49 protein-coding genes, 1 tRNA gene, 1 pseudogene and 1 riboswitch are annotated in these 57671 nt (G+C 47.9%); of the genes and pseudogenes, 35 read left to right on the forward strand and 16 right to left on the reverse strand.

What is annotated here, in order from left to right:
- Nucleotides 1-136: 136 nt before the first annotated feature.
- From gatC to rlmD, 5 genes are all read left to right on the forward strand, one after another.
- Nucleotides 137-427, forward strand: a complete 291-nt coding sequence (gene gatC / locus BW931_RS07530; protein ID WP_008588245.1) for an Asp-tRNA(Asn)/Glu-tRNA(Gln) amidotransferase subunit GatC — start codon at nt 137-139, stop codon at nt 425-427.
- A 12-nt stretch (nt 428-439) separates the two neighbouring features.
- Complete coding sequence (gatA, locus tag BW931_RS07535; protein ID WP_076571277.1) at nt 440-1909, forward strand: Asp-tRNA(Asn)/Glu-tRNA(Gln) amidotransferase subunit GatA; 1470 nt, start codon at nt 440-442, stop codon at nt 1907-1909.
- A complete protein-coding gene (gene gatB, locus BW931_RS07540) occupies nt 1906-3336 on the forward strand; it encodes an Asp-tRNA(Asn)/Glu-tRNA(Gln) amidotransferase subunit GatB (protein WP_076571279.1) in 1431 nt (476 codons plus the stop codon). The genes gatA and gatB overlap by 4 nt, the downstream gene beginning before the upstream one ends.
- Before the next feature lie 71 nt (nt 3337-3407).
- Nucleotides 3408-4307: a diacylglycerol kinase gene (locus tag BW931_RS07545; RefSeq protein WP_076571440.1), complete on the forward strand. Its 900-nt coding sequence runs from the start codon at nt 3408-3410 to the stop codon at nt 4305-4307.
- Nucleotides 4308-4443: 136 nt separating this feature from the next.
- Nucleotides 4444-5820, forward strand: coding sequence for a 23S rRNA (uracil(1939)-C(5))-methyltransferase RlmD (gene rlmD, locus BW931_RS07550; RefSeq protein WP_076571281.1), 1377 nt, complete (start codon nt 4444-4446; stop codon nt 5818-5820).
- A gap of 135 nt (nt 5821-5955) precedes the next feature.
- On the opposite strand, the gene BW931_RS07555 is transcribed toward rlmD, so the two are convergent.
- Entirely contained in the window at nt 5956-6741 is a 786-nt protein-coding gene (locus tag BW931_RS07555) for an SDR family oxidoreductase (RefSeq protein ID WP_076571283.1), read from the reverse strand.
- Nucleotides 6742-6997: 256 nt separating this feature from the next.
- Between BW931_RS07555 and BW931_RS07560 the strand changes: the two genes are divergently transcribed.
- Nucleotides 6998-9160, forward strand: a complete 2163-nt coding sequence (locus BW931_RS07560; RefSeq protein WP_076571285.1) for an ATP-dependent helicase — start codon at nt 6998-7000, stop codon at nt 9158-9160.
- A 5-nt stretch (nt 9161-9165) separates the two neighbouring features.
- On the opposite strand, the gene BW931_RS07565 is transcribed toward BW931_RS07560, so the two are convergent.
- Genes BW931_RS07565 through BW931_RS07575 form a run of 3 tightly spaced genes read right to left on the reverse strand, consistent with a single transcriptional unit; the run spans nt 9166 to nt 10807 of the window.
- Nucleotides 9166-9657 carry a DMT family transporter gene (locus tag BW931_RS07565; RefSeq protein ID WP_076571287.1) on the reverse strand — a complete coding sequence of 164 codons (492 nt, stop codon included), beginning with the start codon at nt 9655-9657 and terminating at the stop codon, nt 9166-9168.
- Nucleotides 9658-9669: 12 nt separating this feature from the next.
- Nucleotides 9670-10368, reverse strand: a complete 699-nt coding sequence (locus tag BW931_RS07570; RefSeq protein WP_076571289.1) for a Crp/Fnr family transcriptional regulator — start codon at nt 10366-10368, stop codon at nt 9670-9672.
- Between the two features lie 13 nt (nt 10369-10381).
- Nucleotides 10382-10807 carry a DMT family transporter gene (locus tag BW931_RS07575; protein WP_076571291.1) on the reverse strand — a complete coding sequence of 142 codons (426 nt, stop codon included), beginning with the start codon at nt 10805-10807 and terminating at the stop codon, nt 10382-10384.
- A gap of 150 nt (nt 10808-10957) precedes the next feature.
- On the opposite strand from BW931_RS07575, the gene BW931_RS07580 reads away from it, so the two are divergent.
- Together BW931_RS07580 and BW931_RS07590 are read left to right on the forward strand one after the other, a co-directional pair.
- Nucleotides 10958-11030, forward strand: a tRNA-Ala gene (locus BW931_RS07580).
- A 599-nt stretch (nt 11031-11629) separates the two neighbouring features.
- Nucleotides 11630-12220, forward strand: coding sequence for a hypothetical protein (locus tag BW931_RS07590; protein WP_008588269.1), 591 nt, complete (start codon nt 11630-11632; stop codon nt 12218-12220).
- 22 nt (nt 12221-12242) lie between these two features.
- Here the strand turns inward: BW931_RS07590 and BW931_RS07595 are convergent, their stop codons facing one another.
- Nucleotides 12243-12638, reverse strand: a complete 396-nt coding sequence (locus BW931_RS07595; protein WP_076571295.1) for an RDD family protein — start codon at nt 12636-12638, stop codon at nt 12243-12245.
- Nucleotides 12639-12771: 133 nt separating this feature from the next.
- Between BW931_RS07595 and BW931_RS07600 the strand changes: the two genes are divergently transcribed.
- Nucleotides 12772-13236, forward strand: a complete 465-nt coding sequence (locus BW931_RS07600) for a divergent PAP2 family protein (RefSeq protein ID WP_076571297.1) — start codon at nt 12772-12774, stop codon at nt 13234-13236.
- A 53-nt stretch (nt 13237-13289) separates the two neighbouring features.
- Here BW931_RS07600 and BW931_RS07605 read toward each other — a convergent pair whose 3' ends face one another.
- Nucleotides 13290-14216 (reverse strand): AEC family transporter, encoded by a 927-nt coding sequence (locus BW931_RS07605; protein ID WP_076571299.1) that lies wholly within the window; start codon nt 14214-14216, stop codon nt 13290-13292.
- A gap of 12 nt (nt 14217-14228) precedes the next feature.
- Nucleotides 14229-15029, reverse strand: coding sequence for an alpha/beta hydrolase family protein (locus BW931_RS07610; protein ID WP_076571301.1), 801 nt, complete (start codon nt 15027-15029; stop codon nt 14229-14231).
- A 195-nt stretch (nt 15030-15224) separates the two neighbouring features.
- On the opposite strand from BW931_RS07610, the gene BW931_RS07615 reads away from it, so the two are divergent.
- The 6 genes from BW931_RS07615 (at nt 15225) to BW931_RS07640 (ending at nt 20704) form a co-directional block, all read left to right on the forward strand.
- The gene (locus BW931_RS07615; RefSeq protein WP_076571302.1) at nt 15225-16295 is read left to right on the forward strand and encodes an AI-2E family transporter; all 1071 of its coding nucleotides are present in this window, start codon (nt 15225-15227) and stop codon (nt 16293-16295) included.
- A 27-nt stretch (nt 16296-16322) separates the two neighbouring features.
- Nucleotides 16323-17546: an NADH:flavin oxidoreductase/NADH oxidase family protein gene (locus BW931_RS07620; RefSeq protein ID WP_076571304.1), complete on the forward strand. Its 1224-nt coding sequence runs from the start codon at nt 16323-16325 to the stop codon at nt 17544-17546.
- Between the two features lie 24 nt (nt 17547-17570).
- On the forward strand, nt 17571-18272 hold the full coding sequence (gene pxpB / locus BW931_RS07625; RefSeq protein ID WP_076571306.1) for a 5-oxoprolinase subunit PxpB: 702 nt from the start codon (nt 17571-17573) through the stop codon (nt 18270-18272).
- Nucleotides 18269-19276 carry a 5-oxoprolinase subunit C family protein gene (locus BW931_RS07630; protein ID WP_076571307.1) on the forward strand — a complete coding sequence of 336 codons (1008 nt, stop codon included), beginning with the start codon at nt 18269-18271 and terminating at the stop codon, nt 19274-19276. Before pxpB ends, BW931_RS07630 begins: the two co-directional genes overlap by 4 nt.
- Nucleotides 19277-19280: 4 nt before the next feature.
- On the forward strand, nt 19281-20036 hold the full coding sequence (locus tag BW931_RS07635; RefSeq protein WP_076571309.1) for a LamB/YcsF family protein: 756 nt from the start codon (nt 19281-19283) through the stop codon (nt 20034-20036).
- Between the two features lie 89 nt (nt 20037-20125).
- The gene (locus BW931_RS07640) at nt 20126-20704 is read left to right on the forward strand and encodes an NUDIX hydrolase (RefSeq protein ID WP_076571311.1); all 579 of its coding nucleotides are present in this window, start codon (nt 20126-20128) and stop codon (nt 20702-20704) included.
- A 48-nt stretch (nt 20705-20752) separates the two neighbouring features.
- Here the strand turns inward: BW931_RS07640 and BW931_RS07645 are convergent, their stop codons facing one another.
- Entirely contained in the window at nt 20753-21919 is a 1167-nt protein-coding gene (locus BW931_RS07645) for a LysM peptidoglycan-binding domain-containing protein (protein WP_076571313.1), read from the reverse strand.
- Between the two features lie 171 nt (nt 21920-22090).
- On the opposite strand from BW931_RS07645, the gene BW931_RS07650 reads away from it, so the two are divergent.
- A complete protein-coding gene (locus BW931_RS07650; RefSeq protein ID WP_076571314.1) occupies nt 22091-23746 on the forward strand; it encodes an SLC13 family permease in 1656 nt (551 codons plus the stop codon).
- A 68-nt stretch (nt 23747-23814) separates the two neighbouring features.
- On the opposite strand, the gene BW931_RS07655 is transcribed toward BW931_RS07650, so the two are convergent.
- Nucleotides 23815-25068 carry an MFS transporter gene (locus BW931_RS07655; RefSeq protein ID WP_084193879.1) on the reverse strand — a complete coding sequence of 418 codons (1254 nt, stop codon included), beginning with the start codon at nt 25066-25068 and terminating at the stop codon, nt 23815-23817.
- Nucleotides 25025-26212, reverse strand: a complete 1188-nt coding sequence (locus BW931_RS07660; protein WP_076571316.1) for a CynX/NimT family MFS transporter — start codon at nt 26210-26212, stop codon at nt 25025-25027. The genes BW931_RS07655 and BW931_RS07660 overlap by 44 nt, the downstream gene beginning before the upstream one ends.
- 261 nt (nt 26213-26473) lie before the next feature.
- Here BW931_RS07660 and BW931_RS07665 point away from each other — a divergent pair, with 261 nt between their 5' ends.
- The 3 genes from BW931_RS07665 (at nt 26474) to BW931_RS07675 (ending at nt 29573) form a co-directional block, all read left to right on the forward strand.
- Nucleotides 26474-28210 carry a carbon starvation CstA family protein gene (locus BW931_RS07665; RefSeq protein WP_008588300.1) on the forward strand — a complete coding sequence of 579 codons (1737 nt, stop codon included), beginning with the start codon at nt 26474-26476 and terminating at the stop codon, nt 28208-28210.
- 141 nt (nt 28211-28351) lie between these two features.
- The gene (locus BW931_RS07670; protein ID WP_008588302.1) at nt 28352-28618 is read left to right on the forward strand and encodes a cory-CC-star protein; all 267 of its coding nucleotides are present in this window, start codon (nt 28352-28354) and stop codon (nt 28616-28618) included.
- A gap of 13 nt (nt 28619-28631) precedes the next feature.
- Entirely contained in the window at nt 28632-29573 is a 942-nt protein-coding gene (locus BW931_RS07675) for an ArsA family ATPase (RefSeq protein ID WP_076571318.1), read from the forward strand.
- Here the strand turns inward: BW931_RS07675 and BW931_RS07680 are convergent.
- On the reverse strand, nt 29570-30559 hold the full coding sequence (locus tag BW931_RS07680) for a DmpA family aminopeptidase (protein ID WP_076571320.1): 990 nt from the start codon (nt 30557-30559) through the stop codon (nt 29570-29572). The two genes, BW931_RS07675 and BW931_RS07680, sit on opposite strands and share 4 nt — an antisense overlap.
- Before the next feature lie 273 nt (nt 30560-30832).
- Between BW931_RS07680 and BW931_RS07685 the strand changes: the two genes are divergently transcribed.
- The 6 genes from BW931_RS07685 (at nt 30833) to BW931_RS07710 (ending at nt 39180) form a co-directional block, all read left to right on the forward strand.
- A complete protein-coding gene (locus BW931_RS07685) occupies nt 30833-31750 on the forward strand; it encodes a proline dehydrogenase family protein (protein WP_076571444.1) in 918 nt (305 codons plus the stop codon).
- A 24-nt stretch (nt 31751-31774) separates the two neighbouring features.
- Entirely contained in the window at nt 31775-33322 is a 1548-nt protein-coding gene (pruA, locus tag BW931_RS07690; RefSeq protein WP_008588312.1) for an L-glutamate gamma-semialdehyde dehydrogenase, read from the forward strand.
- A 167-nt stretch (nt 33323-33489) separates the two neighbouring features.
- The gene (locus BW931_RS07695; protein WP_076571321.1) at nt 33490-34749 is read left to right on the forward strand and encodes a PucR family transcriptional regulator; all 1260 of its coding nucleotides are present in this window, start codon (nt 33490-33492) and stop codon (nt 34747-34749) included.
- A gap of 160 nt (nt 34750-34909) precedes the next feature.
- On the forward strand, nt 34910-35944 hold the full coding sequence (locus BW931_RS07700) for a glycosyltransferase family 2 protein (protein ID WP_076571323.1): 1035 nt from the start codon (nt 34910-34912) through the stop codon (nt 35942-35944).
- A 126-nt stretch (nt 35945-36070) separates the two neighbouring features.
- The gene (gene aldA / locus BW931_RS07705; RefSeq protein WP_008588318.1) at nt 36071-37522 is read left to right on the forward strand and encodes an aldehyde dehydrogenase; all 1452 of its coding nucleotides are present in this window, start codon (nt 36071-36073) and stop codon (nt 37520-37522) included.
- A gap of 56 nt (nt 37523-37578) precedes the next feature.
- Nucleotides 37579-39180, forward strand: a complete 1602-nt coding sequence (locus BW931_RS07710; RefSeq protein ID WP_234972604.1) for an amidohydrolase — start codon at nt 37579-37581, stop codon at nt 39178-39180.
- A 72-nt stretch (nt 39181-39252) separates the two neighbouring features.
- Here BW931_RS07710 and BW931_RS07715 read toward each other — a convergent pair whose 3' ends face one another.
- On the reverse strand, nt 39253-40230 hold the full coding sequence (locus tag BW931_RS07715; protein ID WP_076571327.1) for an acrylyl-CoA reductase family protein: 978 nt from the start codon (nt 40228-40230) through the stop codon (nt 39253-39255).
- A 139-nt stretch (nt 40231-40369) separates the two neighbouring features.
- Here BW931_RS07715 and BW931_RS07720 point away from each other — a divergent pair.
- Together BW931_RS07720 and BW931_RS07725 are read left to right on the forward strand one after the other, a co-directional pair.
- Nucleotides 40370-41867 (forward strand): annotated as a pseudogene (locus tag BW931_RS07720) (glycine betaine uptake BCCT transporter).
- 87 nt (nt 41868-41954) lie between these two features.
- Nucleotides 41955-43481, forward strand: a complete 1527-nt coding sequence (locus BW931_RS07725) for a BCCT family transporter (RefSeq protein ID WP_076571329.1) — start codon at nt 41955-41957, stop codon at nt 43479-43481.
- 95 nt (nt 43482-43576) lie between these two features.
- Here the strand turns inward: BW931_RS07725 and BW931_RS07730 are convergent, their stop codons facing one another.
- Nucleotides 43577-44824: a CYP152 family fatty-acid peroxygenase CypC gene (locus tag BW931_RS07730; RefSeq protein WP_076571330.1), complete on the reverse strand. Its 1248-nt coding sequence runs from the start codon at nt 44822-44824 to the stop codon at nt 43577-43579.
- Nucleotides 44825-44917: 93 nt separating this feature from the next.
- Between BW931_RS07730 and BW931_RS07735 the strand changes: the two genes are divergently transcribed.
- From BW931_RS07735 to BW931_RS07755, 5 genes are all read left to right on the forward strand, one after another.
- Nucleotides 44918-45226: a CHY zinc finger protein gene (locus BW931_RS07735; RefSeq protein ID WP_008588334.1), complete on the forward strand. Its 309-nt coding sequence runs from the start codon at nt 44918-44920 to the stop codon at nt 45224-45226.
- A 92-nt stretch (nt 45227-45318) separates the two neighbouring features.
- The gene (locus tag BW931_RS07740; protein ID WP_076571332.1) at nt 45319-47157 is read left to right on the forward strand and encodes a monovalent cation:proton antiporter family protein; all 1839 of its coding nucleotides are present in this window, start codon (nt 45319-45321) and stop codon (nt 47155-47157) included.
- Between the two features lie 163 nt (nt 47158-47320).
- On the forward strand, nt 47321-48493 hold the full coding sequence (locus BW931_RS07745) for a CapA family protein (protein WP_076571333.1): 1173 nt from the start codon (nt 47321-47323) through the stop codon (nt 48491-48493).
- Nucleotides 48494-48553: 60 nt separating this feature from the next.
- Complete coding sequence (locus BW931_RS07750; RefSeq protein WP_008588341.1) at nt 48554-48784, forward strand: excisionase family DNA-binding protein; 231 nt, start codon at nt 48554-48556, stop codon at nt 48782-48784.
- Between the two features lie 83 nt (nt 48785-48867).
- Nucleotides 48868-49245 carry a RidA family protein gene (locus BW931_RS07755; RefSeq protein WP_008588344.1) on the forward strand — a complete coding sequence of 126 codons (378 nt, stop codon included), beginning with the start codon at nt 48868-48870 and terminating at the stop codon, nt 49243-49245.
- 71 nt (nt 49246-49316) lie between these two features.
- Here the strand turns inward: BW931_RS07755 and BW931_RS07760 are convergent, their stop codons facing one another.
- Entirely contained in the window at nt 49317-50378 is a 1062-nt protein-coding gene (locus tag BW931_RS07760) for an NAD(P)/FAD-dependent oxidoreductase (protein WP_008588345.1), read from the reverse strand.
- Between the two features lie 153 nt (nt 50379-50531).
- Here BW931_RS07760 and BW931_RS07765 point away from each other — a divergent pair, with 153 nt between their 5' ends.
- A complete protein-coding gene (locus BW931_RS07765) occupies nt 50532-51908 on the forward strand; it encodes a Glu/Leu/Phe/Val family dehydrogenase (RefSeq protein WP_076571335.1) in 1377 nt (458 codons plus the stop codon).
- 88 nt (nt 51909-51996) lie between these two features.
- Nucleotides 51997-53052 carry a C45 family autoproteolytic acyltransferase/hydrolase gene (locus BW931_RS07770; RefSeq protein ID WP_076571337.1) on the forward strand — a complete coding sequence of 352 codons (1056 nt, stop codon included), beginning with the start codon at nt 51997-51999 and terminating at the stop codon, nt 53050-53052.
- A gap of 88 nt (nt 53053-53140) precedes the next feature.
- Here the strand turns inward: BW931_RS07770 and ppc are convergent, their stop codons facing one another.
- Nucleotides 53141-55900: a phosphoenolpyruvate carboxylase gene (ppc, locus tag BW931_RS07775; protein WP_040609125.1), complete on the reverse strand. Its 2760-nt coding sequence runs from the start codon at nt 55898-55900 to the stop codon at nt 53141-53143.
- A 189-nt stretch (nt 55901-56089) separates the two neighbouring features.
- Nucleotides 56090-56575, reverse strand: a complete 486-nt coding sequence (locus BW931_RS07780; protein WP_076571338.1) for a DinB family protein — start codon at nt 56573-56575, stop codon at nt 56090-56092.
- A gap of 181 nt (nt 56576-56756) precedes the next feature.
- A riboswitch (SAM riboswitch) is annotated at nt 56757-56876 on the forward strand.
- A 121-nt stretch (nt 56877-56997) separates the two neighbouring features.
- On the opposite strand from BW931_RS07780, the gene msrA reads away from it, so the two are divergent.
- On the forward strand, nt 56998-57468 hold the full coding sequence (gene msrA / locus BW931_RS07785; RefSeq protein ID WP_076571340.1) for a peptide-methionine (S)-S-oxide reductase MsrA: 471 nt from the start codon (nt 56998-57000) through the stop codon (nt 57466-57468).
- Nucleotides 57469-57671: the final 203 nt, after the last annotated feature.

Raw genomic sequence — 57671 nt, forward strand, 5'->3', positions numbered from 1 at the left:
TGAGCGCGGAAGTCTGTCTTTTGGCTGATGCTTCCTATTTTTTGAGGGTTTATGCTATTATGGAGGTTGTGTGGTATGCAAAAGTAATGTTTGATATGATAATGAAATATGTTATTTCCATAGAGGAGGAACGGTTATGTCCAGAATTAGTGAAGATCAGGTGAAACACGTGGCGAACCTGGCCCGCCTTGTTGTTACGGACGAAGAAGCAGAAATGTTCACAAAACAGCTCGATGACATCATCACCTATGCCGAGCAGCTGAACGAACTGGATACCGAAGGAGTGGAACCGACGACACATGTGCTCGATCTGAAAAACGTAATGAGAAAAGACGAACCGAAAGAGTGGATCAAAAAAGAGGATGCGCTCAAAAACGCACCGGATCAGCAGGACGGTCAGTTCAAAGTACCGTCAATTTTGGAATAGGAGGGACCATTCGTGTCTTTATTTGAACATTCATTGAAAGAACTTACGCGGAAGCTGAATGATAATGAGATTACAGTCACTGATCTGGTGGAAGAATCCTACGCCAGAATTGAAGAAGTGGACGGGGAAGTTCAGGCGTTTCTGACGCTTGATGAAGAGAATGCCCGTGCTGCTGCCAGGGAACTGGATGAAGCAGGGGACAAAGGTGCAAGTCTTTTCGGTCTTCCGATCGGAATCAAGGACAATATCGTGACGAAAGGACTGCGTACAACAGCTGCAAGTCAGATTCTCAGCAACCTTGATGACCCGCTTTATGATGCGACGGTTGTCAGGAAACTGCAGAAAGAAAAAGCGGTAACCATCGGTAAATTGAACATGGATGAGTTCGCTATGGGATCCTCCAACGAAAACTCAAGCTTCCAGGCGACGCGTAACCCGTGGAACACCGATCACGTCCCGGGCGGTTCGAGCGGCGGTTCGGCAGCGGCTGTTGCGGCCGGAGAAGTGCCGTTTTCTCTTGGAACGGATACCGGCGGATCGATCCGCCAGCCGGCTTCCTACTGCGGTGTCGTAGGTCTGAAACCGACATACGGCCGGGTATCCCGCTTCGGACTTATCGCCTTCGCTTCTTCGCTTGACCAGATTGGTCCTATTACAAGAAGCGTAGAAGATAATGCTTACGTGCTCGAAACGATCGCCGGCCATGACGAAATGGATTCCACATCAGCAAACGTGGAAGTCCCTGCTTATACAGAAGCACTGACCGGAAATATCAGCGATTTGAAGATTGCTGTACCGAAGGAGTATTTCCAGGAAGGGGTCGACGAGGAAGTGAAAGCTTCCGTCAGACAGGCGCTCAGGAAGTATGAAGAACTCGGAGCAGAATGGGAGGAAGTGTCTCTTCCTCATTCGAAGTATGCGCTCTCCACCTACTACCTGATCGCGTCCTCCGAAGCGTCGGCCAACCTGGCCCGCTTCGACGGCGTGCGGTACGGACGCCGCTCCGAAAATGCGGAAACGATGATCGATATGTTCAAAAACTCCCGTTCCGAAGGTTTCGGAGACGAAGTGAAGCGCCGGATTATGCTTGGAACATTCGCCCTCAGTTCCGGATATTACGATGCGTATTATAAAAAAGCCCAGCAGGTACGTACGCTGATCAAAAACGATTTCGACAAGATTTTCGAGGAATATGATGTCGTCATCGGACCGACCGCGCCGACACCTGCCTTTAAAGTGGGAGAGCAGATGGAAAATCCTCTGACGATGTATGCGAACGACATCCTCACGATTCCTGTGAACCTTGCAGGCGTGCCGGGAATATCCATTCCATGCGGCTTTTCGGAGAAAGGGCTTCCGATCGGCCTGCAGATCATCGGGAAACATTTCGATGAGAGTACGGTCTACCGTGCAGCTCATGCTTTTGAACAGGCGACGAATTACCATAAGCAGCGTCCTGAGTTAGGAGGAAACACAAAATGAACTTCGAAACAGTCATTGGACTTGAAGTCCACGTCGAGCTGAAGACAGAATCGAAAATTTTCAGCCCGTCTCCGAACATGTTCGGAGATGAGCCGAACTCGAACGTGAACCCGATCGATCTCGGTTACCCGGGCGTTCTGCCCGTATTGAACGAAGAAGCGGTGAATTATTCGATGAAGGCTGCCCTTGCGTTGAACTGCGATATCGCTTCTCATACGAAATTCGACCGGAAAAACTATTTTTATCCGGATAACTCGAAAGCGTATCAGATTTCCCAGTTCGATCAGCCGATCGGAGAGAACGGGTACATTGATATTGAAGTGGACGGGAAGAAGAAGCGCATCGGCATCACTCGTCTTCATATGGAGGAGGACGCAGGTAAGCTCACCCATAAAGACGACGGATATTCGCTCGTAGACTATAACCGTCAGGGTACGCCACTGGTGGAAATCGTTTCGGAACCGGATATCCGCTCTCCGGAAGAGGCATACGCTTATCTGGAAGCACTTAAAAATATCATCCAGTATACTGGCGTCTCCGACTGTAAGATGGAAGAGGGGTCCCTCCGTTGTGATGCGAACCTCTCCCTCCGGCCTGTCGGACAGGAAGAGTTCGGTGTGAAAACGGAGCTGAAGAACCTCAACTCCTTCTCCTTTGTGCAGAAAGGTCTTGAATTTGAGGAGAAACGTCAGGAAGAAGTGCTGAAGCAGGGCGGAGAAATCCTTCAGGAGACGCGCCGCTTCGACGAGAAGACGAAAGAAACGATTCTTATGCGAATTAAAGAAGGGTCGGACGATTACCGTTACTTCCCGGAACCGGACCTTGTCCCTCTTTACATCGATGAAGCGTGGAAAGAACGCATCAAAGCTGAAATTCCTGAACTCCCGGAAGCGCGCAAGAAACGGTACATCGAAGAGCTCGGACTCCCTGAATACGATGCAGCCGTTCTGACGAACAACAAGGAACTCTCCGACTTTTTTGAAGAGACTCTTGAAAAAGGCGGCGACATCAAGCAGGCTTCCAACTGGCTGATGGGAGATATTTCTGCGTATGTGAACAAGCAGCAGAAAGAACTGAAGGATCTGGAACTCACTCCGGATGCTCTGGCTAAACTGACCGTACTTCTGGAAGAAGAGACAATTTCTTCCAAAATAGCGAAGAAAATCCTGCCGGATCTCGTGGAAAAAGGCGGCGACCCCGAGAAAATCGTGAAGGACCGCGGTCTCGTCCAGATTTCCGACGAAGGACAGCTTCGTGATATCGTAACGAATATTCTTGATCAGAACGAACAGTCGATCACCGATTATAAGAATGGGAAAGACAAAGCTATCGGTTTCCTCGTCGGCCAGATTATGAAAGAAACGAAAGGGCAGGCGAATCCGAAGATGGTCAATGAACTGCTGATCGAAGAAATCAGCAAAAGGTAAAGAGGGAGGGCGCGCAGGGGATGCGTGCTTTTCTCTCTGAAAATACGAACGATAAGATGGAGGAGATTTTGATGCAACGGGCCCGAATCATATATAATCCGACCTCCGGAAGAGAATTGATCAGAAAGATGCTCCCGGACATTCTGAAACGTCTCGAACAGGACGGTTATGAAACTTCCACCCACGCAACGACTTGTGCCGGGGACGCGATCAAAGCCGCAAGGATCGCTTCGGAACGGAAGTTTGATATCGTAGTGGCCGCCGGAGGCGACGGTACGATCAATGAAGTCATAGCGGGACTGGCCGAACAGCCGCATCGTCCGAGAGTCGGGATCATCCCGACCGGAACGACGAACGATTTTGCGCGTGCTCTCCGCATCCCCCGCAACGATATCAATAAAGCACTCGATGTTATCCTGCGCAATGAAGTGTCCGCGCTCGATATCGGACGGGTGAATAATAAGTATTTCATCAATATCGCCGGCGGCGGTAAAATTACCGAGCTGACGTATGAAGTTCCGAGCAAGATGAAAACGATGCTCGGTCAGCTGGCTTACTATCTGAAAGGGATGGAGATGCTGCCTTCGATACGTCCGACCTATGTCGAAATCGATTACGACGGCAAGGTGTATGAAGGGGAGATTATGCTCTTTCTCGTTTCTAATACGAATTCCGTCGGGGGGCTTGAGAAACTTGCGCCGGAAGCGAAAATGGATGACGGCGTGTTCAATCTTATGATCATCGAGAAGATGAACGTCGCGGAATTCATCCGTCTCGCAACTATGGCCATCCAGGGGACCCATCTTAATCATCCGAAATTCCTCCACATGACGGCTGCGCGGATAAGCGTGAAGACAAAGGAGAAAATGCATTTGAACATTGACGGAGAATATGGAGGGCTGCTCCCGGGAGAATTCACCAACCTGTACCGTCATATTGAATTTTTTATACCTGAAGCTAAAGGGAAGTAGCCGCTTCTGCAAATGAAACGGTGCTTCCTTACGGCTTCATATACATAAGTAGCCCTATGGTATCGAACGTAGTTCTACTTATGTATATGGCCTTGTATCTTCAGAAAATCACTGAAACAGAGAGAGGAGGATCATTATGCCGAAACAGACACCGCCCGTGCAGAAAAACGAGACCATTACTGTGACGTTCGAAGACCTTACCCATGAAGGGAACGGGGTAGGAAAGGTGGACGGGTACCCGCTATTCGTCCCGTACGGCCTGCCGGGAGAAAAAGCCCGGGTGAAAGTGGTCAAAGTGAAAAAGAATTTCGGGTTCGGAAAACTTATGGATGTGGAAGAAGAGAGCGGAGACCGGGTTACGCCCCCGTGTCCCGTCTATTACCAGTGTGGCGGCTGCCAGCTTCAGCATATGAGCTACAGCCGTCAGCTTACGATGAAAAAGAACCAGGTCGAAAACGTCATGAAGAAAATCGGTCATCTGGAACACGTTCCTGTCCACGAACCGATCGGTATGGAGGAGCCGTGGAGATACCGGAATAAGATCCAGATTCCTGTCGGCGAAAAAGAAAACGGAGAATTGAAAACCGGGTTCTATCAGAAGCGGAGCCACAACATCATCGATATGGAGTCGTGCCTGATCCAGGACGAAACGAACGACGGAATGGTGGCAGCCGTCCGTAGAATCGCGACGGATCTCGGCATCGAAGCCTATGATGAGGAATCTCATCGAGGGGTATTGCGTCATATCATGGTCCGGACCGGCCAGGTCACCGGTGATATCATGGTCGTCCTTATCACCCGGACGAAGGAACTGCCGAACAAGGACGAACTGATCGAACAGATTAAAGAAGCGTACCCGGGAGTGAAGTCGATCGTCCACAACGTGAACCGGGAGAAGACGAACGTCATTCTCGGAAAAGAGACGACCGTCGTGTATGGAGATGAGTATATTTATGATTCCATCGGAGACATACGCTTCATGATTTCCGCACAATCGTTCTATCAGGTCAACCCGACCCAGACGAAAACGCTGTATGACAAAGCGCTGGAGTATGCGGACCTGCGGGGCGGGGAGACAGTTGTTGACGCCTACTGCGGCATCGGTACGATTTCCCTGTTCATGGCGAAGGCCGCGAAGAAAGTGTACGGAGTGGAAGTCGTCGGCGAAGCAGTGAAAGATGCGAAGAAGAACGCCCGTCTCAATCACATCGATAACGTCGAGTTCTATAAAGGGAAAGCGGAAGAAGTGATGCCATGGTGGCGCGGCCAGGGTCTCCGTCCGGACGTTGTCGTCGTCGATCCCCCGAGAAAAGGATGTGACGAAGCACTACTTGCCTCGATGCTTGAGATGGAGCCGGAACGGATCGTCTACGTTTCCTGTAACCCTTCTACCTTAGCCCGGGACTTGCGGATTCTTGAAGATGGCGGGTATGAAACGAAAGAAGTGCAGCCGGTGGATCAGTTCCCGCAGACGAACCACATAGAATGTGTAACGTGGCTGGTGAAAAAATAATGAATTATACCAATTGGCTCAAGTTGAAATATGGCTTGAGCTTTTTTCTGTCCATCATAAACGATGGAAAAGCGTAACGAATAAAAACTGGAGCCGAAAAATATTCTTCGGCTCCAGTCTCTGGAAAACTACGTTTTAAACACGCGCGTCCCAGGATTTCTGTTCTTCGTCTTTCATCTGGTCTTCGATCTCCTGAGGGTAAGCCGTACGGAAGGCGTGATGATCCGCTTCGATCACTTCGACCATTTTTGCGATCATATCTTCAGGGTCGTACTGATTGTCGAGCAGCTGTTCCATGTTACTCATGGATTTCTCGGGAGTCAGGTTCTCTTTAGGATTGTACCATTTCCCCTTCTCTTCAAACATCCGGTCGTTGAAACCGGTGTTGAACGGACCGGGGTTGATGGTAGCTACCTGCACGTTGAATTCTTCAAGTTCCGCTTTCATAGCCTTGGCAAAAGCTTCGATTGCGTGTTTTGAGGAAGCGTACGCGGCGAGGTAAGGCATGCCTACCAGACCGGCGACGGAGCTGAGGAAGACGATTTTGCCCTTTTCTTTCTTCATGAATTTGTTGGCAGCAATCTGGGCATTTTCAAGCGTACTGAATACGTTCGTCTCAAAAATATCGCGGACCCGGTCGACCGGTATTTCGGCAATCGGTCCACCTTCGCCGATAGCCGCGTTCGCGACGAAAATGTCATAGTCGTACTCGTCTATCAGCTGCTGGTCCCGTTCATTCGTGATATCCAGTTTGATCACTTCGAGGGTGACACCTGCTGCTTCGGCTTCTTCCCGGAGACTCGTAATCTGGGCCATAATTTCAACGGCGGCAATGACGTGATGTCCTTTTTTAGCAAGACCGATAGCCGTACCTTTTCCAAGACCCGTACCGGCTCCGGTGATAAAAATCGTTTTACTCATAATATGATATTCCTCCTTAGGGAATGATTCTGCGTATAATCGGTGGTCTATTTTTCAAGAAATTGCACTTTATTATTGGAATAAAGGTGACAACTACATTTTGCCTTCCCGTCTTCATGGGAATCTAAACGGACAGAGGAACAGGGGAAAGAAGCAGAGCCGGTGGTATATCTTCATTTTCCGGACGTGATATGATAGACGATAGTGAGTGTCGGTGAAGTCATTTTTCAAATGCAGAAAATAAAGGAGAAACAGTATGTCTGAAACATTTTTCAACAGGATGAGTACAGAAACAGGAATAGAATTGAATGGGGCCCAGAAGCAGGCGGTCCTTCATACGGAAGGTCCTCTTCTTCTGCTGGCGTCACCGGGTTCCGGGAAGACGACTACGCTTAATATGAAGATCGCCTATCTGTTGTTCGAGAAGAAGGTGGCACCGGAAAGGATTATGGCAGTTACGTTCAGTAAAGCTTCCGCCCGCGATATGTCCCGGCGTTTCGACGACTATTTCTCCGGCTGGAGTAGTGTGAAAGTACCGTTTTCCACCATCCACAGTTTCGCCTACAAAGTAGTGCGGGAGTTCATGAGAAAAGAGAACATCCCCTACCAGTTGATTGAAGGGGGAGGGCAGAAAGGCCGGATGCCGGGCGGTCTCCCTCTTCAGAAAACGTTCATTTTGAAAAAAGTGTACGAAGATGTGAACGGGACGCAGGCGACTGAGGAGGAGATGGAGGATCTGATGAGTTACATCAGTCTCGTGAAGAACCGGATGCTTGAGGGGAGAGAACTGGAGCGGGTGCCGTGCCAGGCGAAAGCTGCCTCGGAAGTCTTCCAGGCGTACGAATCGTTCAAGCAGTCGGAAGCGGAGGTCACTCTTCTCGATTTCGACGATATGCTTACGTTCTGTCACGAAATACTGAGAGAAAACCCGGATGTCCTTTCTGTTTATCAGCAGCAGTTCGATTACGTCCTCACCGATGAAAGTCAGGACAATTCCATCGTTCAGCATGAAATCGTGGAGATGCTGGCGGCCCCTTCGAATAATCTCTGTCTCGTTGCGGATGACGATCAGTCGATTTTCGGGTGGCGCGGAGCGGAAGTCGATAAACTTCTTCGGTTTCAGGAGACGTATCCGGAAGCGACCGTCCTCACGATGACGGAGAATTACCGTTCCTCTGAAGAAATCGTCCACGTAGCCAACCGGTTCATTAAGCGGAATATCGATCGTTACGAAAAAGAGATGACTACCCCGAACGGATCCATGCAGGACGTGGAAATCCATGCTTTCCAGAATGACGAGAAACAGCTCGACTACGTAGTACAGCAGATACAGGAGAAAAGCAAAGAGGAGACGGCGGTGCTTTACCGCAATCACGCTTCCGTGATCCCGCTCGTCGATCAGCTGGACCGTGCCGGCATCGATTTCTACATGAAAGACTCGGAGGCTAAATTCTTCAGACACTGGATCGTCGAGGACGTTCTGAACTTTCTCCGTTTCTCCTATAACGACAGCAGAATCGATATTCTGGAAAGAATCCATACGAAATTCAATGCCTATATTTCGAAAAAACAGATGGACCTGTTGAAGGGAAGAAACACGAAGGGGTCTCTGTTCGATCAGCTGCTTCAGCTCGATATTCAGGAGTACCAGAAGAAATCGATTCCGAAAGCGAAACAGACCTTCCATGACATCAACAATATGAGGCCCGACGAGGCGATAGTGACGATCAGGGAGAAACTCGGCTATGACCGCGTGTTACGGAAGATGGTGGACAAGTTCGGGTTCCGGGCGGATCAGCTTTTCGGTACCCTCGATGTACTCATCCGTATTGCCGAGAGCTGTGATTCTCTGAAAGATTTCGCTTTCCGTCTGAAAGAACTCGAGGAGATTGTGAAGAACGCCCACGTGAGGGAGAGCTCCCTTACGCTTACGACGTTTCACAGTGCCAAGGGGCTTGAGTTCGATGCCGTTTATATGATCGATCTCGTCGACGGCATCATTCCCTCGAATGACGACATTGAGGATTACCGGGACGGGGAGAGAGAAGCGATGGAAGAAGCGGCACGCCTGTTTTACGTCGGGATGACCCGGGCCCGGGTCCGTCTCGAGCTGTTGACGTACCACTACCTAGGGAAAGAGCGGGTGAAGGAATCCACCTTTTTGCACAACGTGCGTACCATTGCGGGCTCTACGAAAAAAACGAATCACCGGGAAGTTGCGAGCCGTGTGGATACCTCGGCACTCGAAGGGTTGGACCCGGGAACGAAAGTGGTTCATCAGGCGTTCGGGCGGGGCACCGTCATGGAATATAAAGAAGGGCTTATCGTCATTCACTTTGAAGAAGCAGGGTATAAGGAACTGCTGCTTGAAACCTGCGTGGAACGCGGACTTCTATCTAAAGAAAAACAGGAAGCGTAGTGAGGTCACTTCGCTTCCTGTGCATAGGTTTCTTTCGGTTTCTCCTGTCTGTGAAGAACGGGAATCCGGTGCCCGAGCTTGAAGATGAGGATACCTGCCATAAGGATGGAGAGACCGAGAGCTTTCGTCCAGGTGAACGGAACCGGTTCGAAATGAAACAGCCCGAACGTATCGATGGTGGAAGCGACGGCAAGCTGAGAGACCATCGTGATCGATACCGTGTAGGCCGGCCCGAGAATAGCCATCCCCCGCATCAGGCAGTAGACGAGCGTCACCCCGAATACGCCGCTCAAAAGGAAAATCGGATTGATGCCGCTTAAAGCGAAAAGAGGAGTATCCTCGACAATCGTAAATACGATGAGCGAAGCGATGAGACCGAGCCCGAGAACGACGGTCGTCGATCCCCACGAGCCGATTTTACCGCTCATTCGGGTATTGAATATATTTTGTGTACTGATCATGGCACCGGCAAGAATGGAGAAAAATATACCTATCAAAAAAACAGCTCCTTATTCATAAATGTTTCCTTCTGCTTTTTGGCGAAGTAAATCGATATCAGTGATTTTGATGATGCCTCTATGTTTTTCAAGAATCCCTTCGTCTTCGAAGTCACGAAGCACCCTGTTCAGGTGGCGGTAACTGGTACCGATGACTTCCGCTGTCTCTTTCAACGTTTCCGGACGCATCTCTTCATGGAACAGTGATCCTTTTCCGTCATCGGTAAGGCTTAAGAGATAGCTCGCCAGACGCACGTCCGTATTATAAAGCATGTTAAGAGTGGAAGCGTGGGCTTCTGTGTAAAATTTGTGGGTGATGACTTCCAGGAGAAAGTGGAGAAAAGCTGTGTTTTCCTTTTCTTCCTGTCTGAGCCTGGCGAAGGGGATCTTCATAAGGTGCCCGTCTGTGACAGATTCTACCGTATGAAACACGTCCGTCCCTTTCACGTATTCGACATCTCCGATGACAGCCAGGGGATTTTTGAAGCGGAGTATGAGACCGTTCCCTTCCGCTGAGCTGGTGTGTATTTTTATTTTTCCATCGACGAGGAAATAAAGATGGTCGAGCGTATCATTCTTCTCCCACAGCACCTCTCCCTGCTTCATTTCGTACAGTTCCAGCGCATCAAAAGAAGCGGAGGAAAAAATGTTGTCGAAGTCGAATGCGGTTGCGTACTCCCGGAAAAGGGTAGGGTCGGACAGTTTTCTCACTATGGACACTCCTTTACAGTTTGAATAGAACGACGCCCGTAATCATTAAGGCGACACCGAGAAGCTGATACCCTTTCACCGCGATTTTCTTTTCTTCAAACCAGCCTTTCAGCTCCACGATGAAAGCCGTAAGCAGCTGCGCTACGAGAAGAATCGCTATAGCGGAGGCAGGACCGAGCTCGTTGAAAGCGTAAAGTTCCGAAAAAATGACGACTACTCCGAATGCCCCGCCGGTGATATAGAGAGGACGGATGGAGGGGAGCCGGCGTATATCCCCGTCCCTTGTGGTCAAATAGAAAATAAGAGCGATTGCGAAGCCTACGAGATGAACAATGACCGTTGTGTGCCAGCCGCTGATCACCTGATTCATACTGGAATTGAAAACTCCCTGCATCGTGATGCTTAAACCTGCGATGACTGCAAACAGAATACCTTTCATAAAACGTTCCTCCTTCTCATCTTATAACAGTAAATAACATTTTTCTATTATGATAAAGGACATATGTCCCTTTTTGATGAAAAAATAAAAATTCCCTCTTGTTAAATGAAAAAGGTTTGGTTATAATGATTATTGTCGGATTTTAACTACGGGGCATTAGCTCAGTTGGGAGAGCGCTTGTCTGGCAGACAAGAGGTCAGCGGTTCGAGTCCGCTATGCTCCACTATGTAACCCCTTGCTATGCAAGGGGTTTTTGTTATGGTGAGAAGTTTGGTAACGGCGAAAAGGTTCTCCTCATCTTCTTTTATTAATAAGGCGATAATCAAATAACGGAACCATAAAAATAAGCAGTCATTCCGATTTGGATTAGGCTGCTTATTTTTGTTTAATTTTTCCCCTGGGTGGTATAATAAGAACAAATGTTCCTGTTTTTTGAGAGGGGAGAGATAACTATGGAGGGAGTTCTTGAAAGAGGTCTTTCTAATAAACAAAAAGTTGAAATAGTCTATATAGATAGCGAAGGCAGGATAACCCAGCGGTTTGTTCGTATAACCGTTATAAGGGAAGACACCATTTTTGCGTATTGTTATTGGAGGAAGCAGGTTAGATCATTTAAACGGGAGAATATTCTTTCAGCGTACCCGGTTCAATCCCGTTATGCTTCACTTACATGAACCCTTCCCTTTAGAACAGGGGAGGGTTTTAAAGGCTGTAGAAAGAATAAGGACCCGGTTGACGGAGTATGGGAAGAGGAATATATTAAATGTAACTGATAGGTAGGCTTTTTCGTTGATCTGTATTCCATGAACGTGGAGGGATTGGATGAAGAAGATGTTACTCCTGCTGGTCTTTTTCGTATTCTCAGCCGGTGCTGCCGGCCATTATTCGCTGTTCGCAAGCATTATCGGCAAAGGATTTCTGCAGATTATTCTGCCTGCGGGCTTCGTGCTTTGGGTGAACAGAAAAGAGTACTGGTTCCACTACCTTATAAGGAAACTGGACCATTTTAACCGGAACACACTGCTCGTCCTTTTCCTGTTTTTTGGTACAGGTGTCCTGTTTGATTATGTATGGCTTCAGGAGTTTTCCATCCTGATTACGATGCCTGTATCCCTGCTTGTGTTCGGGACGGCTCTCTGTCTCTTCCGCATGTTCTTTGAGAAAGGATTCCGGCGTTTTCACCGCCTCACGTTCGCAAGGACTTCCGTATACCTTATCGTCCACATGACGATATGGGGGCTGTACACGATGGGTCTGGACGAGTACGGAGTGCCGGCGGAGGTGTCCGTATACGCGAGAGTTGTGCAGGTGCTTGGAGGTCTGATGCTTGTCTTCGTTTTTTTCCGTTGGGGAAAAAAGGATCACGAGGTGGATCCTCCGACCGTGGAAGGTATGGTAAGGAAATTGTATTAAAAAACAGGAAGCACCTGAAGATTCAGGTGCTTTTCGTCGTGACGATTGTTCCTGCGAACCGGTCCTGGGCAAGGCTCCTGCCCTCGTCTCTCGAAAAGTTCTTTCTGTCTCTCATGTAGGCAATGCTGCTTGCGAAATCCCGGTGAGCTATCCGTTTGAGGATTTGACCGGAAGTGAGAGGAGAGCCGTCTCCACTTTCAAGTCTCAGTTCCATCAGTTTATAGCCGAGCGTCTGTCCGCTGTACTTCAGTTGCCCGTACTCCATCCCCCAGGTAATGAGTGTCGGCAAAACGAGTGTGAGGAAAGCTTCGTTTTTCACTTTTTTTCTGAGAAGATTCTCTGCTGCAGCATTGATGATACCGGAGAACGCAATGTCGATAAGCACGGCGTACGTACGTTTTTTCGTGACAGGTTTCATTTTCATCTCTCCTTTTTTATTATCTGTACGCAGGGCTTACATGATAAGTTTCATTTCTGCAGTAAATTATCCTTTTCAAAGCATAACGGCAAGACGTTAAGGGTAACAGGGACTAAGGAAGGAGTTGAGAACGATGGAAGATATGAACAGAGGAATCATTACGGCTCTCGGTTCCATAGGTCTTGCACAGGCAGCAAAGATATGGACGTACTACAGAAAGACCGGGGAATGGGACGTGAAACAGGTGGCTGCGACCGGGGGGATGCCGAGTTCGCACTCGGCAGGAGTGGCTTCTATAGCTTCCTACATAGCTGCCAATAAAGGTTCACGGCACACAGAAACGGCTTTGGCCGTCGTTTTTGGAGTGATCGTTATGTATGACGCTCAGGGCATCCGCCGTCACACCGGTGAAATCACCAAACTTGTGAATGAACTGGAAGACAGTTTTTCCAAAATATCAAAGGATATCCCGAGCCTTGAATTCGTGGAAAGAGAGAAAGAACTGAAGGAACTTCTCGGTCATCAGCCCCTGGAAGTGCTGGGCGGTGCCATATTGGGAGGTATCCTGGGCGTATGGTCCGCTAAAATTGAGCATTAATGCGTAAAAAGCAGGAAGAAGAACGTGTATCCCGGTTCATCTTCCTGCTTTTTTTATCCCCAGATAATCCGCGACACATAAATAACGAACGTAACCGTCACCGCTGAACAGAGAGTGGACAAAAGAACGATCTGGGCCGCGAACTCGGGATAATTTTCGTATTCCTGGGCAATGACGGCACTGTTGACGGCGGTGGGCATTGCGGAAGCAATAAAGAGTGCCTGGGCTGTCACACCATTAAGCCCGAATACGTAAATCATACCAAGAGCGAGGAGCGGTCCCGCGAGAAGACGCAGGAACAGACTCGGATAAACGGAAGAGAAATTTGTCGTCCACTTAATTTTTGCCACCTGGGCCCCAAGCATGACGAGAGCAATCGCTATCATCGCATCGGCTATGTAGGTGGATGGTACCCAGAGAAAGGCAGGTACAGCAATATCTCCGGCATTAAGAAGAATGCCTGCAAGAAGAGCATAGAGGACGGGCATTTTGAAATATCCGGCCATCGCTCTCCATTTCCCGATGTGAATGGACTGCAGAGCGAAGATGCCGTAGGAAAAGGTGATTACGTTCTGCATCGTCAGAACGACGACCTGAATCGACATGGCGAATGGATCTCCTTTGAAAACGAGGTCATTCACCGGCACGCCGTAATTGCCGGAGTTGAAGAAGATGACGCTGTTGGATACTGTCGTCGCCCTCGCTCCGTCCATCCCCTGCAGTCGGGTGAATACTCTCGTAATGACAAAAAGCAGCAATACGTACAGGCCGATGAAGCCGATGACGCCAAGAAATTTCCCCGGGGCGAATTCCGTTTCATATAATTTTACGAATATGAAACCCGGAACGAGAAAGTATATATTCAATTTTGCCAACGTGTTCAAATCCAGATCGAATTTTTTCTCAAGTATAAAACCGATTCCCATGATAATGAAGACAGGGAGGAGAATGTCCAGAAGAATCGTCAGCAGTTCTGCCATAGAATCCCCTCCTTACAGATGTTTCAACAGTAATTCCATTTCTTCTTTCACTTTCTTCCAGGCTCTCGTGGAGGGGTCCATAAACATAAAGTGTTCCGTATCCGTAAGCCTGATATATTTAACAGGGTCCCCGATGTTCTCCGCCCATTCGTAATAATCATCACTCATACCGACGGGAACGTTCACATCGAGGGAGCCGTGAAAGAGAATGTGCGCAGTGGAAAGAGGAAGGAGCTCTTTCGGAGACCCGTCCCTGTAGCGATCCGGTACTTCCGAAGGACTTCCCCCCATAAGTTCCGCAGTCGGATTGTCCGCAGGTTTCGCGAGTTCCTGGTCACGGAAAGCGTGGATCATATGCATCATGGAAAGATCGCTGATGCCGGCAAGGCTGACCACGGCTCCCGGTTCCAGAAAGGTTTCTTTGAAAAGATCGCTCGTGTCGGGAAGTCTGTGCCGGCCTGCAAGCCAGAGGGCGAAATGGCCCCCGGCTGAGTGACCGAGTGTGACGACGCGATCCAGATCCAGACGATACTCGTGTTCAATGTGGATCAGATGGTCCGTAGCATCCGCCACATCCCGGAAACTTCCGGGCCACCCTCCTCCATTCTGACCGATTCTATTGTACTCGATATTCCAAGTGGCCCAGCCGGCAGCAGTCAGGTCCATCGCTATTTCCCGGGTGAGGTCGAGATCGAAATCCGCCTTCCAGAACCCCCCGTGTATAAGGACGACCACCGGATGAGGGGCAGGTGTTTCCGGGAGCATGAGCTCCCCGTACTGGTATATATCTTCTCCGTAGTAAATTCTTTGCATGTTTTTCACCTCTCTTTAGAAATACTACACTTCTTCAGCCGTTTAGAAAACTCATCTGACAGAGAAACTTGCATCTCTTTTCCCGCTCAGATATGAACACTTATAACTGCGCGGTATTTCCGGTTGAAAAAGCCGGGCTTTTCCGGTTTAATAAGACCTCATTAAGTGAAAAATCAAGGGGAAGGAGTGATATATGTGTGGTGGAGACACCCGTATTTCAAATACATTACGGCTTTAATTTTATTATTGATTACCATTTATTTTATGCAGCTTTTAAATATATTCAGTCCATTTCTTACGTTATTCCAGACGCTGTTTTATCCGATACTGATCGCCGGTTTTCTTTTTTATCTTACCAGACCGGTAGTGGAATGGCTGTCGAGGAAATTATCGATACCGCTTCTCGCCTCTATTCTTATTCTGTTTGCAACAGTCGGAGGGTTGATTGCAGCGGGCGTTCGTCTGCTTGCATCCACTATTGAGGAACAGGCGAAGAATATCTCGAAGCTGCCGGATCAGCTGAGCAAGACTGCGGAAGAAGCAAGGAAGGGTCTTGAAGGTAAAGACATGGGAATGCTTTCTACAAGTTCCCTGAAACAGCAGGTCAGTAAATACGCCAGCAGTCTTGGACAGGATATAGGTGAACATTTTGCTGAAACGTTTTCAACAGTAGCAGGAGCAGCGACTGTGATTATCATTATTCCTTTTGTACTGTTTTTCTTTCTGAAAGACGGAAGGAAGCTGGTCCCATTTCTCACCAGTCCTTTTTCCGGGGAAAAGAGGGAAGAAGCGACCAGATTGTTCCGGAGACTCGACGAGACTGTGGCTGCGTATATTATCGGTCAGGCGACCGTCGCCTTCGTGGATGGTGTCCTTATGTATATCAGTTACCTGATCATTGGTCTTGATTACGCTCTCATTCTCGGTCTGTTTGTGGTCGTAACAGCTATTATACCGTTCTTCGGACCGATACTGGGAGTAATACCGGCGATTGTTGTGGCACTGACCCAGGCTCCGGTGATGGTCATTTACGTAATTGTAGCACTAATAGTTGTACAGCAGCTGGAAGGAAATATCGTAGCTCCGGTGGTTCTTGGAGAACGTCTGCATATCCACCCGCTGACAATCATCTTTCTGCTTATCGTAGCCGCTCCGCTCGGAGGATTCATAGGAATGGTTATCGCTGTACCGCTCTATTCCGTGATCAAGGTGCTGCTTTATAACTTCTACAGATATTTCCGGATGTATCAGGAATCGAAAAGCTGATCCGTCTGAAAGAAGGGGGAGGAATGTATGATTCACTATTTGCAGGAGCCTCTGCTTCTTGAAAACAGAGGAGTTACCATAAGAAACCGTTTTATGAAATCGGCGATGAGTGAAGGTATGGCTTCCCGGTCGAACACCCCTGCGGAAGATCTAATAAGACTGTATAAACGCTGGTCTGAAGGGGGTGCCGGCCTTATAGTCTCGGGAAACGTGATGGTTACACGCGATGCGCTCGGGGAACCGGGGAATGTGGTGCTGGAAGATTCAGGGAGTATGGACGTTTTCCGCCGCTGGGCAAAAGCCGGGAAAAAAGAAGGGAACGAGTTCTGGATGCAGATTAATCATCCCGGGAAACAGGTAGTGAGGGGGCTTGTGAAAGAAGGACAGGCTCCATCTGCTGTTCCGTTTCCGGCGGGTTTCCAGAAATTTTTCGCCCCGTCACGGGCATTGACTAAAGCAGGTATCGAAGAAATTATCTATCGTTTTAAAAGAACAGCAGCTCTGGCGAAGGAAGCGGGATTCACCGGAGTACAGATTCATGCTGCTCATGGTTATCTCATCAGTCAGTTCCTCTCGCCGAGACATAATATCAGGGAGGACGAATGGGGAGGGTCCATCGAGAACCGCTCCCGTTTCTTAAAAGAGATTTATCGCGCCGTGCGGGCGGAAGTCGGTGAGGATTACCCGATTGGAGTGAAAATCAATAGTGCCGACTTCATGAAGGACGGGTTTACAGAGGAAGAGTCTCTTTACGTAATCCGGACTCTTGAAGACCTGGGTGTAGACCTCGTTGAAATTTCCGGAGGCACATATGAGAAGGCGGTAATGACAGGGAAACAGTCGGAAAAATCGAAGCGTGAAGCCTACTTTCTGGAATACGCTGATACCTTGAAGAATCAGACCAGCCTTCCGGTAGCAGTGACCGGCGGCTTTCGTACGAAGGAGGGAATGATCGAAGCAGTTCGTTCGGGCTCTGCCGATATGATCGGTCTGGCCCGTCCCCTTGCGGTCGATCCGGATATCCCGCGTAAAATTTTACACGGGGAGATGGATGACATTATGATCCCCTCCATTAAGACCGGAATTCCCCCGGTAGACAAAGCCGGAATGATGGAAGTGATGTGGTACAGTCAGCAGCTGCACAGGATGGGGAAAGGGAAAGCGACGAAGCCGCGCTTCTCCCCGAAACTGTCCATGCTTCTTGCGCTCTGGGAAAACGGTACGGGAGTTTTTCAAAAACGGAGAGCATGATAGGGAAGGGAGAGGAAGCTCACGATGAAACATACGATTGAACCGCTTGGAGACCAGTCCCTGTTCATTACTTTAGGAGATGAAATCGATCCTGACACGCATGAGTCCGTGCAGGCAGTCGCAGCCCGGCTGGAGAAAGATGAGTGGTCCTGGCTATCTGAAATCGTACCTTCTTATACCGGACTGGCCGTCTATTATGATGCCCTGGCATTTTACCCTGAGTATTCTTCCCCTTATGAACAGGTGGCGGAGGTGCTGAAGAAGGTCGTGGACACGACGGAGCCACGGGAAAAGAGCGAACATCGCACCGTGGAGATCCCTGTCTGTTACGGAGGCGAATTCGGTCCGGATCTTTCTGTGGTAGCCGGGGAGAATGGGCTGACGGAAGAGGAAGTTATAAAGCGTCACTCCGAAAACGAGTATCTGGTATACATGCTTGGATTCGCTCCCGGGTTTCCTTTTCTCGGAGGGATGGACGAACGGATTGCAACTTCCCGTAAAGATTCTCCGAGAACCAGCTTGCCGGCTGGTTCGGTCGGGATAGCCGGTTCGCAGACCGGGGTGTACCCGGTAGTGTCTCCCGGAGGATGGCAGCTTATCGGCAGAACCCCTTTTAAGCTGTTCAGTCCGGACGAAAACCCTCCCTCCTACGTTCAACCGGGGGACCGGGTGAAATTTTACCCTGTTTCTTCTGAAGAATATAACCGTCTGGAGGGAGAAGAATGATACAGGTGCAGAAAGCGGGTCTTTTGACGACAATACAGGACGCAGGCCGTAGAGGCTATCAGAAATACGGGGCAAGTCCGGGAGGCGCGGCGGACACATTCGCTTACCGGTTGGCCAATATTGCGGTTGGAAACGAGGCCGGCGCAGCTGTACTGGAGATGACTCTTCAGGGAGACGTGTTACTGTTTGAGGAACCGGCCGTCATATCCATCGCCGGAGCGGATATGAAACCGGAAATAAACGGAAAACGTGTACCGATGTGGCGACCGGTATATATAGATAAAGGGGAAATCCTCAATTTTTCCAATGCTGCCAGGGGAATCCGGACGTATGTAGCGATAGCGGGAGGTTTTGTCGGAGAGGATTTTCTCGGCAGCTTCTCTACCTATCTGAGTATGAACGCCGGAGGGCATAAAGGCAGGAAACTCGAAAAAGGAGACGTGCTTTCGGTAAATGACCCCAATTATCTGAACGAAGAGGTGAAGGACTGTCTGAGTCGGTCCTCCAGAGAGAAAGGGTTTACTTACCCGGCCTGGAGAGTCCCCGGGCCCGGGCATTTTCGGGAAGGTAGTCCCGGAGAACTGCGTGCATTCCCGGGGAGGCACTATGAATTGTTTGCTTCCGGAAGTAAAGAAGCGTTTGAAACAGAAAAGTACAAAGCCGGGAGCAAATCCGATCGGATGGGTGTGAGGCTGGACGGAGTGACTCTGTCGCTCCGGGAATCACAGGACATTCTGTCGGAACCGGTGACATTCGGAACCGTTCAGGTGCCGTCGAACGGTGAACCGATCATTCTGCTGGCCGACCGGCAGACGACGGGCGGCTATCCGAAAATAGCCCAGATCATCAGTGTTGACTGTGCGAAGGCAGCACAGCTGCGTCCGGGAGAGACTATCGGTTTCCGTATGGTCACTCACCCGGAGGCTGAGCAACTGTTATTGACTGTCGAAAACCGGCTGTACCGGTGTGAACAATCCGTCAAACGAAAAATAATGGAGGGATAACAGAATGGCTATCGATTTGAATTGCGATATGGGCGAAGGGTTCGGAGTGTATAATAAAGGGAGAGACCGGGAAGTGCTGGATCACGTGACCTCGGCCAACATAGCCTGCGGGTTTCACGCCGGAGATTCCCGTTTAATGAAAGAAACGGTACGTATGGCTGCAGAAAAAAATGTGGCTGTCGGAGCCCACCCGGGTCTTCCGGACCTGGCCGGGTTCGGAAGAAGGAAGATGGATATAACTCCCGAGGACGCTTATGATTTCGTGTTATACCAGACGGGAGCACTGCAGGCATTCGCAGAAGCTGAAGGCACGCGTCTTCAGCACGTGAAGCCTCACGGGGCTCTTTATAATACGGCCGCCAAAGACGCGGAACTGGCACAGGCGATAGCGGAAGCTGTGCGGGACGCCGGCGGTATGATGCTTTACGGTCTCGCCGGGAGTGAGCTGTTAAAAGCCGGGAAGAATGCCGGGCTTACCGTAGTGAGTGAAGTGTTTGCGGATCGCCTGTATCAGCCTGACGGCACGCTTACCCCGCGAAAAGAAAAGGGTGCAGTAATTACGGATAGAGAACAGGCTCTAGAACAGGTCCGTGATATGGTGCTCCATCAAAGGGTAAAAACCGGGGAAGGAACGACTATCGATATACAGGCGGATTCTGTATGTGTGCACGGCGACAACAGCGAAGCGGTGGATTTCACCCGCTCCATCCGTAAGTTTCTGGAGGATAACGACATAAGTATGAAAGCTCCTGACGTATAACAGGACGAGGACCGGCCGTTTATTTTAAACAGTGAACGGCCGGCCTTTAGTTAAAAGCAAAAGTACAATAAGTGTAAGAGGAGAGAACGATGGAGTACATAAAAGTATTTACGGACGCGTATGAATACAAAGAAATAATGGACAGAGAAAAGGCTCACGCTTCCGGGGAGTGGCATGAAGTTTTTCACTGCTGGCTTTTAAGTTACTGCGAAGGTGATATCTATGTATACGTTCAATGGAGAAGCCCATCAAAAAAGGATTACCCCGGTCTTTATGACATCACGGCAGCGGGACATCTGGAAGCGGAAGAGTCTGTGTCGGACGGCGTAAGGGAAGTGAAGGAAGAAATAGGTCTTGATATCCCTTATGAAAACCTGGAAAAAATAGCGGTACTCGATACGTGGATCGGAATCGACCGGGAATTCGCTCATGAACATGTTTATGTCTGCAGTCATTCTCTCTCCCAGTTCTCCCTGCAGAAGGAAGAGGTCAAGGAAATGGACCGGATACGCTGGGAGGATTTCAAAGCTCTGTTTCAGGGGCATAAGGGTGAAGTGAATTCAGCGAGAGGGCGGGTATTGAAAGAAAACGACTTTGTACCTCACGGCAACGCGTATTACCCGAGACTCATTCATGCCGTCGAAAAATTTCTGGAAACTGAAGGATGAAGAATATGTACAGTGTGCCGCCCGTGAACCGGGGGACACACTTATTTTTTAACGCGGAATGTTCAGCACCTGTCCCGGATAAATGATATACGGCGAAGAGATGGAGTTGGCGGAGGCAAGAGCGGACACAGTGACACGGTTGTTCAGGGCGATCCGGTACATGGTATCCCCCGACTTGACTGTATGCGTTTTGGATACTTGAGCGGTACCCGGGATTTTCAGTACCTGACCGGTGCGGATATAAGCCGGGTTGGAGATGTTGTTGTGAGAAGCAAGGTTTGACACCGACACGTTATATCTTCTCGCAATACTGTAAAGCGTGTCGCCACGTTTTATCGTATAGGAAGTCTGAGAGGCAGGCGGGTCCACAGTTCCGTTTCCGGAACCGGAGAGATGCAGAACCTGACCGATACGAAGCATACGTGCATCCGAAATGTTATTGTTTTTCATCAGAGCATCCACAGTGGTCCCGTATCTTCTGGCCAGAGAGTAGAGCGTGTCTCCTGCCTGCACGCGGTGGGTGGAAGCTGTCGTCGTGCCGAGCAGTTGCGAGACCGTCGTGAAACTGTATCCCTTCTGTTTTAAAGCAGGGATGGCGCGGGAAATAGCTTTCGTCGTTCCGGAAGCCCCGGCACCCGTATGCATGAGAATGATAGAACCGGGCTGGACATTCGACATAATACGGTCGTATATCCGGGAAGAAGAGTAGCCTTTCCAGTCCAAAGTGTCGATATCCCAGTGGATAGTATGGGTATACCCGGCATTGCCAACAGTGTTCAGAACCCGGCTGTTAACGGCTCCGAACGGGGCCCGAAAAATAGGAGAAAGAGACTGGCCGGTGATGGATTCAACAGCACTTTCCGTACGGGAAAGTTCATTTCTCATCTGAGAAGAAGAAATAGTAGTGAAGTCGGGATGGGAGTAGGAATGGTTGGCAATTTCATGACCGGCACGCGTGATACTCCGTATGGAGGAGGGGTGATTTTTCGCTCCGGAACCGGTCAAAAAGAAGGTAGCGGTGACGTTCTCCCTGTCCAGAACATTGAGAATGGAAGAGATATTGGTACCGTCCGAACCGTCGTCGAAAGTGAGAGCTACAGTTTTCGAGGAAGTGTTCCCTTTCATAGTGAACACGGAACTTGCAGCAGAGGCAGTGGAGAAAGAACCGAAAACGAGCAGCACAGTCATGAAGATCATGGTCACTATCCGGCTCATTACAGTCACCTCACTATAGATTTGTAATTCTATTATACTCCTTTTCGCAGAAGATTACCTGTTTAAAGCGCCGGGAATGTTTTACTAATAAGTAAAAAAAGAACAAAAAGAGGGAAATTTCTGATATAATCGTCAAATGATAACGCATACATAGAAATAGGAGGACAATATATGATATCAGCAACGTGGAACTGGCTGTGGGAAAAGCACGACCAGGCCAAGGAACTTCTCAGTTTTTTCGTTAAGCCGAATAACAGTGGCACCTCCACCGGGAAAGCGACCGATTCAGAACGAAGTGCAAGGCCGGATGACGATAATGGGGGTCCAAGTTACTCAAAGGTTCAATGGATTGGTCTGATCATCGGCCCGCTTTTGTTTGTACTTACACTTTTGTTTTTCCAGCCTGAAGGCATGTCGGATGACGCCCAGGCGGTACTCGCAAGTACGCTCTGGGTAGCGAGCTGGTGGATGACGGAAGCGGCTCCCATACCGCTTACTTCTCTCCTTCCAATCATTCTGTTTCCGCTTACCGGAGGTCTCGGGATGGACGAGACGGCGTCTTCCTACGGGGACGATACGATCTTTTTATTCATGGGAGGGTTCATGATAGCTCTCGCCATGGAAAAATGGAACTTACACAAGCGGATCGCTCTAAGTATTATTCTCGTAATAGGAACAAATACGGAGCGGATTATACTCGGGTTTATGGTAGCCACAGGCTTTCTGTCCATGTGGATTTCCAATACGGCGACCGCCATGATGATGGTGCCGATAGGTCTCGCTATCATTTACCAGGTATCGGAACAGTTGAAAGACGATGACTCCATCGATACATCGAAGGAGAACTTCGGGTTCGGGAAAGCACTTATGCTCGGTATTGCCTACTCCGCTTCGATCGGGGGAGTGAGTACTCTCATCGGGACGCCTCCGAACACAGCTTTCGCTGCTATTGCCGGCGATTTATACGGCGTGGAAATATCCTTCGCACGCTGGATGCTGTTCGGTGTGCCGGTAGCGTGGACCTTCCTTTTCATTGCGTGGTTTTACCTGATTAAAGTAGCCTACCCGCTGAAGCTGAAAACATTACCGGGAGGCCGGGATGTTATTAAGAAAGAGAAAGATGCGATAGGAAGAGCGGGCTTTGAGGAGAAAGTGATCCTAGTCGTATTCATACTGGCTGCTTTCTCCTGGATCACCCGTTCCTTCCTGCTGCAGGAGTTCGTGAACGAAAACATAAATGATGCTGTCATTGCCCTTACTGCTTCCGTCATTCTGTTCCTCATTCCCGCGAAGAACGAAAAGGGAGGAAGGATTTTGGACTGGGACACTGCAGTGAAACTGCCGTGGGGCATTCTGCTTCTGTTCGGCGGAGGACTGGCTATCGCCGGAGGATTCAGTGCATCGGGCCTCTCCGAGTGGCTCGGGAATCAGCTTACTATACTTGAAGGCGTCAATCTGTTCGTCGTCCTGCTGGCCGTGACGGTGATGGTGATCTTCCTTACCGAAATCACTTCGAATACGGCGACGGCGAATATGATGTATCCGATCATGGCGTCACTTGCGGTAGCGCTCGGGGTGCACCCTTATGCTGTTATGATCGCTGCCGGCGTAGCTTCCTCTTCGGCATTTATGCTGCCGGTGGCTACTCCTCCGAACGCCGTCGTATTCGGTTCCGGATATCTCCGCATACCGGACATGGCCAAAGCCGGTATCGCTTTGAACTTTGTAGGGGTCATTATCGTAACCCTCGCCGTTTATTTCTGGCTTCCTGTGGCATGGGGCATCGATTTGACCGAAGTACCGGAAATGCTCAAGAATCCAAATTAAATAACGATGATGTAAATAAAGAAGAAGCATGGAGTGTACGCTCTATGCTTCTTCTTTTTGTCATGCCGCTAATTTCCGATCTTTACCGTGCTTCGTACGATAACGATATAGATGAGCGGAAGGAGGGCGAGAAAAATCATCAGTCCCGGCCACCCCTGTGAATTGTAAAGGGGGCCGAGCATTGAACTTCCGGTCACGACGCCTATATAGTAAGAAACAAGATAAAGGCTGGAGGCACTGCCCTTGTGATGTGTGACGAGATCCCCGATAGAGGAGGCGGTCAGGGAGTGTGCGGTAAAGAACCCAAGGCAGAGAAGGGCAAGGCCTATAGAAATAATCCATACAGCGTCGAAAAGCATAAGGGAAATACCGATACAGAGTACAAGAATCCCGGTGAGCCGCACGCTGCTCAGAGGAAAATGTCCGGCGAGCCATCCAGCTAGAGGCGAGCCGACAACACCAAGACCATAAGCGAAATAAAACAGAGAAATACTTGCAAGCGACAGGAAAAATGGGGCTTCCTGCAGATGGAACGGTAGGTAAGTCCATACCCCGGTGAAACTCGTCTGAAAAATGATTCCAAGACCAAAAATAAGGAGCAGCCGAGGGTTTCTCAGATGATAAGAGAAACCATGCAGATCGTGGCGGAAAGAAAGCTCGCTTGATTCAAAGAAACGGGAGGTGGGGAGAAGACGGAGCATTAGCAGAAACATAACCGTACCAAGGCCCCCGAGCATATAAAAATACGTGTGCCAGGAAAAGAAATCGGTCATCGTTCCTGCCATCACCCGTCCGACCATCCCTCCGAGGGCGTTGCTCGATATGTAAAGAGCGGTGGCTACGTGAACACTGCCGCTGTCGATTTCTTCGTGCAGATAGGCAAGAGCGGCGGCCGGGAGTCCGGCGAGAGCCACCCCCTGAATAAACCGCAGACAGATGAGCAGAAAAAAAGAATCTGTCCATGGAATAATCAGAAAAGGAATAGTCGCACCGGCAACGGAGGCTTTTATGAACGACGTCCGCCCGTGCCGGTCCGAAAAGAAACCGAGAACGATCAGTCCTACAATCAGCCCGGTGATTGTCAGGGAAAGTGACAGACTGGCTGCCGAGATACTTATATTGAATTCTTCCACATAGACGGGAAACAGCGGCTGGACGGCATACATACTTGCAAAAATAAAAAAGGATGCAAGAGTGAGGCTCAGTGTTATCTGCCAAAAACTCTTGTCCTTGGGTGTATAGGGTTGCTGCAGAGACAACGTCATCCCTCCCTTCTCGTTAAGATTCTTCGACGTATCGGTTTCTTCCCGCTTCCATACCAAAAAGAATGACTCCTGCAGAAACGAGCAGAAGAGTGAGTACAGGCAGCATCCAGCTGCTGCTCAGATCATAGAGAAGGCCGATGAGCATCGGTCCGGCTGCTGCAAGCGTATAACCGAAAGCCTGCGCCATGCCGGACAGTGCTGCCGCCTGCCGGGCCGACTTCGTTCTCATGCCAAGAAAAGCGAGAGCGAGAGCAAAATTGCCGCTCAGGGCGATACCGATGCATATAATACTTACCATCAACAGAGCAAAAGAGTTACCGATCCACAAAATAAAATAACCGGCGAGAGAAAAAGTGCCGAGGATAAGCACCATTTTCCGCTGGTCGTTGAATTTCTCGGCTATAACCGGAACGATGAAGCTCGCAGGTAGTCCGATGAAAAGGGCGGCAGAAGTCATCCATCCTGCAGTTGCTATGCTGACGCCCCCGGCATTCAGAATTTCGGGAAGCCAAGCTACCGTGACGTAGAAGAGAAACGACTGCAGTCCCATGAATGATGCGATTTTCCATGCCAGCGGGGACGTCCACACATTGGTCTGGTCGAGTTCGAAATATTCCCCGTTACGTGGGGTGTTACGTTCTTTCACAATCAGATAAATCCACAGGACCATTGCCAGAAAAGCGGGTACGGCCCAGATCGCCAGGGCATTCGTCCACCCCCACCCGAGTCCTGTAGCTACGGGAATGCTTACGCCTGAAGCCACCGAGGCAAATACTCCCATTGTTGTAACGTAGACTCCGGTCATGAGAGCGACTCTGTCAGGAAATTTCTCTTTCACTATTCCCGGCAGCAGAACGTTACAGACGGCGATACCGATACCTGCAAGCAGAGTACCTGCGAACAAAACAGCCGTATTCGGAATCAGCCGTACAGCAACCCCTGCGAATATCAGAAATGTTCCGGCGACCAGTACGATTTCATTTGTGAATCTGGCGCTGATTCTCGGGGTGACCGGGGAAGTGAAAGCGAAAGCGACAAGAGGTAACGTCGTTAAAAGGCCCGCGCTCCAGTTGGCAAGACTCAGATCTTCCCTGATAAGACCAATCACGGGGCCGACTGAAGTGATGGCCGGCCGCAGGTTAAACGACACGAGTACAATACCGAGGATGAGCAGGGCAGTATAGAATTTACGGTTGTTCATTATGTATCCTTCTTTCCATTGATTTACTTTACTATAGCATGAAGATTCCTCTGTTGCCTATGAGCCGGAATCGTTAATTCGTTGTTTCTGCCATATTTTTAACAGAGGAAAAGGGGATAGGCTGCTGTTTGAAAAATTATGTAAGAATGTTTAGAAAAATCAGTAATATAGATTGAAGCTCTTCAGGAAAGGTAGTATAATTAAATCCATATTGAAAACGAATACATAAAGATGCGGAAGATGATTAAAGGGGGAAGGCTGATGAACGGGATTTGGCTTGCGGTTTTCGGTATTATTGTCCTGGCACTTGGTTATCGGTATTATTCTAAATTCTTGGCAGAAAAGATTTACAAACTTGACCCGAACTACACGACACCGGCTCATAAATATAAAGACGGTGTGGACTTCGTTCCGACGAATAAGTGGGTTTTATGGGGACATCACTTCACGTCTGTTGCGGGAGCTGCTCCGATTCTCGGCCCTGCTATCGCTGTGTACTGGGGATGGCTTCCGGCTCTTTTGTGGGTGCTTCTCGGTACCGTTTTTGCGGCAGGTGTCCATGACTTCGGTACACTCGTTCTGTCTGTACGGCATAAAGGGCAGTCAGTAGGGACGCTCGCGAATACGCTGATCGGTCAACGCGCCAAAATACTGTTTTTATTCATTATTCTTATCCTGGTGCTCATGGTCAACGCTGTATTCGCCTGGGTTATAGCAAACCTGTTCATCACAAATCCGTCCGCGGTGCTGTCTGTATTCATCCAGATACCGCTGGCCATATGGATTGGTTATACGGTATACAAAAAGCAGGGAAGTATGCTTCTGCCGTCTCTGGCAGCTCTTGCGGTTATGTATCTGACGGCCATCGTCGCCAGTTATGTTCCGGCTCTGCAGATTGACCTGGTCAGCTATTTCGGCGGGGAAGGCAGCACTTCTCTTTTCGGAGCTTCGGCTACATCTATGGCTTTCTTCGTCTGGATCATTATCCTGATGGTTTATGTGTATATAGCTTCGACGATGCCGGTATGGAAACTTCTGCAGCCGAGGGATTTTATCAACTCCCATCAGCTGGTTGTCGGACTTGCCATCCTTTATCTGGGTCTTCTGTTTTCGAACCCGGAAGTCACTGCGCCGGTAAATAACGGAACGGCAGATACATCCTGGTTCCCTTTGCTGTTTATAACCATCGCCTGCGGGGCGATTTCCGGCTTCCACGGTCTTGTGTCTTCCGGCACCTCATCCAAGCAGCTGGATAAAGAAACGGATGCCCGGTTCGTCGGATATCTTGGTGCTGTAGGGGAAGGGGCGCTCGCTTTGATTTCCATCATAGCCGTAGTAACTTTCTTTCCTACAGCGGGGGATTTCACAAACACGTACAGCGGCTTTGCGGAAGCAAGCGGAGCGGGTCTCGGGGTTTTCGTTCAGGGCGCAGCCCAGCTGGCGACCGGACTTGGCATCCCTGCCCAGGCTGCAGCTACCATCGTATCGGTAATCGTTGTAAGCTTTGCGGCTACGACACTCGATTCATCGGTGCGTCTGATGCGTTATATCATCTCCGAACTGGGTACGGAATATAATGTTCCGGCGCTGACAAAGACTCATGTTGCTACTACAGTCGCTGTCGTTTCCAGTGCTGCTCTTACACTTATTCCGGAAGGTCCGAAAGGTTTCGGTTCCGGAGGATATCTGTTATGGCCGCTGTTCGGTACGTCGAACCAGCTGCTTGCCGGTATCAGTCTGTTACTTATTTCCGTATGGCTGAAGCGGCTCGGCCGAAATTACTGGCCGGCGATGATTCCGATGATTTTCCTGATGTTCATGACCCTCTGGGCCATGATTTCTCAGGTACTCACCGACTGGGCACCGTGGGTGGAAGGATCTGACTGGCTTCTGTTTACGTTCGGCGCTCTTATTATGGTATTCGCCATATGGATAACGATTACTGCCATCTCTGTTCTGATGAAAGAAGATGGAGGTAAAGTCGAAAAAAGTAACTGATCGATAACAGAAAGAAGGGGAGCACAATACTTTTGTGACTCCTCTTTGATTTGCAAGTGATGATACAAAGGTGTGGACCAAAGAATCAGGGAATGATGTCGATATGCACGAAACTCTGCTAGTCAAAGAAAGGAGAATTTTATGCCTGATCGTAAATCGATGATCAAACGTCTCGTGGATTACTACGAAGAAGTGCTCAGTATGCCGCATCGAACGGAAATAGCCCGGGAATTAAGGGACGAGGATGATCTTTTCCTGCTGCTTCTGTATTCCGATATGCTTGGTATACCGAACCCGGCGTTCTACTATACTCTGGAACTGTACCCGTATATTATTGATAAGTATCACGACTGGCATTTACGGATGGGAATGGAAAAATCCCCCCTTGAGGGAATACGCTGCTGCTGAAGGAGAATGATGTATGAAAGAGAAAATTGTATTTATCGGTGGAAAAGGCGGAGTCGGGAAGTCGACGACGAGTGCGGCTCTTGCTTTGGTGAGAGCGGAAGAGGGAAAGAAAACACTTATCGTATCCACCGATCCTGCCCACAACCTCGGAGATATTTTCCATACGAAGCTTAATCACGAGAAGAAGAAACTGACCGACAACCTGTGGGGGATGGAGGTGGATGCCCATGAAGAATCCGCCCGCTATATCGAAGGGGTCAAGAAAAATCTGGAAGGTCTTGTGAAATCAAAGATGGTCGAAGAAGTGCACAGACAAATTGACATGGCGAGTGCCTCGCCTGGTGCAGAAGAAGCGGCTCTCTTCGACCGGATTACGGCAATTATCCTGGAGGAGAACGAACAATTCGATCATATCATTTTTGATACAGCGCCGACCGGCCATACCCTTCGGCTGCTGACACTCCCTGAAATGATGACTGTCTGGATTGACGGGATGCTTGAGAAGCGTAAAAAAACGAACGATAATTATACACAGTTGCTCAATGACGGCGAACCTGTCGAAGATCCTATTTATGATGTCCTCCAGGAACGGCGGGAGAAATTTGAAGCTGTACGGGAAATCGTTCTCGATGAGGAGAAAACGAACTTTGTATTCGTTATGATTCCCGAACGCCTCTCTATCCTTGAAACCGAACAGGCCATTAAACAGTTGCATCAGCACCGTTTCCACATCCGGGATATTTTCGTGAATAAAGTGTTGCCGGATTACGCTGACGGCACTTTTCTTCAAAAACGCCGGGAAGTGGAAAAAGAACATCTGAAAGAACTCCGGAAGACTTTTCGGGACCAGCACCTTGTCGAGATCCCGCTTTATGAAGAAGACATCGCCACGCTTGCGCAGTTGAAAGACTTCAGTGATCACCTGCGTCACTCGATGACCGACAGTAAATATTAAGTCGGATATTTGCGCATGAGTTCACTCCAGGTCGGAGGAGTGAAACCGTTTCTTCCGGTCACCGGTTCCGCTTTCTGCAGGGAACGGAATATAGCTTCTTCTACAGCTTCTCCGACAGCACGGAATGGCCCGTCCAGCAGATAATCGGGGAGAGGGGGGTGATCCTTCGCAGTCGTAAAGCCGATGACCACGTCCCCGCTTCCGTTGCCGATAAAGGAACCTGTCCGGGAGAGTCCGGTGACGGATCGTTTCAGTATGCGCGTAAGTTGTCTGTGGGTAACAGGAAGGTCCGTTGCGACGATTATCATAATGGAGCCTTTATCCTCATGGGGTTCGGCTTTTACTTTGTCGGCCCAATACTTCCCGATCTGTTTCCCGTGGAACGTCAAATCGCTCATTACTCCGAAGTTTGTCAGAACGAGAACTCCGAGAGTGTAGGTGACCTTGTCGACTGAGATGAGACGGGAGGAAGAGCCGATACCTCCTTTCATGGAGTAGCACAGCATCCCGCGCCCGGCCCCGACGGATCCTTCCCGGAACTCTCTGCCGGCTGCGCGGATTGCTCTTCGGGCGTGTTCGGAATCGATGCTTCTTTTTCTGATATCATTCAGAAACATATCGTTGCACTCCCCGACCACAGGGTTGACTGTTCCTGATGTTCTCCCGATTTCTTCATTCTCTTCCAGAGCATGGTCCAAAAGAGCATTCAAACAACTTCCGACTCCCAATGTATTGGTTAGCAGAAGGGGTGTCTCAAGTTCTCCAAGCTCCTCCAGCTGCATCATTCCGGACGTTTTCCCGTAGCCGTTTATTACGTGAGAAGCAGCAGTGACTTTTTCCCGGAATACATTACCTCCATGCGGGAGTACAGCTGTAACTCCGGTCTGCACAGATCCTTCGCTCAATGTTTCATGTCCTACGAGAACACCCTCTACATCCGTTATTCTGTTGCTGTGTCCTTTCCCTGTTACTTCTGACCTGGCCATTATTTACCGCCTCCTTCAGCTTTCTTTCATTTTATCATAAGCGTTTCAGTCAACGACTGTCCTTATTAATTGAAAAAGTTCACAATCCGTTGTCCTTTCCCGGCATAATACGTTTTATTGTGGTTAAACTATGAAACCTCCACCGGATGTTTGTGGTCCGCACACGTTGAGGAATGCGCTTTCAAGAATTATAATTTTCTTAACAGTTCAAACAGATCTGCTACTAACTCTTCATGAGTTCAGGGAGGTAAGGAAAGAAAGGGTGTGTTGAATTTGCAAGCCATCACGAAGAATTTTTTCTTGTTTCTATCAAATAATAAAACACTCGATCGTTTGGCAAAACAGTACGGAACCCGATTCGGTGTCGATAAGCTGGTCGGAGGAGAAACTTTTTCTCAGGCAGTTCCGGTCATCAGACAGCTGAATGATGAAGGGTTAGTAGTAACCGTGGATCATCTCGGGGAATTCGTGGATTCCGAAGAGGAAGCGAAAGAACGTGCCGGGGAAGCTGTGGAAACGGTGCAGACAATGTTTGATCATAACCTGGCCTGTGAGATGTCCGTGAAGCTGACATCACTCGGTCTAGACATAAGCCGCGAACTGGTGATCCGGAATATGGAACGAATTCTGGATAAAGCTCAGGAACTCGGCATCACTTTACAGATCGATATGGAGGACTCCGGTCGATGTCAGGCAACTATAGATGTCTTCAAAGAACTGCGGGCGAAGTATCCGAACGTCGGACTCGTCATCCAGTCCTATCTATATCGGTCGGACAGAGATCTGGACGAACTGGACAAATACGATCCGTACGTGCGACTCGTGAAAGGTGCTTACAAGGAGCCCGGAACTGTCGCATTCCAGGATAAAGATATGGTAGATAAGAACTTGAAACAACTGGTCAAGAAACACATGCTTAACGGCAACTATACAGCCGTCGGGAGTCATGATGAAGAAGTCATCAACTTCACGAAAGAGCTGGCCAGGGAACACGGTATTTCAAAAGACCGTTTCGAATTTCAAATGCTTTACGGCATGAGAAATAAATTGCAGCATGATTTAGCGAAAGAAGGGTACACTGTGCGCGTCTATATGCCATACGGAATGGAATGGTATGGTTATTATATGAGACGTCTGGCAGAACGCCCTGCAAATATAGCCTTTGCAGTAAAAGGAATCTTTTCACGATAATATAAATCGAAAGGGGAATGTATCATGGTAGCGCCATACAAACACGAACCATTTACGGATTTTACAGTCAAAGAAAACAAGGAAGCTTTCGAGGGGGCTCTTAAGTATGTAAAAGGGGAACTCGGAAAGCAGCATGATCTTCTAATTGACGGCGAGCGTATCCGTACAGATGCAAAAATAGAATCGACGAACCCTGCGAACACGAAAGAAGTGGTAGGGGTCGTATCCAAAGCGAATAAAGAACTTGCCGAAAAAGCGGTGGAGTCTGCATCGGAAGCTTTCGAAGACTGGAGAAAATGGGACCCGGAAGCACGTGCCGGAATTCTTTTCCGTGCAGCTGCCATCATCCGTCGCCGCAAGCACGAATTTTCTTCCTATCTTGCTTATGAAGTAGGTAAACCATGGAAAGAAGCGGATGCCGACACGGCAGAAGCGATTGATTTCCTTGAGTATTATGCCCGCCAGGCTGTAGAACTGAAAAAAGGGAAACACGTGGAAAGCCGCGAAGGCGAACACAATCAGTATATTTATCAGCCTATCGGCGTGACAGCTGTTATTCCACCGTGGAACCTGGCGCTCGCTATTATGGCAGGTACGACAGTAGCACCACTGGTTGCAGGTAATACTGTAGTTATGAAACCTGCTTCCAACAGTGCAGTAATCGCAGCCAAATTTGTTGAAGTGCTTGAAGAAGCCGGACTTCCAAAAGGTGTTCTGAACTTCATTCCGGGCAGCGGTGGAGAAGTAGGGAATGCGATTGTGGACCACCCGAAAGTCGGTCTCATTTCCTTCACAGGCTCCCGTGCTGTCGGTACGAGCATCATTGAACGTGCTTCAAAAGTCCAGGAAGGCCAAAATCATCTGAAACAGGTTATTGCCGAAATGGGTGGTAAAGATACGGTGGTCGTGGATAAAGAAGCCGATCTTGAAACGGCTGCCGAAGCTATCGTCGTTTCCGCCTACGGTTTCTCCGGACAGAAATGTTCTTCCGGTTCCCGTGCTGTCGTTCATGAAGATGTCTATGATGAAGTGCTGGAAATGGTGAAAGAACGTACAGAGAAACTTACCGTAGGGAATGCTACAGAAGATAACGTCTACATGGGCCCTGTAGTGGATCAGAGCGCCTATGACAAAGTGATGAGTTACATCGACATCGGTAAAGAAGAAGGCCGACTGGTTACAGGCGGTAAAGGGGACAACTCTAAAGGGTATTTCATCGAGCCTACAATTTTCGCTGACCTGGCTCCGGATTCCCGCATGCAGCAGGAAGAGATTTTTGGGCCTGTCGTCTGCTTCACAAAAGCCCGTGATTTCGATGAAGCTATCGACATAGCGAATAATACGGAATACGGATTGACAGGTGCCGTCATTTCCAATAACCGTGCTCATCTTGAAAAAGCGAAGTACGACTTCCACGTCGGAAACCTTTACTTCAACCGTAACTGCACAGGCGCCATCGTCGGCTACCAGCCGTTCGGCGGATTCAAAATGTCCGGTACGGATTCTAAAGCCGGTGGACCTGACTATATTATGCTGCATATGCAGGCTAAAACAGTTTCGGAAATGTTCTAGTATCACTAAGGAAAGTACCATCCTTGTAAAAGGGTGGTGCTTTTTTTATGATATATTTTTTGACAAATGGAATTTTCCTGAACAATCAGCACTTTTCTTGTTTCTGACACTTGAAAATAGGTATAATGATACCGAGCGAAACCTTGTTCGGGAAAGGATAGAAATAAATGGAATGGAAAGAACTTCTGATGCAGGTGGAAGATATTCACAAGGCAACCGAAATCATCAGTACGAAGCTGAAGAAGCCTGTAATTATCGAAAATAAGAGTTTTGAACTTGTATCCTACAGTTCCTCCTTCGATGGATTCGATCAGACACAGCAGAAGACTATACTATCGAAGAAATGCCCGGTGTTTATTATAGATCATCTGAAAAAAGAGGGGATCGTGCAGCGTCTGGAGCGTACCAGTCATCCGGTTCGCGTTCATCCGATCGAAGATATAGGGTTCCGACAGCGGGTAGTCATTGCAGCAAAGCATATGGGGCAGACGGTAGGATATGTGTGGATACAGGAATCGGACGACTGGATGGAAGAGAAGGACATGGAATTTCTCCGCGACATCACTCCTTATATCGGTAAGATGATCTATGATCTTCATAAAACGACGAGCGAAAAAGATAACCGGAAAGATGAAGTATTGTGGAAATTGCTCAATCACGAGTATTCTTCTGAAAGTCAGCTGAAGAAAGATGCCGCTCTCGTCAAAATTTCCCTGCCGGAACGCGCTTCTGTCATAGTTTTTTCCGTAACGGAAAGCAGGTACCGGTATATGCTGGATTACCTCGAGCGGATCGTGCGGACGTATAAGCAGGAATATCGTATGTACTTTCTGAAATCGGAATATCAGCTGGTTCTGCTGATGGAAGCAGAATCGGAAGGGGAGTCTTTACGTAAAGCCCGCACTTTTATTTCGAGAGTGAAGACGGAAGTCGGAGAAGAGGAATTTTATTGTTTTCTGATAGGTGTCGGAAAAGAGTATGACACCCTCCGGGAAATACGGAAAAGTTTCCTGGAGTCACTCGAAGTGATTGAAGTTGCAAGTTTTCTTAAGCCCCGTCCGGAGACGATGCCGCGGGAATTCTCGAAGATGGGCACGTATCGCTATCTTGCTGCTCTTTACGAAAAGAATAGTGCCGACGATTATTACAGTGGAGATCTTTTGAAACTGATCAAAAACGACAGGGAAAAACAGACAGACCTGCTGCGTACGCTTGAAATGTACCTCGCCAACAATACGAAAGGGAAACAGACGGCAAGCGAGTTGTATATCCATCCGAATACGCTGAACTACCGGATTAAACAGATTCAGGAGCTTACGTCCATAGATTTCCAGGATTTCAATATGAAAGCCCATCTCTATATGGAACTGCTCCTCGTTAACAACGTGGACTCCTACTATCACAGATATCTGAACGCACTTTCTTAAGCGTATGCAACCTTCTGCATACGCTCATTTTTTCGTCTTGTTATTGCGGGAGGGGTACCATATACTTAAAGGAACATCATAGAAATCAGGATGCAGGGAATATGGCAGCGATTTTATCTCTTTACATCTTCATGACCCGACGAAAGAAATCAAAAATGAAGTGGAAAACTACAAAGAAGGTGATCAGGTGGCTGATATTTCTTACATTATCCCCACTTTTAACAATGTGGACCTGCTGAAAAAATGTCTGCATACTTTACTTCCCGAGACGGTAAAAGGGGATAAAGTGATTATTGTGGATGACGGGGGAAGCGACGGGACTTACGAATACTTGATGGAAACCTATAAGGAAGATACCCGTTTTATCATTCTGCATCAGGAAAATCAGGGGCAGGGTGTAGCAAGAAATCTGGGTCTTGACCATGCAGTGACGGAATATGTCTGGTTTGTCGATTCGGATGATCTGTTAGTGGAGGGTGCCCGCCGGAAAGTGAAAGGAATTCTCGACACGAATGAATGGGACATTCTGATTTTTGGTTACACTGTAAAAAAATCGCGAACTGAAATGAAAAATGTCGCTTTAAAACTTAAGTATTTGGATTACAGGGAATTGATGCTCACTGATCACTTTCCATGCAACAAAATTTTCAGAAGAAAACTTTTCGACGTCATCCGTTTTCCGGAAAAGAAATTCAGATTCGAGGATCATGCGACTATACCTAAAGTACTTCACGAAGCTGACCACGTTAATTATTTAAATACTCCCTTGTATGTATATGATTTGAGTCACGAGACGAATGTAAGTAAAAACGAGAAACTTTACGATCATATGTATATAGCATGTAACTGCCTTGTGGATTACTTCAGAGAAGGTGGAGAAGTAAGAAAGGGGCTGGAACCTCTTTTAATCAATACTTTTCTTTTTAACAGAATGTACTCTTCAAGAGATGTATCATTTTCCGAAAGAAAACGTGAATTCATGGAAATGGAAAGGTACCTGAATGAAAGCATTCCGGGCTGGCAGACATCTGAGTATCTTGATTTTTCGTTCTGGAAAAAGTACCACCACATGCAGCATTATACTTTTGTTAAATTGTTCAACATAAAGTTATTTTCCCGCTCTCCTTTAGCGGCTTTACTGATCCTGCACCCGTTCAACAGTCTGAAGAACTCAGTCAAAAAAATAGTCAGGTGAGGTGAATTTCATAAGGGAACAGTCGCAGCCTATAAGTCAGGGCTGCGTTTTTTCTTATCCGGATCATTTGTTTAAAGGTGTACAGTTAGTGGAACATTCTCTGTACAACTACAGGAGGATGATAAAGTGATTGAACACAAGTTATACATTAATGGTGAATATACAGAGTCCAGTGGAGATGATTGGATAGAGATCGAAAACCCGGCTACGGGTAAGATTATTTCCAAAACTCCAAGAGGTACCGAAGAGGACGTGAATAAAGCGGTGGAAGCAGCGAAACAGGCTCAAAAAGGCTGGGAGCTCACACCGAATGTTGAAAGAGGAAAAATCGTCCGTCGTCTCGGGGACGAAATCGAAGCCAACCGCGATACGTTCATTGATCTCCTGCAGGAAGAACAGGGGAAAGACTACGGACTGGCCAGCGGGGAAGTGGACCTGGCTATTGATTACTTCCGCTATATGTCCGAGTGGGCAAGACGCATAGAAGGTGAAATTGTACCGAGTGACAGAGAGAACGAGAACATCTTCGTTTATAAGAAACCGATAGGAGTCGTGGGCGGTATCGTACCATGGAACTTCCCGGTATTCATTCTGGCACGTAAAGTTGCCACTGCTCTCGTAACCGGCTGTACAATCGTTCTGAAGCCTAGTCAGCAGACCCCGAATACGGCTGCCGAATTCACAAAAATCATCGATAAGATGGAAGATATTCCTAAAGGGGTTTATAACTTCATTACCGGCACAGGATCCGAACTCGGAAACGCTATGGCTTCCCACAAAGACGTTGAGATGATCACGATGACCGGAAGCGTCCCCGCCGGCACAAAAGTGATGGAAGCGGCAGCGCAGAATATTACGAAAGTGAATCTGGAACTCGGAGGGAAAGCACCGGCTATCGTCACGGATAAAGCCGACCTCGATATAGCAGCGGAAAGTATCGTTACGTCCCGGCTTGCAAACAACGGGCAGGCCTGTACGAACGCAGAGCGTGTCTACGTACACGAAAGTAAAAAAGAAGAGCTTATTGAGAAATTGAAAGAGTCCTTTGAAGGTATGAAAATAGGGAATCCGAAAGAAGATAAAGAAGTGGACGTCGGCCCTCTTGTCAGCAAAGAACGCCTGGAAGAAGTCGAAGAAATGGTGAACAATGCTGTCGCTGATGGTGCTACTGTTGTTACAGGAGGAGAAAGAGCGGATCTTGATTCCGGTTATTTCTTTAAACCGACCATTCTGACCGATATTTCCCATGAATCGGAAATCATGACGGAAGAAATATTCGGTCCGGTTATTCCAATTTCGACATACAAAACACTTGATGAAGCGATTGAAAAAGGAAATGACACCGAATATGGTCTGTCCTCCTCGGTATACACCGACGACGTCAACCAGGCGATGCGCGTGGCTAACGAGCTTCGTTTCGGAGAGACGTATGTAAACCGCGAGAATTTCGAAGCTGTGCAGGGTTATCATGCCGGAATGCGTCAGTCGGGGCTTGGCGGTACCGACGGCAAACACGGCGTAGAAGATTTCCTTGTGACACAGGTTGTGTATATGCAGTACAAAAATGACAAACAGTAATGATGTTCCTGCATCCGGAGACGGATGCAGGAAATTTATTAAAAGGAGTCACAAAAATGATTATAGATAATGTGCGGATTTACCAGCCGTCCGGTGAAGAAAAGCCGGAAGAACTGTACGCAGTGGAATTCGAAGGAGAATACATTAAAGCAGTGTACCCGAGTCCTTACCAGGGAGAGGGGCCGGTCATCGACGGGGAAAGCAGGGTGCTTGCGCCGGGATTCAATGATTCACATATGCATCTGCTGAGGTATGGATTGCTGGTGAAAGAGCTGGATCTCCGGGAGGCGGACAGTTTCAAGGAGATGAAAGAGATGATACAAAAACATTACGGGGTGCTTGAAGAAGGGCAATGGATATTCGGTAAAGGTTTCAATGACGCCGGATTTGAGGATCTGGAACGCCCGTTGACAGCAAAAGATTTAAACGATATCCAGGTGAATGCCTACATTTATCTTATTCATGAGGACGGACATGAGTGTGTCATCAGTGAAAATGCTCTGGACCTCTTAAAGGAAGAAAAGGAGTTTTCCCGCATACCTGAATCCTTTAAGGAGAGAGATACTTCAGGGCAGATGAATGGACGTTTTAAAGACACTGCGGTTCATTTCATCAATCACAGGTTCTGGGGACGTGATAAGGAAGAGGCTAAAAATGCTATTAAAGCGGCCCTTCCCCGTCTGAGCAGCTATGGTATAACGAGTGTACATACGGACGACCGCAGTTTTATCGGTAGTTTTGCGAGGCTTTATGAGGCGTACACCGATCTGGAGCAGGAAGGGAACCTGCCGATTGATGTGCAGCTTCACCATTATGTTTTTCACAAAGATGATATTACGGAATTTGTTGAAAAAGAAACGATGCGCACAGGAGATGGTACCGCTAGCGTAACGGTGGGGGCTGTTAAACTGTTTCTCGATGGAACCCAGCGGCTTCATACTGCTTCGATGAGAAACCCGTACCCGGATGAACCGTCAAAAAGCGGTCCGCTCATTTACAATCAAAAAGAAGTGAACGAGATGGTACGCTACGCCGCACAAAACCAGATGCAGGTAGCGATGCATGCGATCGGGGACCGGGCTGTGGAACAGGCAGTGACAGCTTTGGAGCAGGAAGAAGCCTGTACGAAAGATTTGCGTCACCGGCTCATACATGCCCAGACTCTGGCGCCGGACTTGATTGAGCGCATTTCTGCCAGTCATGCCTACGTGGAGACGCAGCCTTCTTTTCTTCTCGGAGAATGGGATAAGAAAGAGAAATGGGTACCGGAAGAGCTTGTACCTTTTTCGGATCCCTACAAGAGTATGAAGGAAGCAGGGATCCCGCTTACTTTAAGCTCGGATTTGCCTATCGGTTCGATCAATCCTATGGTAACAGTAGGAACGGCTGTTACACGGCAGGACCTGGAAGATCAGCCCGAGGGCGGATGGATGCCCGGGGAGAAATTGACAGTGGATGAAAGTTTTTATGGAATGGGCCATGCTCCTGCCTACCTTGAATTCAAAGAATATCGAAAAGGGAAAGTGAGCCCGGGGTATCAGGCGGATTTCGTTTTGCTGGACCAGCATCCACTCGAGAGCCCGCCAGGCCGGCTGAAAGATATTAAAGTTACGGAAACGTGGCATAAAGGTATACAGACGTACGCAGAATCTGAATGAAACAACCCCGGCAGCGCCGGGGTTGTTTTCGTTGCGTTTACAATCATTTGGTGTCCTGCACGTACAGGCGGCTCAGAGTTTTACAATGGTTCTTCCGCGAACTTCACCACGCAGAATTTTATCAAGGACGCCCGGTACTTCTTCGAGGCTGACTTCGTTCAGCATATCCTCCTGAAGCATGGAAGGTTTCCATTCATCCGCAAGTTTCTGCCATACTTTTTTACGTTCGTGCATAGGGCAGGTGACGGAATCGATGCCGAGCCAGTTTATCCCCCGGCCGATAAAGGGCAGGACAGTGGTGGAAATCTGGATGCCGCCTACAAGTCCGCTGGTGGAGACGGAACCGCTGTTTTCAAGCGTGCTCAAAATATACTGAAGGGTATTGCCACCTACCGGGTCAACCGCACCGGCCCAGCGTTTTTTCCGTGTAGGGGTACCGTCCGTATCCATGATTTCATCTCTGTGAATGATAGAGGACGCTCCCAGTTTTTTCAGATAGTCATGCTCGGAATCTTTTCCGGTAGCTGCCGTAACACTGTAACCATTCTGGGCAAGAATATTTACGGCGACACTTCCGACACCGCCGGTTGCACCGGCAACGAGAACTTCACCCTTTTCCGGAGTGAGCCCGTTATCTTCAAGTCTCTGAATGGACAAAGCGGCGGTAAGACCCGCAGTTCCGAGAATCATCGCTTCTTTTAAACTCATATTTTCAGGAAGAGGTACCACCCATTCTTTCGGTACTCTCGCAATCTGGCTGAACCCTCCGTCGTGTCCGGTGCCGAGGTCGTAGCTTGTAACGATTACTTCCTGTCCTTTTTTGAAAGAACCGTCCCTGGATTCTATTACAGTTCCGGAAAGGTCGATGCCCGGAACGAGGGGATAGTGTTTTACTATCTGATTCTGGTTCCCTACAAGGGCATCTTTATAATTGATACTGGAATAGGCTACTTCTATCGTGACATCCCCTTCGGAGAGGTCGCCCTCCGTCCTAGAGCGGAGATGCAAGTCTTTATCTTCTTCGAGCACCAGTGACTGGAATTTTTCCATCGATTATTCCTCCTTAATAAATGCTCTTATTCTCATAGCCGGAACAGGGTTTTATGAAACATGAGGATTTTGCTGAACCGTTTAACAGGAAAAACGGTGGGGATATAACTTTTATATGTACAATTCAAAGGAGGACATCATGAAAAAATTGACAGAAGTTTTCTGGATAACATTAGCCATTACTATCGCAGCTTCCGTATGGGGAATTTTCGCTCCGGGTAACTTTGAAGCGACTACCGGAACTATAATGAGCTACATATCATCGAATTTCGGCTGGTATTACTTGCTCATAGTTACGTTTTTCGTAGTTTTCTGTATTTATCTCATTTTCAGTCCTTACGGAAAGATAAGGCTTGGGAGCGCTGAAGACCGGCCTGACTATAGTTATCCGACGTGGTTTTCCATGCTGTTCAGCGCGGGTATGGGAATCGGTCTTGTATTCTACGGGGCAGCATCCCCGGTATCACATTACATAAACACACCCCCACTGGCAGAACCCGGCACGAGGGAAGCGCTTCGTGACGCTATGCGCCTTTCTTTTTTTCATTACGGAGTGCATGCCTGGGGGATATATGCGATAGTGGCTCTTGTACTTGCGTACTTTAAATTCCGTCACGGGAAGCCCGGTCTCATCAGTGCCACTCTGGAACCGATATTCGGTGATAAAATGTACGGTCCCTGGGGGAAAGCGATTGATGTTGTTGCCGTTTTTGCAACGATAGTAGGGGTTGCCACGACGCTCGGTTTCGGCGCTGCCCAAATCAACGGGGGTCTTACATATCTTCTGCAGTGGGACGAAAGCTTTTCCCTGCAGCTGATCATTATTGCAGTGGTAACTGTCCTGTTCATGATTTCCGCCTATACCGGGCTCAGCAAGGGGATTAAGCTTTTAAGTAATGCCAACATGGTGCTGGCTGCTCTGCTCTTCGGCATCATGATTATAGTGGGGCCCACCGTTTACATTGCAAATACATTCATCGATTCTCTGGGAGCATATATACAGAATTTCGCTTACGAAAGCCTGCGTCTGGCTCCGAACAGTGAAGAGGAGCGCGCCTGGGTCATGGACTGGACAGTCTTCTTCTGAGCATGGTGGATAGCGTGGGCGCCTTTTGTCGGTATATTCATTGCCCGGGTCTCCAAGGGACGTACCATCCGCGAATTTTTGAGCGGTGTGCTCCTCATCCCTTCCCTTGTAAGCTTTTTGTGGTTTACGGTATTCGGAGCTACAGGAATTCAGACTCAGCAGAACGGTTCCGAAGTAGCAAGCCTTGCAGATACTCAGGTTCTTTTCGGAGTATTCAATGAGTTTCCGCTGGGGATCGTTATGTCTATCATCGCTATGCTTTTAATCGGTACTTTCTTTATCACTTCTGCAGATTCGGCAACTTTCGTGCTTGGTATGCAGACGACCAATGGCTCGCTGAACCCTCCGAAGACGGTTAAGTTCGCCTGGGGAATCGCCCAGTCGACCGTTGCAGCTGTACTGCTTTATACAGGGGGGACTGCAGGCATTACAAAATGCCCTTATTATAGCCGCTCTTCCGTTTTCCGTGATTATGCTTCTAATGGTTTACGCTTTTTATAAAGCAATCAGGGCAGACAGGGAAAAAATAAAGCAGGATTTACAGAAGTAGAAGATACTTCGATTTTTCCGCTTTACACGTAATTAAGGTAGTGGTAGTATATTTAATTGTGTAAAAAAATAAACCTCAAAAGGAGTTATGCTACAGAATAAACAGGGTCGCGTTGACTGGCCCGTATTTGGTATAAGCGGAGGGGCACTCCTCTTATTCGTGATATTTGCAATTATCGATATTAACAGTGTGACCGAATTTGTAAACACAGGATTCGCTTGGGCTGCTAAATATTTTGGTGCTTTTTGGCAGTTTCTTATGCTTGCTACATTTATAGTCGGGCTGTACCTTGCGCTTTCCAAATATGGAAACGTGAAAATGGGGAACCTTGATGAACCTGAATTAGGTTTGTACAAATGGTTATCCATTATTATGGCGACTCTTCTCGCCGGAGGTGGCGTATTCTGGGCGGCTGCCGAACCGATTACCCACTTTTTGACTGTCCCGCCTTCCCAGGGGGATCTTGATGCAGGTACGAGGGAAGCAATCGCTCCGGCTCTGGCTCAGAGTTTCATGCACTGGGGCTTTCTGGCATGGGCGATCCTCGGTACGGTAAGTGCAGTAGTGATGATGTATGGTCATTATCAGAAAGGTATGCCTCTTAAACCGCGGACGCTTCTCTATCCGATTTTCGGGGAAAAAATACGTACAGGGTGGTTCGCGACGATTGTAGATGCTTTCTCCATTATTGCAGTTGCAGCAGGTACGATCGGTCCGATCGGCTTCCTCGGAACACAGGCAAACTATGGTCTGCAGACTATATTCAATATACCGAACAACTTCTATTCGCAGCTCGGAGTTATTGGTGCCGTAGTTCTCATCTCTACCATTTCAGCCGTCACCGGACTGTATAAAGGTATTCAGAAGCTTAGTAACTTTAACGTTCGACTGGCTATTGGACTGATATTTTTTGTTCTTATTTTCGGTCCCGGTCTGTTTATCATCAACCAGTATGTAGCAGGGTTCGGTCACTATCTTCAGCAATTCCTGGAGATGTCGACCTACCGTGATGATAGAGGATGGCTCGGTGCGTGGACTGTGTTTTTCTGGGGATGGTTCATCGGTTATGGCCCGATGATGGCGATTCTGGTCAGCCGTATTTCAAGAGGACGGTCCATCCGCCAGATCATTTTGTCCATATCTGTGCTGGCTCCGGTCATATCCGCTTTCTGGTTCACAGTACTCGGAGGTTCCGGGATCCACTTTGAACTGGAGAACCCGGGTGTTATTTCCGGTCCTCTCGCAGAAGCAGGTAACGCGGCAGCGATGTTTGCTATCACGGAACAGTTTCCGCTGGCAGTCATCATATCACCGCTGTTTCTCATACTGACTATTCTGTTTGTTGTTACGACGAGTGACTCGATGTCGTATACAATTGCGATGGCTGTGACCGGTGAAGGAGATCCGAAGCCATGGGTGCGCATATTCTGGTCTCTCCTCATGGGAACTGTCGCAGCAATACTCCTTATCATCGGTAACGGGGGAGTAGGATCACTGCAGAACTTCATCGTAGTTACCGCAGTACCCGTTTCGTTCCTTCTGCTTCCTATGATTTGGCTTGCCCCGCGTGTAGCGAAGGAAATGGCTATCAATCAGGGAATTATGAAAAAGTGAAGAATTGAAAAAGCGTCGACCGCGAAAGGTCGACGCTTTTATTTTTGTCAGTTTAAGCTGAATTGTTTAACAAACGGACAGGGCTGAGAAAGGTCTCATTTTTTCTTTATGCTTTTCATAATAAAGCCGTCTTTCGGTAAAGCAGGCATCTTATTCAGACTGTAACTTAAATCCTGTTTCGGAAGTTTGTAGTCCAGATGCCGGGCCATATACTGGAAACTGGCTTTCAGAATTTCAAGAGTCGACCATTCTCCGGGACAGCGGTGGTTCTTCTCGTAATCGCCGCCTCCCTGAGGAATCAGATCGAATAGTCCTCCGTTCCAATTGCGGAAGCGTTCCGGATTGAAAGTTTCCGGCTCTTCCCAGATGCGCGGGTCGTGATTATTACCGTAAACGTCTATGAGCACGAGCTGCCCTTCGGAGAAGTTATATCCCTGCCACGCAAATTCTTTTTTCGTACGTGCCGGCAGGTAAGGAACGAATGGATAGAAGCGCCGCACTTCCTGAGCGAAATAGTACAGGTAATCTTCACTGGCGGCGACCTTTTCTTTCTCTTCCGGAAATTCTTCCATAGCCAGGGCGCCAAAAGTGATGAATTTACTGACAGCCACCGTCGGACGCACGATGTTCAGCAATTCAATAGCGGCCATTCGTGCATCCAGGTGGTTGCCGTTGAGATCACGGTGCATCGCCATTTCAAAAATTGCAGTGCCTTCCTGAGCTTCAAGCTTACCTTCCCGGACGTCGAGTATAAGGTTTTCAAACCACTGTTCGGAACGCTGCCGTGCTTTTCTGCTTTGAAGATGTTTAGGGCCGATAGAGCCGAACCCGTCGATCATGAGCGCGAAATCATCGGCTCTCTTTTTAACTTCTTTATCCTTAAGCGGGACGCCCGCCCATTCGCAGGAAATTTTCATTAGAAGAGTGAGCATCTCATTGTACAAAACGACTTTCCGTTTCTTTTCCCAGAATTCTGAAGCACGTTCCCAGTACTCTGCAGTAATTTGGAAGAGTCGATCAAGCGCTTCCGGGGTCATGAGAGAAAGGAACAGCCTCTTTCTGTGTTCGAAAGGATTGCCGTCCATCGTCTGGATTCCGTTTTCCCCGAACAGGGTTTTCAGTATGAAAGCGGGCATAGCGCCGCCCCGTTTCATTTTATCGTTATCATAAAAGAGTTCTGCTCCTTTTTCGCCACCAAGGAGTGCAGCTCTTTCGCCCAGCAGTTTCGTTTCATATACGTCCAGGTGCTGTTTCTGCAGACGTTTCCGGGCGAAGTTATACCCGTCTTTTAAAATTCCGAGAGAGCGGTCCGGACCTTTGTCCTTCGCAGGGAAATAAGACATTATTTATTGCTCCTTCCTATGTACAGTATAATTTAATATTATATGTAAGCCGCGATTGTTACAATAGAAAGAAATCGAAGGGGGTCTGGACTTATGGATATACACGGAATCCGGCTGGATGATAAAACGAGGTGTCGCCATTATCACAATTACGAAGATGTCGTTGCGATAAAATTTTACTGCTGCGGGGAATATTACGCCTGTATCAAATGTCACGAGGAAATGACTGAACATGAGGTGGAGGTCTGGCCTTCCGAACGACAGGGGGAGTCAGGTATCTACTGTGGGAACTGCAGGAAGGAGATGGCTGTGGAGGTGTATAAAGAACAGACGGAATGCCCGTATTGCGCTCATCCTTTCAATGCCGGCTGCCGTTTTCATTTTCCTTATTATTTTGAATGATTCCCGTTGGTAAAAAGTTCTTGACGTTAAGGTAGTCACCGACGATAATAGGAGGGCTTTCTGTGTAATATAGAAGAAAGGGGCAGTTTTTTATGGAAGATCACATTTCTGTTACTTCACTGATCATCGTGCTTGTAGCGGCTTTTTTGACCCCGATTTTACTTAAAAGGTTCCGCCTTCACTTTCTGCCGGTTGTAGTGGCAGAAATTATCGTGGGGCTGATTATCGGGCAAAGCGGCTTTAATCTGATAGAACCTAACGAATGGCTGGATATATTGTCTACGCTCGGATTTATATTTCTCATGTTTCTGAGTGGTCTGGAAATAGACTTTTCTATTTTCAAATCGGGGAAACGGAAAAAAATGTTGAACGGGCGACCGGAGCCCCATCGTTTCGGCGTGGCTGTCATTATATTCATATTTATTCTGGTTTTATCTTACCTTATTTCTCTTGCTCTTTCTCTGGCGGGTCTTGTAGGGAATGCTTTCTTTATGACGCTCGTCATTTCAACAATATCTCTGGGCATTGTAGTACCCACGCTGAAAGAATCGGAACTCATGAGATCCACAATCGGCCAGATTATTTTACTTGTAGCTGTAATTGCGGATCTGGTTACTATGATTCTTCTGGCGGTGTTCGTCTCCTTTTACGAAGAAGAGGGGAATATGTGGCTGCTTCTTCTGCTCTTTGTGGCCGGGGTAGGCCTCTATTTCCTGGGGAAATTCTTCAAGAATCAAACATTTTTCGAGACCCTCTCGACGGGTACGGTTCAAATCGGAATGAGAGCCGTCTTTACTCTGATAATGATCCTTGTCGGCCTTTCCGAGTCTCTTGGAGCAGAGAACATACTGGGCGCTTTTCTGGCCGGGGTCCTTGTTTCCCTGCTTTCGCCCAATAAGGAAATGGTCCAGCAGCTTGATTCTTTCGGATACGGTTTTCTTATTCCTATTTTCTTCGTAATGATCGGAGTGGAACTGGACATATGGGGTCTTTTCAGCAACCCTTCCGTCGTACTGCTCATTCCGCTTCTGTTCCTCGGTCTCCTGCTGTCCAAGCTCATCCCGGTGATGGTGCTGAAGAAATGGTACGACTGGCGGACAGTGGCAGGTTCCGGTTTTCTGCTTACTTCTACTCTGTCACTCGTAATAGCAGCTGCGAAGATAGGAGAAAGGATAGGAGTGATTGACGGGGAGATGGCTTCTTCCTTAATCCTGCTTGCCATTATAGCCTGTATTTTCACTCCTGTGCTTTTTAAGCAATTCTTTCCGATTGCCGAAAATGCAGAAGAGAAGAAGCGTCTGAAAATCATCGGTGCCAATCAGATCACCATGCCTTTAACGAAAGAATTTGCAGAAGAGGGGTATGAAGTCTACCTTTATCACGCCCGTCCCAATCACAGCGGGGAACTTCCGGGATCGCCTGATTTTACAGTGGAAAAGCTGGAAAGTTATGCGATAGAGGAACTTCAGAGCCACGGCGTATTTGATTCGGAAGTACTCGTAATCTCCACCAATGACGACGAACTGAATACGAATATTGCGCTCGAGGCTGCGGATTCGGAAATCGAGAATATCATCACTAAAGTGGAAGCGCCGACCAATCAGGCTATGCTGAAAGAGAAAGGGATAAACGTGTTTTCTACTATCTTTTCTTCCCGGGCAATGATGAAAGCGATGATCGCCTCTCCGTACATCGCTGATATTTTCGCGACAAGAGAAGAAGGACTGATGGAAGTACCGCTTACAAATCAGGAGTTTCATGGTATGAAGCTTCGGGACTTCCCATTCTTCGGTGATACGATCATCGTAAGAATTTACCGGGGTAACGAATCGATTATCCCTCATGGCGACACTGAATTACAGCTTGAAGACCGGCTGATTGTGACAGGAAACCACGAAAACATAAGTGAGCTTGAGTACCTTCTCGAGTGATATCGATTTTAAAACAGAATGGTTCACGAAGGGATCCGGACATTGATGTCCGGATCCTTTCTTATATACGAAAAAAGGAGGGGGAATATGCGAAAAGTAAGTAGTATTTCTTCAGGAGTAGTGACATAATAAAAACAAATATAAAAAAGGAGCACAATACTGTATGGCGAAGCTGTTGGTTACATTGACTATGTTTATGATACTTGTTTTTGGCTCAGTTTTGTTCTTTGTTATATACGAGTCCGCTCCTGAGGATATTAAAGCCGGAGATCTGGAAAAGAACGCAGCAGATGCGGGGAAAGATAGAAAGAAGAATGATGAGAATAAGACAGGAGGTAACAGTGCAGAGGAAACGAAAGAAAATGTGGGGAGAGAGTCTGTGAAAGACGGATCTTTCAATGAGGAAGTGGATCTTACTTTCACCGGAGACGTGCTTTTTGAAAAGTCTACGAAACAGACGGTCGCGGACGAGGGGTATGCTTACCCTTTCCACTACGTAAATGAAGAGTTTCAGAGTGACGATATTACTTTCGTTAACCTGGAAACCCCTATTACGACCAGAGGAGTGCGGGAAGATAAGATATACAATTTCCGTTCGGAGGACAAAGCACTCGACGGTCTGAAGAAGGCGGGAATCGACGCTGTATCACTGGCTAATAATCACACTCTGGATTACGGTATCACCGGTCTTGAAGACACCTTGCACGCATTGGAAAAAAGAGAGATTCCTTTTATCGGTGCGGGCCGTAACAAAGAAGAAGCCTATCGTGGATGGAAAACAGAGAAGGAGGGGAGGAGCATCCACTTTCTGGCTTTCTCCGCAGTTTTACCCAAAGTGAGCTGGTATGCAGAAGAGGGCCGCCCGGGTATTGCAAGCGGTTATCAGGTGGAAAGAATGGAAAGAATAATTAAAAAAGCAGAAGCTTCGAGTGACCACGTCATTGTGCAGATGCATTGGGGAGATGAACGTCAGACCCAATTCCAGCCCGGAGAACAGCAGATTGCACATCGTCTTATAGATGCGGGAGCGGATGTGATCGTCGGGCATCACCCTCACGTTCTGCAAGGGTTCGAATATTATAAAGATGGTTTTATCGCCTATTCCTTAGGAAACTTTCTTTTCCCGGATTACGTGGACGGGGAAACAGCTTATACCGGGTATTTGAAAGTCTGGCTGAAAGAGGATGAGATCCACCCTTCTTTCATACCGATGCAGATCCGTAACGACCGGATCATGCCGGCTCCTGACGAGAAGGAAGCCCTTCAGCGCATGGAAGAACGTTCCGCCAACATCACTTTTGAGCAGAATAAAATAGTAAAGACGAGCCAACCATGATTCTGCTATGTTATAATTATAAAAAGAGATATACATTTATCCATTAAGGAGTGGATTTCCATGTACCGTACAATTGAAGAGACGGCCCGGTATCTGGAGCTTCCGGAAGATTATGTATATTCATGCATTGTATCAGGAAAGATAAGGGCAGTCCATGACGGGGAACAGTTCCTTGTTAATGCGGATCAGTTCAATCTGTACTGGGAGCAACTGGAGCAATATCAGCAGCAGATTCAGCAGTTTCTGAGCGAACCTGTTCCTGCAGACCCTGTCATAAAGGACGAAGATTAATCGCACAAGCCTCCGCGGCTTGTGCTTTTTTTTAGATGATTGTATCCTTGGAGAGACGTCACACATTCAAAGGAGGATTCAGTATGACGAAAGTAATCGAAACAGACAAGGCTCCTAAAGCAGTAGGTCCTTACTCTCAGGCAGTGGACGCGGGAGACCTTATATTCATTTCCGGGCAGATCGGTCTTGATCCGGAAACGCAGCAGTTCGTGGCTGATAGTGTGGAAGAACAGACGAAACAGGTAATGAGAAACATAGGTGCCATTCTCGAAGAAGCCGGGAAAGAATATACGGACATCGTGAAAATGGGAATCTTCCTGGATTCCATGGATGATTTCCAGACAGTCAACGAAATTTATGCCGGATTTCTGAGTGAACCTTACCCTGCGCGGGCTGCAATAGAAGCAGCTAAGTTACCAAAAGGGGCAAAAGTGGAGATGGAAGCGATTGTGAAGAAATGAGAAGCAATCTGTACGAAAAGAAGTGAATCAGCTGATAACAGCCGATTCACTTCTTTTTTAATAATAGGGTATTAATGACGTTTGTGAAGCCATAGCACTCCGGACTTCGCAATACGTGGAATCTTCCCTGTTAGCGGCTGGTTCATCATGTTACCGAAACCATCACTTTTACCGAGGGAGCCGAGGGTACCTTTTAATTTGATCGAGCTCGGTTTTTTGGGTTGCTGGCCGCGCCATACATACTTAAGAACCTCGGCGATCCGTTCTCCCTGCTCGCCGGCGAGTTGTCCGCTCGGAGAAAGCTCCGACGAAACGCAGTCGCCTACCACATAAATGTTCGTCTTCTCGGGAATCTGATAGAAGTCATTAGCGATCAGTTTCTCCTCCCGGTCTTTTTTGAATGGGAGTTCCCGGGCAAGGTGATGTGGAAGTACGCCGGCTGTCCACACTGTAACATCATTCATGTAACAGATACCGTTGTTACAGACGCCGTCTTTTTCTACATATTCGACTTTGGCTTCATGAATGACGTTCACTTCATTTTCTCTGAACCAGTCTGCTACGTGTTTCTGGATCTTTTCATCGAACGCTTTAAGGACCGTGTTCCCGCGGTCAAGCAGGCGGATATTCAAATCGGGGCGGCTCTCCCTCGTCTCTGCGGCCACTTCGATTCCGCTGAGACCTGCTCCTACAATAGTCACGTTACCGTAGGCTTTCAGATCGTTGATTTTGTACCCGGCATGACGGGCGCTGGACATCGTCTGCACACTTTCAGTGAATTCTTCGGCTCCTTCGATTCCGTGGTAGTTGTCCTCACACCCAAGAGCTATTACCAGCTGATCGAAAGCGAGCGGCTCTTCCCGTCCGGCAAGAAAGACCCGGTCCTCTTCCGCGTCTATCCTGGTGGCCTCGTCAAAAATATAGGAAATCTTTTCATGGATAGGAAAATCAACACGAACGCTTCTGTCGGACGTTGTTCCGGCGGCTATAGCATAATATTCCGTTTTCATGGCGTGGTAAGGGTTCCGGTTTACCATCGTTATATGCACATCATCCGGAATGCCGTTTTCCAAAGCATCATAAAGAACCTTGAACCCTCCATATCCTCCGCCCAGTATTAATAGTTCAGTCATTGTATGTTCACCTCTGCTGCAATTTTACGTAACAAATTTCCAATCTCTTCTTAAAGAGTATCAAAAAAAATCAGGAAAGACTAGATAAAATTTCACAGGGTAGTTTTCTAATGGAAAAGTAGGGAAGAAGTATGAAAGAAGGAGGAGATGAACTTGGATAAACAGAGTACAATCATAGAGAATTCACTGAAAGCCATTATGGATGATAAAGAATTTCTTCCCGATTTGAAAGCGCAGACGAGGGAACAAGCTTACCAGTCACTCGTTTCTATTTTAACAACGCCGAACCATATACATAAGTCGTTCCTGAGGGTGACGATGGAAAATGGGACTGTAGAGAGGATACCTGCATTCCGTGTCCAGCACAACGATGTGCTCGGTCCTTATAAAGGAGGTATCCGCTTCCACCCGAGTGTTACGGAAGATGAAGTTTCCGATTTTTCAAAACTGATGACCCTGAAGAACGCCCTGCATGAAGTACCTTTCGGAGGAGGTAAAGGTGGATTGGAAATCAATCCCCGCGATTATACGGAGAAAGAACTGAACTTAATCTGTAAGAAATACGTGCAGTATTTTAATGACATTATGGGTCCTGACAAGGATATCCCCGCTCCCGACATGGGGTCCGGCGAGCGTGAAATGGACTGGATGATGGCCGAATATAAAACAATTCATCCGGGAGAACCGTACCGCAACAGTTTCACAGGTAAAAGTATAGCGAACGGCGGTTCACACGGCCGGAGAGAAGCGACAGGGAAAGGTGTGTACTTTTCTTTCCGTTATCTCATGTATAATTACGCGAGAGAAAACGAAAAATGGCTGACCCAGAACGAAAACGTATTTGCTGATACGGCAGTAAAATATGCGAAGAAAAAGATGACGATGGCTATTCAAGGGTTCGGTAATCTCGGCTCTGTCGCTGCCCTCGAAGCTTATAAATGTACTTACCTTCAAAACAAAATAGTTGCGGTAAGCGACCATAACGTCATGCTTTACAATGAAGAAGGTCTGGATGTTCCCTCTCTTGTAGAGTTTGCGAATGAGCACGACGGTGAACTTCCTACCGAAGACGACCAGCTTCAGGAGTACGACATCAAAGCGAATATCCACGACCGGGATGAACTTCTGGAACTTGATGTCGACGTACTGCTGCTGGCAGCTCTTGAAAATCAGCTTCATAAAGATAATATGGAAAATATCAAAGCCGAAATCATTATCGAAGGAGCGAACAAGCCGATTGCGGAAGAAGCCGATAAGTATTTAAGTGACAAAGGTGTATTAATCATTCCGGATATTTTGGCTAACGCCGGCGGTGTCATCGTTTCTTACTTCGAATGGATGCAGGGAAGAGAGACCCAGTTCATGTCGGAGGAAAGAGTGTATGAACGGTTATTCGATAAAATGAAACATACGATGGATACGATTCTGCCCCAGTTCTTCGGAGACCCTTTCCCGCTTCGTCAAAACTGCTACATTCACGCGGTAACGAAATTATCGACGATCATGTTTAAACAGGGGAAACTATATTAATGACCGGTCCGGGACCTTCGAGTTCCGGATCTTTGATATTTTCCAGCCTTTTCCTTAGAATGGTGGAAAAAGATGGGAAGGTGCACATATGAAACAAATACATAGCGACGTTATACAGTTCAGAGGGACACATTACGATTTTGGTTACGCTCAAGGTTTGGAACTGAAGGAATCTCTCACGGTAGAGAACAGAAAAAAGCAGTGGGAGGTACGCATCCCGAGATTTGATGTGGATATAGAGGAAGCGAAAGAGGTGATCGACCAGTTCGCTCCTGGAATATGGGCGGAGCTTGAAGGGCTGAAAGATGCTCTTGACTGGACGATGACACGGACGCTGATGGAATTCGGCGGCTACCGGGTCCCCTACAAAAAATCGGGCTGTTCCATCCTTACCGGGGACGGGTATATGATTCGAAACTATGATTATCTGCCGAAAACGTACGAGGGGAGATTCGCATTTTTCCAGCCTTCGGATACGGGATATGCTACCGCCGGCCCGACTCAGCGTATTACGGGGAGAATGGACGGAATGAACGAAAAAGGTCTGGTGCTCGGGTATAATTTTATGAACCGGAAGCGTCCAGGGCCTGGTTTTATCTGCTGTATAATCGGAAGAATCATTTTGGAGACCTGTGGTAATGTGGAAGAAGCGGTGGACGTATTGAAACGAATTCCGCATCGCCATTCGTTCAGCTATACAGTGTTTGACCCGTCCAATACGCCTTACGTGGTGGAAGCATCACCGAGAGGCGTGGAAGTGAGGGAGGCACGTATGTGTACGAATCACTTCGAAAAACTGCCAAAAGAAAACAGATACCACCTTGTAGATTCGAAAAGAAGGATGGAAGTGATGGAAAACGCCGGAGCTCCGGAAGCCGAAGAAGCTTTCAGACTTCTGAACGACAGATCCAGAGGAGTCTTCTCCGAACTGTATGATCAGTGGGCGGGCACCATTCATACTTCCGGGTACCTCGTCCATGACAAAAGAATATGGTTTGCTCTCGGGGGCGATCAGTCCCCGGTAGTATTGGATTTTTCCGCCTGGCTTGAGGGGGAGAACATTCCTCTTGCCCGTATAGAGGGAGAAGTCAATACCCATGTCCCTTTTGTGCACATGGAGCGGGGCGCTCACTGGAGTAAGTAAAAAGAGCATTCAATATAAAAGGAGCCGGTATCACCGAACTGTTCGGTGATACCGGCTCCTTCGTTTATAACTTTTTATTTATACCGGCTTAACCGGTGTTTCTGAGCCCTGCAGCTACACCACTGATAGTGAGCAGAACTTCTTTTAGCAGTTCATCTCCCGGGTTCTTCGTTTCCCGGAGTTCTTTGATCAGTTCCACCTGAAGGAAATTCATAGGGTCCACGTACGGGTTACGGAGGCGCACGGACTCCTGAATTGTCGGCTGATGATCGAGCAGTTCATCGTCTTCAGTAATCTGGAGAAGGACTTCTTTCGTTCTTTCATATTCGTCTACAATCGTATTGAAAATCCGTTCTCCTACCGCTTCGTCTTTCACGAGCGATTTGTACTCTCTGGCAGTCTGAATATCCGCTTTCGTGAGGGCCATCTGCAGATTGTTTATAGTGGAGCGGAAGAAAGGCCAGTTTTCATACATTTGTCGAAGCAGTTCCATATTCCCATCGGCCCGGTCCCGGTAATCAGCGAGCCCGGAGCCGGCTGCGAACCACCCCGGCAGCAGCTGACGACTTTGCGTCCAGGCGAATACCCAGGGAATGGCACGCAGGTTTTCGAATTTCGAACTGTCTTTACGCTTCATGGGACGAGACCCGATATTCAGTTCGCTCAGTTCGTTCAGCGGAGTAGCTTCATTGAAATAAGAAATGAAATCTTTGTCTCCGAAAACGAGTGACTGATATGTCTTTAAGGAAACGTCGGATATCTCTTCCATCGCCTCTTCCCAGCTGTCTTCCCGATGAAAACCCTGCTCTGACTCTTTTGAAACGTTAGCGGCCCCTTCCAAGAGCGTAGAAGCCCCCTGCTCGAGACTACGGTAAGCTATATCACGGAGCATGTACCGGGAAGAAAGGACTTCTCCCTGTTCGGTTATTTTCACGCCATCTCCAAGTGTCTCTACCGGTTGGGAAAGAAGACTCCGGTGGAGGGGCCCTCCTCCTCTGCCGAGAGAGCCACCGCGGCCGTGGAAGAACTTAAGACCGATGTTATATTCGCGGGCCATCTCATGGATCTCGACCTGAGCCTTGTACAGTCTCCAGTTGGCTGTGAGCGTGCCGCCATCTTTGCTGCCGTCGGAATAACCGAGCATAATCTCCTGGTGGTTGCCCCGTTTTTCCAGGTGTTTCGAAAATACTTCCATTTCAAACAGGGTCTTGATGATGTCAGGGCCTGCAACAAGGTCGTCTACAGTTTCGAGTAAAGGTGCGACGTCGAGGTCGCTTTCGACACTTCCGTCTGCATGAAGACGGTAAATCCCGGCTTCTTTAGCAAGTACGAGGACTTCGAGAAGATCACTGACGGACTCTGTCATACTTATCAGGTAGACTTCAATGGAGCGTTTCCCGAATTCTTTATGAGCATCACGTATCATATGGAAAACGTTCATAATTTGACGGGTCGCTTCCGAATAGTCTTCATTCAACAGAGAAAGAGGTCTCGGGTCTTTCAATACATTCTCAAGGATCCCGGTTTTATCCGCTTCACTCAGGGACGAATAATCGTCTGTGATCCCTACTTTCTGTAAAAGTTCCGAGACAGCTATTTCATGTTCGCCACTGTGATTACGGACATCGAGAGTAGCCAGATGGAAACCGAACAGACTTACCTGACGGATAAGTTTTCTCAGGCTTTTAAGCTCTCTGCTTTCAGGCTGATGGCGAAGCGCGTTTTCCTGAATCAGGGACAGGTCATTAAGCATCTCATCGGCGCTTCTGTAGCCGGTTTCTGACTGACCTATTTGACGCAGACGCTCTAGTATCACCGCGAATTTTCTGCGGTACACTTCTTTTTCCACTTTCCATACTTTGTCCTCCGGAAGCCACGTTTCTTCTCTTTCGATAGACTGCATGAGCTTCCCGGACACCTGGACGTAAGCAAGCGACTGGCTGAAACGTTTCATCAGATCGACGAGCGAGTCTTCGTATTTTTTTAAAATCAGGTTTCTGTGCTTATGCAGGGTTTCCCAGGTGACTTCCGGCGTCACGTTCGGATTCCCATCCCTGTCTCCGCCGATCCAGGAACCGAAATGAAGAAAATCAGGTACAGACCATTCTTCTTCGGGATAGTTCACCTCAAGCTGATGTTCTAGTTCCTGGTGAATATCCGGTAAGACGTCGAACAACGTATGGTCAAAGTAGTACAGGCCGTTCCTTACTTCATCCATAACGGTCGGTTTCCGCTCCCGGAGCTCTTCTGTCTGCCAAAGTGCGGTGACTTCATTCTGAAGACTGTCCATGACGCCTTCTCTTTCTCTCCGGGTGAGTCTGCTTTCATCCAGCTGTTTCAAAATGGTAGCAATCCTTTTTTGTATTTCCAGTACGGTCCGCTTCGTCGCTTCTGTAGGATGGGCCGTTATGATCAACTCCAAAGAAAGTTTGTCCAGTGTCTCCTGAATGACGTCTTTTGAATAATCATTTTCTTTTAGGTTCTGCACAGCACTCTCCAGTGAAAACGGCTGTACGGACATATCTTCTCTGAGCTGGTACTCTCTCCGCCGGCGTATACGGTGATTCTGTTCGGCTATGTTCACCAGGTGAAAGTATATGGAAAAAGCACGAATCACCTGAGAACGCATAGGCGGTTTTAATTCGGTGATTTCCGACTTTAATGTCTCATAAGTCGAAGAATCAGGGGTGCTCCGCAAGTCCTTTGTTAACTTGCGTATTCTTTCCACTTTATCAAGTAATTCCTGACCGCCCTGATGAACGAGGACTTTACCGAGCATTTCGCCTAAGACCCGTATATCATGACGCAGTGGCGTAGTATGATTGTTAGATGTTGGTTGTGTATTCACTTCTTCACCTTCCTGTATGTTCTATTGGTTTATTCAGCTGTCGGCTGTAGAGAGGGAACCGCAAAGGTTCGTATTTTAATAATATTATCAGAATATTTCATACAGTCAAATGACGGGGCGAAGATGTATACGGCCTTATACAAACGACACCTCTCTTCTAAATGCTCAACGAAGAGAGGTGGAAAGGGTTCAGCTTATTTGTTCCTGTACTTCTTTCATCTGTTCCAGGTGACGCATTTCGTGCCATCCGATGAATTCTACCCACTGCTCCAGATTCATAGCCCCGAAGGAAGGGTGGGGAAAGGAATATTGCTGAAGTGTATTTCCGGATTTGTTGTGAGTCAGAAACATTGTAGCTTCCCTTGTCTTCTCGAGAGCCTCACGTGCTTCCTGTATAGAAGAGAAGGCCCCTGATGGCCGGACTGCTTCCGGCGCTTCCACTTTATGGGAACGGTTGGTTGTACGCTCGATAGGTTTCGGTGATGCAGATTCTTTCGTGCCATTTTTTATGACGTCATTGATCTGTTCAATGATGAAGTTCTCCATCAGATATAAATGTTCCAATATTTCCAGTATAGACCACGTATTATCTGAAGGTTTCTTTCCGGCATCCTCTTCGGAAACCTGACTGATAAAGTCCTGAATAAGCTTTCTTTTGTCTTCCAGTCCGTACATAGTTCGTCATCCTTCCCGGAATTATAACCATTGTGATTATTATAATCGTAACTGTTACTTTATAGACAAAAACACAGGAGGTTAAACATAATTATCAGGGAGGAAAAAAATGAGCTTTACTGCTTTACTTTACTACCGGTTCGTTGTATTATGGAAAATAACTTAAAATTAATAACGAAACTTCTTATCCAGAGAGGCGGAGGGACTGGCCCTTTGAAGCCCGGCAACCATCCTGCTGATGTGAATCAGTGTGAACGGTGCCAATTCCTGTAGAATGGATATCCATTCTAAGAGATGAGAGGATCGAGCGGATATTATAACGTCGACCCCTCTTCCTGGATATTAAGGAGAGGGGATTTTGATTGTTAGCCCGTCTAAACTCTCGGAAGAAGTGTAGTTAGAGAGAAAGGATAAGATATATTATGGCAATCGCTACTTTCGGTGCAGGATGTTTCTGGGGTGTGGAAGCGTTCTTTGACAGATTGAGCGGAGTGACGAATACAACAGTCGGTTATACGGGAGGATTTGTGGAGAATCCGTCCTACGAACAGGTGAAAACCGGGGAAACAGGACATGCGGAGTCCATTCGTATTGAGTTCGACCCTGAAGTGCTCACTTATGAAGCTCTCGTCGAGTACTTCCTTGAAGCCCATGATCCTACTTCCGTCAATCGTCAGGGAGAAGATGTCGGACATCAGTACCGCTCCGTGATTTTTTATGCGAATGAGGAGCAGCGTCAGCAGTCCATTGCGAAAATAAAAGAATGGAACGATCGCGGAATTTTCAAGTCTCCGATTGTAACAGAAGTGGTACCGGCTTCCACTTTTTATGAAGCAGAGGAATATCATCAGCAATATGTTAAAAAATATGGAGCGGCTTGCAGCGCCGTTTAAAACTTCAGCTTTTAGCTGAAGTTTTTTTATTTTATAAAGACTTTTTTAAGAAAAAGTAGCTGCTTTGGCACAGATGAAGCATAGATAATTTAAAACACCATCCGTGTTTTTCCGCTATTATATATTTAAATTGACCAATTCGGTCAACCATGTTAATATAAAAATGACCAAACCGGTCATGTCTAACTGAAAGGAGGTTAGTA

This window comes from Salimicrobium salexigens, assembly GCF_900156705.1.
Lineage (GTDB): Bacteria > Bacillota > Bacilli > Bacillales > Halobacillaceae > Salimicrobium > Salimicrobium album.

What these genes read in the sequence shown, in the direction of transcription:
- msrA (WP_076571340.1), top strand. Translation starts at nt 56,998, where the DNA reads ATGGCAATCGCTACTTTCGGTGCAGGATGTTTCTGGGGTGTGGAAGCG.
- BW931_RS07590 (WP_008588269.1), top strand. Translation starts at nt 11,630, where the DNA reads ATGAAGAAGATGTTACTCCTGCTGGTCTTTTTCGTATTCTCAGCCGGT.
- BW931_RS07600 (WP_076571297.1), top strand. Translation starts at nt 12,772, where the DNA reads ATGGAAGATATGAACAGAGGAATCATTACGGCTCTCGGTTCCATAGGT.
- BW931_RS07610 (WP_076571301.1), bottom strand. Translation starts at nt 15,029, where the DNA reads ATGCAAAGAATTTACTACGGAGAAGATATATACCAGTACGGGGAGCTC.
- BW931_RS07680 (WP_076571320.1), bottom strand. Translation starts at nt 30,559, where the DNA reads ATGGCCAGGTCAGAAGTAACAGGGAAAGGACACAGCAACAGAATAACG.
- BW931_RS07675 (WP_076571318.1), top strand. Translation starts at nt 28,632, where the DNA reads ATGAAAGAGAAAATTGTATTTATCGGTGGAAAAGGCGGAGTCGGGAAG.
- rlmD (WP_076571281.1), top strand. Translation starts at nt 4,444, where the DNA reads ATGCCGAAACAGACACCGCCCGTGCAGAAAAACGAGACCATTACTGTG.
- BW931_RS07725 (WP_076571329.1), top strand. Translation starts at nt 41,955, where the DNA reads ATGCTACAGAATAAACAGGGTCGCGTTGACTGGCCCGTATTTGGTATA.
- BW931_RS07645 (WP_076571313.1), bottom strand. Translation starts at nt 21,919, where the DNA reads ATGAGCCGGATAGTGACCATGATCTTCATGACTGTGCTGCTCGTTTTC.
- pxpB (WP_076571306.1), top strand. Translation starts at nt 17,571, where the DNA reads ATGAAACATACGATTGAACCGCTTGGAGACCAGTCCCTGTTCATTACT.
- BW931_RS07740 (WP_076571332.1), top strand. Translation starts at nt 45,319, where the DNA reads ATGGAAGATCACATTTCTGTTACTTCACTGATCATCGTGCTTGTAGCG.
- BW931_RS07660 (WP_076571316.1), bottom strand. Translation starts at nt 26,212, where the DNA reads ATGAACAACCGTAAATTCTATACTGCCCTGCTCATCCTCGGTATTGTA.
- BW931_RS07770 (WP_076571337.1), top strand. Translation starts at nt 51,997, where the DNA reads ATGAAACAAATACATAGCGACGTTATACAGTTCAGAGGGACACATTAC.
- BW931_RS07560 (WP_076571285.1), top strand. Translation starts at nt 6,998, where the DNA reads ATGTCTGAAACATTTTTCAACAGGATGAGTACAGAAACAGGAATAGAA.
- BW931_RS07695 (WP_076571321.1), top strand. Translation starts at nt 33,490, where the DNA reads ATGGAATGGAAAGAACTTCTGATGCAGGTGGAAGATATTCACAAGGCA.
- BW931_RS07730 (WP_076571330.1), bottom strand. Translation starts at nt 44,824, where the DNA reads ATGTCTTATTTCCCTGCGAAGGACAAAGGTCCGGACCGCTCTCTCGGA.
- BW931_RS07640 (WP_076571311.1), top strand. Translation starts at nt 20,126, where the DNA reads ATGGAGTACATAAAAGTATTTACGGACGCGTATGAATACAAAGAAATA.
- BW931_RS07780 (WP_076571338.1), bottom strand. Translation starts at nt 56,575, where the DNA reads ATGTACGGACTGGAAGACAAAAGAAAGCTTATTCAGGACTTTATCAGT.
- BW931_RS07735 (WP_008588334.1), top strand. Translation starts at nt 44,918, where the DNA reads ATGGATATACACGGAATCCGGCTGGATGATAAAACGAGGTGTCGCCAT.
- gatC (WP_008588245.1), top strand. Translation starts at nt 137, where the DNA reads ATGTCCAGAATTAGTGAAGATCAGGTGAAACACGTGGCGAACCTGGCC.
- BW931_RS07670 (WP_008588302.1), top strand. Translation starts at nt 28,352, where the DNA reads ATGCCTGATCGTAAATCGATGATCAAACGTCTCGTGGATTACTACGAA.
- gatB (WP_076571279.1), top strand. Translation starts at nt 1,906, where the DNA reads ATGAACTTCGAAACAGTCATTGGACTTGAAGTCCACGTCGAGCTGAAG.
- BW931_RS07760 (WP_008588345.1), bottom strand. Translation starts at nt 50,378, where the DNA reads ATGACTGAACTATTAATACTGGGCGGAGGATATGGAGGGTTCAAGGTT.
- BW931_RS07635 (WP_076571309.1), top strand. Translation starts at nt 19,281, where the DNA reads ATGGCTATCGATTTGAATTGCGATATGGGCGAAGGGTTCGGAGTGTAT.
- pruA (WP_008588312.1), top strand. Translation starts at nt 31,775, where the DNA reads ATGGTAGCGCCATACAAACACGAACCATTTACGGATTTTACAGTCAAA.
- BW931_RS07715 (WP_076571327.1), bottom strand. Translation starts at nt 40,230, where the DNA reads ATGGAAAAATTCCAGTCACTGGTGCTCGAAGAAGATAAAGACTTGCAT.
- BW931_RS07750 (WP_008588341.1), top strand. Translation starts at nt 48,554, where the DNA reads ATGTACCGTACAATTGAAGAGACGGCCCGGTATCTGGAGCTTCCGGAA.
- BW931_RS07630 (WP_076571307.1), top strand. Translation starts at nt 18,269, where the DNA reads ATGATACAGGTGCAGAAAGCGGGTCTTTTGACGACAATACAGGACGCA.
- BW931_RS07545 (WP_076571440.1), top strand. Translation starts at nt 3,408, where the DNA reads ATGCAACGGGCCCGAATCATATATAATCCGACCTCCGGAAGAGAATTG.
- BW931_RS07575 (WP_076571291.1), bottom strand. Translation starts at nt 10,807, where the DNA reads ATGAAAGGTATTCTGTTTGCAGTCATCGCAGGTTTAAGCATCACGATG.
- BW931_RS07555 (WP_076571283.1), bottom strand. Translation starts at nt 6,741, where the DNA reads ATGAGTAAAACGATTTTTATCACCGGAGCCGGTACGGGTCTTGGAAAA.
- BW931_RS07650 (WP_076571314.1), top strand. Translation starts at nt 22,091, where the DNA reads ATGATATCAGCAACGTGGAACTGGCTGTGGGAAAAGCACGACCAGGCC.
- BW931_RS07755 (WP_008588344.1), top strand. Translation starts at nt 48,868, where the DNA reads ATGACGAAAGTAATCGAAACAGACAAGGCTCCTAAAGCAGTAGGTCCT.
- BW931_RS07665 (WP_008588300.1), top strand. Translation starts at nt 26,474, where the DNA reads ATGAACGGGATTTGGCTTGCGGTTTTCGGTATTATTGTCCTGGCACTT.
- BW931_RS07710 (WP_234972604.1), top strand. Translation starts at nt 37,579, where the DNA reads ATGATTATAGATAATGTGCGGATTTACCAGCCGTCCGGTGAAGAAAAG.
- BW931_RS07605 (WP_076571299.1), bottom strand. Translation starts at nt 14,216, where the DNA reads ATGGCAGAACTGCTGACGATTCTTCTGGACATTCTCCTCCCTGTCTTC.
- BW931_RS07620 (WP_076571304.1), top strand. Translation starts at nt 16,323, where the DNA reads ATGATTCACTATTTGCAGGAGCCTCTGCTTCTTGAAAACAGAGGAGTT.
- BW931_RS07595 (WP_076571295.1), bottom strand. Translation starts at nt 12,638, where the DNA reads ATGAAACCTGTCACGAAAAAACGTACGTACGCCGTGCTTATCGACATT.
- BW931_RS07745 (WP_076571333.1), top strand. Translation starts at nt 47,321, where the DNA reads ATGGCGAAGCTGTTGGTTACATTGACTATGTTTATGATACTTGTTTTT.